At 75.1% G+C, this 54,737-nt stretch carries 57 protein-coding genes, 1 pseudogene and 1 riboswitch; of the genes and pseudogenes, 28 read left to right on the top strand and 30 right to left on the bottom strand.

Annotated features, from left to right (window positions below; genetic code table 11):
- From PKA89_RS07980 to PKA89_RS07970, 3 genes and pseudogenes are all read right to left on the bottom strand, one after another.
- Positions 1–193: pseudogene (locus tag PKA89_RS07980) on the bottom strand (hypothetical protein); the annotation flags it as partial.
- The gene (locus PKA89_RS07975; protein ID WP_324418339.1) at positions 190–1,269 is read right to left on the bottom strand and encodes a glycosyltransferase; all 1,080 of its coding nucleotides are present in this window, start codon (positions 1,267–1,269) and stop codon (positions 190–192) included. The gene PKA89_RS07975 and the pseudogene PKA89_RS07980, both read right to left, overlap by 4 nt.
- Entirely contained in the window at positions 1,257–2,324 is a 1,068-nt protein-coding gene (locus PKA89_RS07970) for a glycosyltransferase (protein WP_324418337.1), read from the bottom strand. The genes PKA89_RS07975 and PKA89_RS07970 overlap by 13 nt, the downstream gene beginning before the upstream one ends.
- A gap of 127 nt (positions 2,325–2,451) precedes the next feature.
- Here PKA89_RS07970 and PKA89_RS07965 point away from each other — a divergent pair, with 127 nt between their 5' ends.
- Positions 2,452–3,111, top strand: a complete 660-nt coding sequence (locus PKA89_RS07965) for a response regulator transcription factor (protein ID WP_324418335.1) — start codon at positions 2,452–2,454, stop codon at positions 3,109–3,111.
- 24 nt (positions 3,112–3,135) lie between these two features.
- Here PKA89_RS07965 and PKA89_RS07960 read toward each other — a convergent pair whose 3' ends face one another.
- Positions 3,136–4,779: a DHA2 family efflux MFS transporter permease subunit gene (locus PKA89_RS07960; protein WP_324418333.1), complete on the bottom strand. Its 1,644-nt coding sequence runs from the start codon at positions 4,777–4,779 to the stop codon at positions 3,136–3,138.
- A 60-nt stretch (positions 4,780–4,839) separates the two neighbouring features.
- Here PKA89_RS07960 and PKA89_RS07955 point away from each other — a divergent pair, with 60 nt between their 5' ends.
- The 5 genes from PKA89_RS07955 to PKA89_RS07935 all read left to right on the top strand — a co-directional run bounded on the left by PKA89_RS07955 (position 4,840) and on the right by PKA89_RS07935 (position 8,718).
- Positions 4,840–5,367, top strand: coding sequence for a MarR family transcriptional regulator (locus PKA89_RS07955; RefSeq protein WP_324418331.1), 528 nt, complete (start codon positions 4,840–4,842; stop codon positions 5,365–5,367).
- Between the two features lie 75 nt (positions 5,368–5,442).
- Positions 5,443–6,444: an SDR family oxidoreductase gene (locus PKA89_RS07950; protein ID WP_324418329.1), complete on the top strand. Its 1,002-nt coding sequence runs from the start codon at positions 5,443–5,445 to the stop codon at positions 6,442–6,444.
- Positions 6,441–6,791, top strand: a complete 351-nt coding sequence (locus tag PKA89_RS07945) for a hypothetical protein (protein ID WP_324418327.1) — start codon at positions 6,441–6,443, stop codon at positions 6,789–6,791. The genes PKA89_RS07950 and PKA89_RS07945 overlap by 4 nt, the downstream gene beginning before the upstream one ends.
- Positions 6,792–7,138: 347 nt before the next feature.
- Positions 7,139–7,822, top strand: coding sequence for a DUF4396 domain-containing protein (locus PKA89_RS07940; RefSeq protein WP_324418325.1), 684 nt, complete (start codon positions 7,139–7,141; stop codon positions 7,820–7,822).
- Positions 7,823–7,929: 107 nt separating this feature from the next.
- On the top strand, positions 7,930–8,718 hold the full coding sequence (locus PKA89_RS07935; protein ID WP_324418323.1) for a GAF and ANTAR domain-containing protein: 789 nt from the start codon (positions 7,930–7,932) through the stop codon (positions 8,716–8,718).
- Between the two features lie 99 nt (positions 8,719–8,817).
- Here PKA89_RS07935 and PKA89_RS07930 read toward each other — a convergent pair whose 3' ends face one another.
- Together PKA89_RS07930 and PKA89_RS07925 are read right to left on the bottom strand one after the other, a co-directional pair.
- Positions 8,818–9,297 (bottom strand): archease, encoded by a 480-nt coding sequence (locus tag PKA89_RS07930; protein WP_324418321.1) that lies wholly within the window; start codon positions 9,295–9,297, stop codon positions 8,818–8,820.
- Positions 9,298–9,415: 118 nt separating this feature from the next.
- On the bottom strand, positions 9,416–9,628 hold the full coding sequence (locus PKA89_RS07925; RefSeq protein WP_324418319.1) for a hypothetical protein: 213 nt from the start codon (positions 9,626–9,628) through the stop codon (positions 9,416–9,418).
- Between the two features lie 225 nt (positions 9,629–9,853).
- On the opposite strand from PKA89_RS07925, the gene PKA89_RS07920 reads away from it, so the two are divergent.
- Positions 9,854–12,046 (top strand): catalase, encoded by a 2,193-nt coding sequence (locus tag PKA89_RS07920; protein WP_324418317.1) that lies wholly within the window; start codon positions 9,854–9,856, stop codon positions 12,044–12,046.
- 56 nt (positions 12,047–12,102) lie between these two features.
- Here PKA89_RS07920 and PKA89_RS07915 read toward each other — a convergent pair whose 3' ends face one another.
- From PKA89_RS07915 to PKA89_RS07900, 4 genes are all read right to left on the bottom strand, one after another.
- On the bottom strand, positions 12,103–12,954 hold the full coding sequence (locus PKA89_RS07915) for an SDR family oxidoreductase (protein ID WP_324418316.1): 852 nt from the start codon (positions 12,952–12,954) through the stop codon (positions 12,103–12,105).
- Positions 12,955–13,064: 110 nt separating this feature from the next.
- A complete protein-coding gene (locus PKA89_RS07910; protein ID WP_324418314.1) occupies positions 13,065–13,352 on the bottom strand; it encodes a hypothetical protein in 288 nt (95 codons plus the stop codon).
- Positions 13,353–13,533: 181 nt separating this feature from the next.
- Positions 13,534–14,322, bottom strand: a complete 789-nt coding sequence (locus PKA89_RS07905; RefSeq protein WP_324418312.1) for a sigma-70 family RNA polymerase sigma factor — start codon at positions 14,320–14,322, stop codon at positions 13,534–13,536.
- Between the two features lie 124 nt (positions 14,323–14,446).
- The gene (locus tag PKA89_RS07900; RefSeq protein WP_324418310.1) at positions 14,447–14,974 is read right to left on the bottom strand and encodes a hypothetical protein; all 528 of its coding nucleotides are present in this window, start codon (positions 14,972–14,974) and stop codon (positions 14,447–14,449) included.
- A 129-nt stretch (positions 14,975–15,103) separates the two neighbouring features.
- Between PKA89_RS07900 and PKA89_RS07895 the strand changes: the two genes are divergently transcribed.
- Entirely contained in the window at positions 15,104–16,102 is a 999-nt protein-coding gene (locus tag PKA89_RS07895) for an SDR family NAD(P)-dependent oxidoreductase (protein ID WP_324418308.1), read from the top strand.
- Between the two features lie 88 nt (positions 16,103–16,190).
- Here the strand turns inward: PKA89_RS07895 and PKA89_RS07890 are convergent, their stop codons facing one another.
- Positions 16,191–17,378, bottom strand: a complete 1,188-nt coding sequence (locus PKA89_RS07890; RefSeq protein WP_324418306.1) for an alcohol dehydrogenase catalytic domain-containing protein — start codon at positions 17,376–17,378, stop codon at positions 16,191–16,193.
- Positions 17,379–17,521: 143 nt separating this feature from the next.
- Between PKA89_RS07890 and PKA89_RS07885 the strand changes: the two genes are divergently transcribed.
- On the top strand, positions 17,522–18,019 hold the full coding sequence (locus PKA89_RS07885; RefSeq protein WP_324418304.1) for an SRPBCC family protein: 498 nt from the start codon (positions 17,522–17,524) through the stop codon (positions 18,017–18,019).
- Here the strand turns inward: PKA89_RS07885 and PKA89_RS07880 are convergent.
- Positions 18,006–19,613 carry an NAD(P)/FAD-dependent oxidoreductase gene (locus tag PKA89_RS07880; RefSeq protein WP_324418302.1) on the bottom strand — a complete coding sequence of 536 codons (1,608 nt, stop codon included), beginning with the start codon at positions 19,611–19,613 and terminating at the stop codon, positions 18,006–18,008. The genes PKA89_RS07885 and PKA89_RS07880 overlap by 14 nt on opposite strands.
- A gap of 126 nt (positions 19,614–19,739) precedes the next feature.
- Between PKA89_RS07880 and PKA89_RS07875 the strand changes: the two genes are divergently transcribed.
- Together PKA89_RS07875 and PKA89_RS07870 are read left to right on the top strand one after the other, a co-directional pair.
- Positions 19,740–20,126 (top strand): STAS domain-containing protein, encoded by a 387-nt coding sequence (locus tag PKA89_RS07875; RefSeq protein WP_324418300.1) that lies wholly within the window; start codon positions 19,740–19,742, stop codon positions 20,124–20,126.
- Positions 20,127–20,263: 137 nt separating this feature from the next.
- Positions 20,264–20,956, top strand: a complete 693-nt coding sequence (locus PKA89_RS07870) for a response regulator transcription factor (protein WP_324418298.1) — start codon at positions 20,264–20,266, stop codon at positions 20,954–20,956.
- A 448-nt stretch (positions 20,957–21,404) separates the two neighbouring features.
- Here PKA89_RS07870 and PKA89_RS07865 read toward each other — a convergent pair whose 3' ends face one another.
- Together PKA89_RS07865 and PKA89_RS07860 are read right to left on the bottom strand one after the other, a co-directional pair.
- On the bottom strand, positions 21,405–22,829 hold the full coding sequence (locus PKA89_RS07865) for a PAS domain-containing sensor histidine kinase (RefSeq protein WP_324418296.1): 1,425 nt from the start codon (positions 22,827–22,829) through the stop codon (positions 21,405–21,407).
- Positions 22,830–22,913: 84 nt separating this feature from the next.
- Positions 22,914–23,411 carry a DUF3253 domain-containing protein gene (locus PKA89_RS07860; RefSeq protein WP_324418294.1) on the bottom strand — a complete coding sequence of 166 codons (498 nt, stop codon included), beginning with the start codon at positions 23,409–23,411 and terminating at the stop codon, positions 22,914–22,916.
- A gap of 60 nt (positions 23,412–23,471) precedes the next feature.
- Between PKA89_RS07860 and PKA89_RS07855 the strand changes: the two genes are divergently transcribed.
- Complete coding sequence (locus tag PKA89_RS07855) at positions 23,472–23,912, top strand: YdeI/OmpD-associated family protein (RefSeq protein ID WP_324418292.1); 441 nt, start codon at positions 23,472–23,474, stop codon at positions 23,910–23,912.
- An 8-nt stretch (positions 23,913–23,920) separates the two neighbouring features.
- Positions 23,921–24,469 (top strand): O-acetyl-ADP-ribose deacetylase, encoded by a 549-nt coding sequence (locus PKA89_RS07850; protein ID WP_324418291.1) that lies wholly within the window; start codon positions 23,921–23,923, stop codon positions 24,467–24,469.
- Between the two features lie 75 nt (positions 24,470–24,544).
- Here the strand turns inward: PKA89_RS07850 and PKA89_RS07845 are convergent, their stop codons facing one another.
- The 4 genes from PKA89_RS07845 to PKA89_RS07830 form a co-directional block, all read right to left on the bottom strand.
- Positions 24,545–25,303: an NlpC/P60 family protein gene (locus tag PKA89_RS07845; protein ID WP_324418289.1), complete on the bottom strand. Its 759-nt coding sequence runs from the start codon at positions 25,301–25,303 to the stop codon at positions 24,545–24,547.
- Positions 25,304–25,306: 3 nt separating this feature from the next.
- A riboswitch (cyclic di-AMP (ydaO/yuaA leader) is annotated at positions 25,307–25,471 on the bottom strand.
- Positions 25,472–25,722: 251 nt separating this feature from the next.
- Entirely contained in the window at positions 25,723–26,484 is a 762-nt protein-coding gene (locus PKA89_RS07840; RefSeq protein ID WP_324418287.1) for a hypothetical protein, read from the bottom strand.
- Positions 26,485–26,605: 121 nt separating this feature from the next.
- The gene (locus tag PKA89_RS07835) at positions 26,606–27,304 is read right to left on the bottom strand and encodes a metal-dependent transcriptional regulator (RefSeq protein WP_324418285.1); all 699 of its coding nucleotides are present in this window, start codon (positions 27,302–27,304) and stop codon (positions 26,606–26,608) included.
- A 10-nt stretch (positions 27,305–27,314) separates the two neighbouring features.
- Entirely contained in the window at positions 27,315–28,532 is a 1,218-nt protein-coding gene (locus PKA89_RS07830; RefSeq protein WP_324418283.1) for an MFS transporter, read from the bottom strand.
- Between the two features lie 104 nt (positions 28,533–28,636).
- Between PKA89_RS07830 and PKA89_RS07825 the strand changes: the two genes are divergently transcribed.
- From PKA89_RS07825 to PKA89_RS07815, 3 genes are all read left to right on the top strand, one after another.
- Complete coding sequence (locus PKA89_RS07825) at positions 28,637–29,377, top strand: hypothetical protein (protein WP_324418281.1); 741 nt, start codon at positions 28,637–28,639, stop codon at positions 29,375–29,377.
- A complete protein-coding gene (locus PKA89_RS07820; RefSeq protein WP_324418279.1) occupies positions 29,374–30,132 on the top strand; it encodes an SDR family oxidoreductase in 759 nt (252 codons plus the stop codon). The genes PKA89_RS07825 and PKA89_RS07820 overlap by 4 nt, the downstream gene beginning before the upstream one ends.
- A 145-nt stretch (positions 30,133–30,277) precedes the next feature.
- The gene (locus PKA89_RS07815; RefSeq protein ID WP_324418277.1) at positions 30,278–30,808 is read left to right on the top strand and encodes a hypothetical protein; all 531 of its coding nucleotides are present in this window, start codon (positions 30,278–30,280) and stop codon (positions 30,806–30,808) included.
- Between the two features lie 33 nt (positions 30,809–30,841).
- On the opposite strand, the gene pdxH is transcribed toward PKA89_RS07815, so the two are convergent.
- Together pdxH and PKA89_RS07805 are read right to left on the bottom strand one after the other, a co-directional pair.
- Entirely contained in the window at positions 30,842–31,519 is a 678-nt protein-coding gene (gene pdxH / locus PKA89_RS07810; protein ID WP_324418275.1) for a pyridoxamine 5'-phosphate oxidase, read from the bottom strand.
- 39 nt (positions 31,520–31,558) lie between these two features.
- A complete protein-coding gene (locus tag PKA89_RS07805; RefSeq protein WP_324418434.1) occupies positions 31,559–32,842 on the bottom strand; it encodes an MFS transporter in 1,284 nt (427 codons plus the stop codon).
- 68 nt (positions 32,843–32,910) lie between these two features.
- On the opposite strand from PKA89_RS07805, the gene PKA89_RS07800 reads away from it, so the two are divergent.
- The 3 genes from PKA89_RS07800 to serC all read left to right on the top strand — a co-directional run bounded on the left by PKA89_RS07800 (position 32,911) and on the right by serC (position 36,471).
- On the top strand, positions 32,911–33,834 hold the full coding sequence (locus PKA89_RS07800) for an NYN domain-containing protein (protein ID WP_324418273.1): 924 nt from the start codon (positions 32,911–32,913) through the stop codon (positions 33,832–33,834).
- Positions 33,835–33,963: 129 nt separating this feature from the next.
- A complete protein-coding gene (locus PKA89_RS07795; RefSeq protein ID WP_324418271.1) occupies positions 33,964–35,085 on the top strand; it encodes a citrate synthase 2 in 1,122 nt (373 codons plus the stop codon).
- A 258-nt stretch (positions 35,086–35,343) separates the two neighbouring features.
- Entirely contained in the window at positions 35,344–36,471 is a 1,128-nt protein-coding gene (gene serC, locus PKA89_RS07790) for a phosphoserine transaminase (RefSeq protein WP_324418269.1), read from the top strand.
- A 177-nt stretch (positions 36,472–36,648) separates the two neighbouring features.
- Here serC and PKA89_RS07785 read toward each other — a convergent pair whose 3' ends face one another.
- The 3 genes from PKA89_RS07785 to PKA89_RS07775 all read right to left on the bottom strand — a co-directional run bounded on the left by PKA89_RS07785 (position 36,649) and on the right by PKA89_RS07775 (position 40,035).
- Positions 36,649–37,950, bottom strand: coding sequence for an MFS transporter (locus tag PKA89_RS07785; protein ID WP_324418267.1), 1,302 nt, complete (start codon positions 37,948–37,950; stop codon positions 36,649–36,651).
- The gene (locus PKA89_RS07780; RefSeq protein ID WP_324418265.1) at positions 37,947–38,369 is read right to left on the bottom strand and encodes a MarR family transcriptional regulator; all 423 of its coding nucleotides are present in this window, start codon (positions 38,367–38,369) and stop codon (positions 37,947–37,949) included. Before PKA89_RS07780 ends, PKA89_RS07785 begins: the two co-directional genes overlap by 4 nt.
- 169 nt (positions 38,370–38,538) lie before the next feature.
- Positions 38,539–40,035, bottom strand: coding sequence for an NCS2 family permease (locus PKA89_RS07775; RefSeq protein ID WP_324418263.1), 1,497 nt, complete (start codon positions 40,033–40,035; stop codon positions 38,539–38,541).
- A 73-nt stretch (positions 40,036–40,108) separates the two neighbouring features.
- Here PKA89_RS07775 and PKA89_RS07770 point away from each other — a divergent pair, with 73 nt between their 5' ends.
- The gene (locus PKA89_RS07770; protein WP_324418261.1) at positions 40,109–40,369 is read left to right on the top strand and encodes a DUF2530 domain-containing protein; all 261 of its coding nucleotides are present in this window, start codon (positions 40,109–40,111) and stop codon (positions 40,367–40,369) included.
- 161 nt (positions 40,370–40,530) lie between these two features.
- Here the strand turns inward: PKA89_RS07770 and PKA89_RS07765 are convergent, their stop codons facing one another.
- The gene (locus PKA89_RS07765; protein ID WP_324418259.1) at positions 40,531–41,277 is read right to left on the bottom strand and encodes a DUF3027 domain-containing protein; all 747 of its coding nucleotides are present in this window, start codon (positions 41,275–41,277) and stop codon (positions 40,531–40,533) included.
- A complete protein-coding gene (locus tag PKA89_RS07760; protein WP_324418257.1) occupies positions 41,277–41,675 on the bottom strand; it encodes a cold-shock protein in 399 nt (132 codons plus the stop codon). Before PKA89_RS07760 ends, PKA89_RS07765 begins: the two co-directional genes overlap by 1 nt.
- Positions 41,676–41,836: 161 nt before the next feature.
- Here PKA89_RS07760 and PKA89_RS07755 point away from each other — a divergent pair, with 161 nt between their 5' ends.
- Positions 41,837–43,162: an MFS transporter gene (locus tag PKA89_RS07755; protein ID WP_324418255.1), complete on the top strand. Its 1,326-nt coding sequence runs from the start codon at positions 41,837–41,839 to the stop codon at positions 43,160–43,162.
- 57 nt (positions 43,163–43,219) lie between these two features.
- Here PKA89_RS07755 and PKA89_RS07750 read toward each other — a convergent pair whose 3' ends face one another.
- Together PKA89_RS07750 and PKA89_RS07745 are read right to left on the bottom strand one after the other, a co-directional pair.
- A complete protein-coding gene (locus PKA89_RS07750) occupies positions 43,220–44,140 on the bottom strand; it encodes a hypothetical protein (RefSeq protein ID WP_324418253.1) in 921 nt (306 codons plus the stop codon).
- An 86-nt stretch (positions 44,141–44,226) separates the two neighbouring features.
- The gene (locus tag PKA89_RS07745; RefSeq protein WP_324418251.1) at positions 44,227–45,165 is read right to left on the bottom strand and encodes a hydroxymethylglutaryl-CoA lyase; all 939 of its coding nucleotides are present in this window, start codon (positions 45,163–45,165) and stop codon (positions 44,227–44,229) included.
- A gap of 106 nt (positions 45,166–45,271) precedes the next feature.
- Between PKA89_RS07745 and PKA89_RS07740 the strand changes: the two genes are divergently transcribed.
- The 6 genes from PKA89_RS07740 to PKA89_RS07715 all read left to right on the top strand — a co-directional run bounded on the left by PKA89_RS07740 (position 45,272) and on the right by PKA89_RS07715 (position 52,301).
- A complete protein-coding gene (locus PKA89_RS07740) occupies positions 45,272–45,997 on the top strand; it encodes a hypothetical protein (RefSeq protein WP_324418250.1) in 726 nt (241 codons plus the stop codon).
- A gap of 76 nt (positions 45,998–46,073) precedes the next feature.
- On the top strand, positions 46,074–46,787 hold the full coding sequence (locus tag PKA89_RS07735) for a response regulator transcription factor (protein ID WP_324418248.1): 714 nt from the start codon (positions 46,074–46,076) through the stop codon (positions 46,785–46,787).
- Positions 46,787–48,232: a HAMP domain-containing sensor histidine kinase gene (locus PKA89_RS07730; protein WP_324418246.1), complete on the top strand. Its 1,446-nt coding sequence runs from the start codon at positions 46,787–46,789 to the stop codon at positions 48,230–48,232. Before PKA89_RS07735 ends, PKA89_RS07730 begins: the two co-directional genes overlap by 1 nt.
- Positions 48,233–48,298: 66 nt before the next feature.
- Entirely contained in the window at positions 48,299–49,714 is a 1,416-nt protein-coding gene (locus PKA89_RS07725; protein ID WP_324418244.1) for a trypsin-like peptidase domain-containing protein, read from the top strand.
- An 89-nt stretch (positions 49,715–49,803) separates the two neighbouring features.
- Positions 49,804–51,600 carry a DUF2339 domain-containing protein gene (locus PKA89_RS07720; RefSeq protein ID WP_324418243.1) on the top strand — a complete coding sequence of 599 codons (1,797 nt, stop codon included), beginning with the start codon at positions 49,804–49,806 and terminating at the stop codon, positions 51,598–51,600.
- A gap of 32 nt (positions 51,601–51,632) precedes the next feature.
- Entirely contained in the window at positions 51,633–52,301 is a 669-nt protein-coding gene (locus tag PKA89_RS07715) for a hypothetical protein (protein ID WP_324418241.1), read from the top strand.
- Here the strand turns inward: PKA89_RS07715 and PKA89_RS07710 are convergent.
- Positions 52,298–53,059, bottom strand: coding sequence for a DUF4031 domain-containing protein (locus PKA89_RS07710; protein ID WP_324418239.1), 762 nt, complete (start codon positions 53,057–53,059; stop codon positions 52,298–52,300). The two genes, PKA89_RS07715 and PKA89_RS07710, sit on opposite strands and share 4 nt — an antisense overlap.
- Positions 53,060–53,182: 123 nt before the next feature.
- Here PKA89_RS07710 and PKA89_RS07705 point away from each other — a divergent pair, with 123 nt between their 5' ends.
- The gene (locus PKA89_RS07705) at positions 53,183–53,473 is read left to right on the top strand and encodes a WXG100 family type VII secretion target (protein WP_324418237.1); all 291 of its coding nucleotides are present in this window, start codon (positions 53,183–53,185) and stop codon (positions 53,471–53,473) included.
- 43 nt (positions 53,474–53,516) lie between these two features.
- Here the strand turns inward: PKA89_RS07705 and PKA89_RS07700 are convergent, their stop codons facing one another.
- Positions 53,517–54,032, bottom strand: a complete 516-nt coding sequence (locus PKA89_RS07700) for a GNAT family N-acetyltransferase (RefSeq protein WP_324418235.1) — start codon at positions 54,030–54,032, stop codon at positions 53,517–53,519.
- 55 nt (positions 54,033–54,087) lie between these two features.
- Positions 54,088–54,737 (bottom strand): FtsX-like permease family protein (locus tag PKA89_RS07695; RefSeq protein ID WP_324418233.1); only part of this gene is annotated, 650 nt, incomplete at its 5' end.

Below are 54,737 nucleotides of genomic sequence, written 5' to 3'. Positions count from 1 at the left end.
CCCCCCCCCCCGCCGAGACGTCGCGCGGGGCGGGGTCGCGGTCGTCCCGTTCCAGGAGCACCCACTCGCCCGGCCAGCCCGCGGGCGGTGGCCCGGACCCGAGCCCGGTCACCGGGTGGCGCAGGTGGGCGGCGACGGCGGCCGCGCGGGTGGCGTGCCCGCGCCCGGCGTGGTGGACGTACCAGCCGATCACGCGACGATCCCCGGAGCCAGCGCCTCGTAGTACGCGAGGTACTCGGAGACCATCCGGGTCACGGAGCACTCCCGCTCCGCGCGGTCACGGCAGGCCCGCCGCTCCAGCGCAGCGGCGGTGGCGACGGCGACCGCCCCGCGCTCGGCGAGGCCCACCGGGTCGGGGTCGACGAGGACCCCGGTCACGGCGTCGAGCACCTCGGGCAGGCCGCCTCGTTCGAGCGCGACGACCGGTGTCCCGCAGGCGAGCGACTCGGCGGCGACGAGCCCGTACGGCTCGTCCCAGGCCGGGGTCACGAGGGTCGCCGCGCTGGCGCCGAACAGCCGGGCCAGTCCGCTCGTGTCGAGGTGGCCGACGTACTCGACACCGTCCCCGAGCCGGGGCCACACCTCGCTCCGGACGTACTCGCCGTCGCCGACCGGACCGGCGAGCCGCAGCCGGCGCCCCGCCGCCCGGGCCACGTCGATGGCGAGGTGCGGCGCCTTCTCCGGCACCAGCCGCCCGGCCCAGGCCAGGTCCAGGCCACCCGGCCCCGGGGTCCAGCGGTCGACGTCGACGCCGTTGCGGACGACGTCGACGTCGGCGACGTGCCGCCAGGAGGCCGCCGTGTAGTCGCTCACCGCGACGTGGTGCGGACCGGAGCGGGCACTGTCGCGCGCGATGGCGATGGCCGGCTCGAGCCACGGCGTCGGCGGGGTGTGCAGCGTCGTGAGGACCGTCGCCGGCACCGACGCCGCCATCGCGACCGGCAGGTGGTGGAGGCTGTTGTTGTGCACGACGTCGACGTCGGGCCGGCGCTGCAGCTCGAGCATCACCTGGAGGTAGGCGTGGTGCTCGCGCAGCCAGGGCTCGGGCACCATGCTCACGTCGGCGCGCGCCGCGTCGCTGAGCCGTAGCGGCCGGGTCCGCAGCATCCGTGCGCCGAGGCGGGGGTCGCTGCCCTCGCCGGCGAACACGGTCACCTCGACGCCGGCGCGGCGCAGCCCGTGGACCAGGTGCCAGGTGAGCGACTCGAGGCCGCCGGCGAACGGCTCGGCCACCGGGTGACGGGCCGCGGCGAGGATCACGACGTGCACGCCGCCACCTCCCGGGCGAGGACGGACCGGTAGATCTCCTCGTGGGCGCGGGCCAGCCCGGCCCGCTCGGCCCGGCGCTCGTCGACCGTCGCGCGCCAGGTCGGCCGGTCGTGGGCGGCGAGCTCGACGGCGCCGGCCAGCGACGCGGCGTCGCCGGTGCGATACGAGAGGACCGGACGCTGCTCCGCGTAGTGGCCGCAGTCGGGGGCCAGGACCGTCGTGCCGAGGTCGTGGCACGCCTCCAGCCACCCGGAGTGGGTGCCGAAGCGGTAGGGCAACACCGAGACGTCGAGGCCCTCGAGGTAGTCGAGCAGCTCGTCGTGGGTGAAGTAGTCGTGCACCTCGAGGTCGAGCCGCCCCTCCGCGGCGAGCGCCCGCAGGCGCCCGGCCAGGGCCGCGTCGTGGCGGGGGCTGCCCGGCGTCATGACGTCGGTGTGCGCGTCGACGCGCAACCGGCCGCCGGGCAGGCCCGGCACGACCCGGGCCAGCGCCTCGACGACCGGGAGGGGGTCCATCCCGGCGCGCAGGCTCTTGCAGTGCACCCCGACGACGAAGCCCTCGTGCGGACGACGCGGGCGGGCCACGCGCTCGAGGTCGGCGACGTGCGGGTGCGGCAGGACGCGGGCGGTCCGGCCGTGTCGGCGCAGCACCTCCCGGGCCGCGCCGGGCGTCAGGGTGATGACGGCGTCGGCGGCGGCGAGCAGGACGCCGAGCTGCGCGTCGTGGAGTGCCGGGTCCTCGTGGTGGGGGTTGCGCAGGTCGTGCACGGTGACGACGAGCGGCTTGCCGAGCCGGCGGAGGGTCTCGGTCCAGGCGGCGAGGTCGGCGGGGCTCTCGGCGTCGTAGCCGAAGTGGACGTGGACGAGGTCGAACTCGTCCGCGTGGGCGGTGACCCACGCCGGGTCGAGGACGCGCGGCGGCCACCAGGGCGCGCCCGTGACCACCCGGTCGGGGCGGGGGTCGGGCAGGCGCACGGTGGCGCCGCGGCCGTCCGGGTCGGACAGGTGGCGGACGTACACGTGGTCGGTGGGGACGGAGGCGATGCGCAGCGTCACGGGCGAGGTCCGGGGTCAGGCATCCTGCCAGCCTGCCGGTGGGGGCCTCCGGCGCGCTGCACCCCAAAGGGTGGTTTGCGCCGCCCCGGGCCCGGACCGCGCGCGCCGGGTCGACTACCTTGGCGGCATGGCCGCGGACAGGCGCCCGGTACGGGTCGCGCTCGTGAACGACTACGACATCGTGGTCCAGGGCCTGGCGCGGATGTTCGAGCCCTTCCGTGACCGCGTCCACCTCATCGAGTTCGACTCGCGGATGCCGGTCGAGCGCCCGGTCGACGTCCTGCTCTACGACACCTTCGCCCAGGACCAGGGGGACCGGGCCCTCATCGCCGAGATGCTCGCCGCCGGGGCGGCCGACCGCGTGGTGCTCTACAGCTTCAACACCCACGAGGAGCTGGCCCGCGCAGCCCTGGAGCGCGGGGCCTCGGGCTACCTCTCCAAGGGGATGCCGGCCGAGGAGCTCGTGGCGGCGCTCGAGCGGGTGCACGCGGGCGAGCAGGTGACCGACCGCACCGAGTGGTCCGACGACGGCTCCGGCGACTGGCCCGGGCGGGCCGAGGGCCTCTCGGCGCGGGAGGCCGAGATCCTCGCGCTGATCACCCAGGGCCTGCGCAACGAGGACATCGCCCGGCGGACCTACCTCTCCATCAACTCGGTGAAGTCCTACATCCGCAGCGCCTACCGCAAGATCGGCGTCGAGCGGCGGGCTCAGGCCGTGCTCTGGGGCGTGCAGCACGGGTTCGAGCCCGACACCCACCGTCGCCGAGGACCGGACGCCGACGACTGACCGTGCGCCCGGTCGGGTGCCGGGTCAGGCGGTGATCGGCCCCTCCCGCTCGTCCTCGGGACGGCGGCCCGACCCGAGGGAGAGGCTGGTCAGCAGGCCGACGACGAGGAAGCCGGCCGCCGTCGCCGCCGAGACCCGGGTGGCCTCGGTGAAGGCGACCTTCGCGTCCTCTGCGGCCGCCGCCGTCCGCGGGTCGCGGGCCAGTCCGGGGATGGCCGCGCCGGCGCTGCCCTTGACCGCCTCGACGATGCCGGTGCGCGCCTGCTGCGGCACCCCCTGGTCGGTGAGGCTCGCCTCGAGCCGCGCGCCGAGGACCGTGAACAGCACGGTCCCGAGGATGGCGATGCCGAACGCCGACCCGACCTGACGGGAGGTGCTCTGCGTGCCGGAGCCCTGCCCGCTGCGCTGCACCGGCACGTCGGCGAGGACGACGCCGGTCAGCTGCGCGGTCGCGAACCCCACCCCGACGCCGTAGACGAAGAGCAGGGGGGCGGTGACCCACCAGGCGGAGTCGGGCCGGAGCAGCAGGGCGATGCCCGCGATGCCCGCGATCTCGAGCACGATGCCGAGCCGGACGATGAACACCGGGCTGCGGGTGCGCCCGATGGCCGCCCCCAACCCGCTGGCGACGAAGCTGCCGACGGCGAGCGCGAGGAGAACCAGACCGGTCTGGAAGGCGCTGTAGCCCAGCACGTTCTGGAACCACAGCGGCAGCGCGAAGAGCAGCCCGAACTCGCCGAGGCTGACGATGAGCGCCGCGACGTTGCCGTTGCGGAACGACGGGATGGTGAACAGCGAGAGGTCGAGCATCGCCACCTGACCGGCGGCGTTGCGACGGCGCTCGACGAGGACGAAGGTCGCGAGGGCGAGGACCCCGAGGACGAAGGCCACCGCGACCGGCGACACCGACCAGGACCAGGTCCACCCGAAGAGCGAGAGGTCCGGGCCGGTGCTGCGCAGCCACCCGTAGGTTCGGCCCTCGATGAGCCCGAAGACGACCGCCCCGAAGCCGACGGCGGAGAGGACCGCCCCGAACCAGTCGGCCCCGCGCCCCTCGGCCCGCTCGCGCGACTCGTCGACGAGGAGGAAGAGCCCGGCGATGACGACGAGGGTCAGGGGCACGTTGATACCGAACGCCCACCGCCACGAGAAGTCGGTGGTCAGCCAGCCGCCCAGCAGCGGCCCGAGCGCGGCCGTGCCGCCGATCGTCGCGCCCCAGATGCCGAAGGCGATCCCTCGCTCGCGGCCGCGGAAGGTCGCGTTGAGGAGCGAGAGCGACGTCGGCAGCATGAGGGCTCCGCCGACGCCCTGGAGAGCCCGCGCCCCGATCAGCCACGGACCACCGTCCGCGGTCGCCGCGAGGATGCTCGACAGGCCGAACACCAGTGCGCCGAGGGCGAACAGACGTCGCCGACCGAACCGGTCCGCGAGCCGGCCGACGATGAGCAGGAGCGCGGCGAAGACGAGGGTGTAGACCTCCTGCACCCACTGTGCGTCGGTCGAGGTGATGCCGAGGTCGTCGATGATCGACGGCACCGCGACGTTGACGATCGTCGAGTCCACGATGATGAGCGAGACGCCGAGGCTGATGACGACGAGCCCGAACCAGCGGCGGCGGCCGGTGCCGTCCGACGGCGACGAGGGTGCGGCGACGTCATCACTCAGCATGCTGAGCAATATAGCGCTGGACCCCTCCGCGGCCATCGGCGACGTTCTACCCTCGACAGGGTGACGACGCCGCCGGAGGACTGGTCCCTCGGCCGGCTGCTGTCCACGGCCGCCCGGATGGTCGAGCACGAGTGGAACGGCCGGCTGGCCGACCACGATCTGACCCACGCCGGCTTCCTCGCCCTGCACACCCTCGGCGGCGGCCCGCTGACCCAGCGCGAGCTCGCCGCCGGCAGCCGGGTCGAGGAGCAGACGATGGGCCGCGTCGTCGACCGGCTCGAGCGCACCGGCCACGTGACCCGTCGCCGGGACCCCCGCGACCGGCGGCGGCTCATCGTGGAGCGCACGGCCCTCGGCGCGAGCGCGCACGCCGCGGTGCAGGCCTCCGGCGTCGCCGACCACCTCGTCGAGGACCCGCTCGTCGACCCCGAGCGCTTTCGCGCCGAGCTGGTGCGCCTCGTCCGCACCCTGGGGCCGGCCGGCGCGTCGCCGTCGGACGCGCCGGACGCGGCGGACACGCCAGGCGCGGCGAACACGCCGGACGCGCCGGACGCGCCGGACGCATCCCACGCCGGTCCCGAGCGGTAGGCGGCGGCACGCATCGACCGGCCCGGGTGCGGGTAGCGACGGAGTGGACCTGAACCCGCACCGAGAGGAGTCGTCGTGCCCCGTGTCGTCGCCGTCACCGGAGCCAGTGGAGGGATCGGACGGGCCACCGCCCGTGAGTTCGCGCGGCGGGGGGACAGCGTCGCGCTGCTCGCCCGCGGCGAGCGCGGGCTCGAGGCGGCCGCCGAGGAGGTCCGCGGGCTCGGCGGTCGGGCGCTCGTCGTGCCCACGGACGTCGCCGACCCGGACGCCGTGGAGGCGGCGGTCGAGCGGGTCGAGGCCGAGCTCGGGCCCGTCGACGTGTGGGTCAACGTGGCCTTCACCTCGGTGTTCGCCCGGGTCGACGACATCCGTCCGGAGGAGTTCCGCCGGGTCACCGAGGTGAGCTACCTCGGCTACGTCTACGCGACGATGAGCGTCCTGCGCCGGATGAAGGAGCGCGACCGGGGCACGATCGTCCAGGTCGGCTCCGCGCTCGCGTACCGCGGCATCCCTCTGCAGAGCGCCTACTGCGGCGCCAAGCACGCCATCCAGGGCTTCCACGAGTCACTGCGCACCGAGCTGCTCCACGAGGGCAGCCGAGTGCGCGTGACGATGGTCCAGATGCCGGCCGTCAACACCCCGCAGTTCTCGTGGGTCCTCTCCCGGCTGCCCGACCACGCCCAGCCGGTGCCGCCGATCTACCAGCCGGAGGTGGCGGCCCGGGCGGTGCTCTTCGCCGCGGACCATCCCCGCCGGCGGGAGTACTGGGTGGGCGCGAGCACCGTCGGCACGCTCGCCGCGAACGCCCTCGTCCCGGGGCTGCTCGACCGGTACCTCGGGCGCACCGGGTTCTCGTCCCAGCAGACCGGCGACCCGAGGCCGGCCGACCAGCCGGCCAACCTCTGGGAGCCCGCCGACGGCCCGGAGGGACGCGACTTCGGGGCCCACGGCGTCTTCGACGGCCGGGCCCACGCCCACAGCCCCCAGCAGTGGGTGGCCCACCACTACTCCGCGCTCGCGGCGGCGGGGGGCGCGCTGCTCGCCGCGGGCGCCGTGGTCGCGGGGCGGCGTCGGTGAGCGCCTCGGGGTCGTTGCTGCGGCTCGTCGGCGTCGGCGGGTCGGCGTGGGGTGCACTGCTCCTCGCGCGGGGCGACGAGGTGTGGCGCCGGGTCGAGGGCCGCTCGCCGGACCCGGTCGAGGAGCTCGGCATCCGCGCCCTCGGCGCGCGACACCTCCTCCAGGGGCTCGCGCAGGTGCTCGCACCGCGGGCCACCCGGCGGGTCTCGGTGGCGGTCGACGTGACCCACGCCGTGACGATGGGGGTGCTGGCCGCCGGGTCACCCTCCAGGCGGCGGGCGGCGGCGCTCACCGGGGGCGTGGCCCTCCTCGGAGGGATGCTCGACCGGGCGGCCCGCCCGCGCTGACCCGCGGGACCCGCCGGCGGCGAGCCCGTCGGTGGGCGTGGTGCCGGGCGGCCGGTCCGCAGGACCGGCGACCGGTCCGAGACCCACCTGAGAGCCGGAGCCGAATACTGCGTTCCCGGAACTCCGTGCTCGTCGCAAGCGAAACCTTGCGCCCGGCAAGCGATCCCTTGCGCCTGGCAAGGGATCCCTTGCGCCCGGCACGGGATCCCTTGCCGGGAGCACGGAGTCCCGGGGGCGCACCTCACCCAGCGCGCGGTGGGCCCGCTCGAGACACGTCGGCCCCTCTCCGTCCGTGAACCTCCGGCCAGCGGGTAGGACTGGAGGGACCCCACCCGGAAGGAGCGCCCGTGCCCACCTGGCTCACCGCCGTCGCCACCCTCTCGCTCGCCCTCGCCGCCGTCTGCGCGGTCTGGATCGCGGTCGACGTGGCCCGCCGCCCTCCTCGGATGGGGGTGATGGCGGTGGTGTGGCCCGTGAGTGCGCTCTTCGGCAGCGTCGGGGCGCTCTGGTTCTACCGGCGGCATGGGCGCGCCGGGGTCGACGACGACCCGACGATGCCGGTCTCCGTGGCCAAGGGCGCACTGCACTGTGGCGCCGGATGCACCCTGGGCGACGTCGTCGCCGAGACGACCGCGTTCCTCGCGCCGGCCGTCCTCGTCCCGTTCGGCTTCCCGGGACTCTTCGGTGACCGGATGTTCGCCGTCTGGGTCCTCGACTTCGTCGCCGCCTTCGTCATCGGGATCGCCTTCCAGTACTTCGCGATCGCCCCGATGCGCGACCTCACCGTCGCGCGGGGTGTGTGGGCGGCGCTCAAGGCCGACGCCCTGTCACTCACCGCGTGGCAGGTCGGCATGTACGGGACGATGGCCGTCCTGCTGCTCGGCGTCCTCCAGCCGCTCTACGGCACCCGCCCCGAGGTCTCCTCGACGGTGTTCTGGCTCGCGATGCAGGTGGCCATGCTCGGCGGCTTCGCGACCGCCTTCCCGATGAACTGGTGGCTCGTGCGACGAGGCGTCAAGGAGCGGATGTGACCGGCGGGTCGGCTGCCCGACCCCCATGCGGTGGCGCCGGCGCGTCACCGGGGCAACGGGTGGGACACCGGCGCATGGTCGGCCCCGGCGACGGGTAGGCCCTCCTCGTGGACGAAGTGGAGTACGCCGTCACGCCCCGGGGGTCCGACGACGAGGACCGTCCGGCGGTCGACGCCCAGGCCCCCTCGAGCCTCCTCGGCATCGTGAGCGACCTGCTCACCGCGGGCCGGGGGCAGCCCGAGGGCCTCGGAACGCGCCAGCTGCTCGGTCGCCTCGTCCAGCGCGGCGTCGACCTCGTCCCGGGCGCGGACTGGTGCAGCATCACCGTGATGCGCTCGCAGTCGCTGTCCACCCTCGCCACCTCGCACGACGAGGCTCTCCAGGCCGACGAGGTGCAGTACGCCCTCGGCTCGGGTCCGTGCGTGGACGCGGTCGCGCGCGACCACGTCTTCGTCACCGGTCGCGTCCACGAGGACGCCCGGTGGCCCGAGTACGGACGCCGGGTCCACGAGGAGGTCGGCGTGTCGAGCGTGCTCGCCCAGCGCCTGACCCTCCTCGACGGCAACGAGGCCGTCGCGGCCCTCAACGTCTACTCCCGCTCGCCCGACGCGTTCGGCGCCCTCGCGATGCGCGACGGCCTCCTCCTCGCCACCCAGTGCTCGTTGCTCGTCGCGGCCCACCTCGCGCACGACCGGGCCGAGAACCTCACGAGGGCCCTCGGGAGCAACCGCGAGATCGGGGTCGCCGTGGGGATCCTCATGGCGCGCCACCGGGTGACCCGCGAGGAGGCCTTCGGGATGCTCCGGGTGGTCAGCCAGGACACGAACCGCAAGATCCGGGACGTGGCCTCGGACGTCGCGGCCACCGGCATGCTCCGGGACCGGGGGCGTTCCTGAGGTTTGTCGCGACCCGGGTCGGGGCAGGGCGGAACCAGGGTGGCCGCCGGGCGGTCAAGCAGCCGGGCGCCCGGCGGTCACCCGCGTGGCGGTCGCCGTTCACCGGCGCAGGACCACGCTCGCCGTCCACTCCCTCGACCCCGGGCGGCGGGCCAGCCGGTGCAGCGACACCCGGACCGGGGCCCGCTGGGGCGCGCGCACCTCGTCGGTGTCGATGCCCCCGATCTCGAGCTCCGCGCCCTCCGGCCGCGACCGCAGGCTGATCCACACCGGCAGGACGCCGACGGACCGCACGTCGTAGAGCACCTCGTCGAGCACGGCCCGCAGCACCTCCGGGTCCTCGCGGCCCGGCAGGATGACCCGGTGGTAGCGCGACGGCTGCTGGTCGCCCACGTCCGCGAAGGCCTCGATGACCCCCGCGACGGCCTCGGCCACGCAGCCGAGGCGGGTCGGGGCCCACGCCTCGACGCGGTCGGCCCGCGGGCCCGGCACCGTCCAGTGGCCGGCCGGGGCGTCAGGTGACGCCGCCGCGGACGGCTCGTCGGCCGCCGGCGCCAACCACCTGGAGGTGTCGGACACGGGCCCTCCCGAGGACACGGGCTCGGTGGACGGGACCCCGGCAGGGGCGCGGTCCACCACCCCCAGCATGCGCCCATCCGGGCCTCGGGCGCCATGGGCAGCAGTCACGGGCCCGTCCTCAGATCAGGCCCGCCTGGCCGAGGGCGATGACCAGCAGCACGACGACGCCGAACCCCACGACGACGGTCTCGACGCTCCAGCCGCCCGGACGACCCGGCCCGGCGAGCCCCTGCCCCAGCAGCCCCACGAGCGAGCGCAGCACCCCGGCCGGCCGGGGCGTCTTCCCGTTCGGCCTGCCGGTCGAGGGCGCGGACCTCCCGAGCTCGCTCACCTCTGCAGCATCGCCGGACGGGCGACCGCGCGGAAGGGACGATGGTCCTACCAGGTCGGCCGCGGAAACCACCCGCCCGGCGGACCGAGTGGAGTGGGCGCACGTGGCGGTGTGGGCCGGGACAGGGGTGTCGTCGGTCCGGCGCTCCGCGACCCGGGCCCGGCGGTCGCCCGAGCGGCAGCAGGCCGGGCGCATGACCGCGCACCACGCGGGTAAGCGCGGCCCATGGCTGACACCACACCGCGTCCCGCCGACCAGGTCCCCGGCGCCCCGTCCCCCCGACCCGCCGAGCTCGCCGAGCCGACCGACCCTCGGCCCCCGCTGCCGCCGAAGCCCGAGCAGGGCTCCCCCGAACCGCGGACGGCGACCGGTGCCCCGCTCGAGGCCGAGCCGACCGACCTCGGTCAGCAGGGCCCGTGGCTGACCACGGCCACCGGCACCCGGGTACGCGACACCGACCACTCGCTCAAGGCCGGGGAGCGCGGACCGACCCTGCTCCAGGACCACCACTTCCGCGAGAAGATCACCCACTTCGACCACGAGCGGATCCCCGAGCGGGTCGTCCACGCCCGCGGCACCGGGGCACACGGCACGTTCGTCGGCTACGGCACGGCGAGCGAGCTGACCCGGGCCGCCTTCCTGGAGAAGGACGTGAGGACACCGGTGTTCGTCCGGTTCTCGACCGTCCTGGGCTTCCGCGGCTCGGCCGACACGGTGCGCGACACCCGCGGCTTCGCGACGAAGTTCTACACCTCCGAGGGTGTCTTCGACCTCGTCGGCAACAACATGCCGGTCTTCTTCATCCAGGACGGCATCAAGTTCCCCGACGTCATCCACGCCGGCAAGCCGCACCCGGACCGCGAGATCCCGCAGGCGCAGTCGGCCCACGACACGTTCTGGGACTTCGTCTCGCTGCACACCGAGGCGCAGCACCACACGATGTGGAACATGTCCGACCGCGGCATCCCGCGGTCGTACCGGACGATGGAGGGCTTCGGGGTCCACACCTTCCGGTTCGTCGCCGGCGACGGGACGAGCTCCCTCGTCAAGTTCCACTGGAAGCCCCGGCTCGGGGTGCACTCCCTCGTCTGGGAGGAGGCGCAGATGCTCGCCGGCGTCGACCCGGACTTCCACCGCCGCGACCTCTACGACGCCATCGAGGCCGGCGCCCACCCACAGTGGGAGCTGGGCGTCCAGGTCTTCCCGGACACCCCCGAGCAGACCTTCGAGGGCATCGACCTGCTCGACCCGACCAAGCTCGTCCCCGAGGAGCTGGCCCCCGTGCAGCCGATCGGCGAGCTCACCCTGCACGCCACCCCGACGAACTTCTTCGCCGAGACCGAGCAGGTCGCCTTCCACGTCGGGCACCTCGTGCCGGGCATCGACGTCACCGACGACCCGTTGGTGCAGGCCCGGCTCTTCTCGTACGTGGACACCCAGCTGACCCGGCTCGGCGGGCCCAACTTCGACCAGCTGCCGATCAACCGCACGCACGCGCCGGTCAACGACATGCTGCGGGACGGCATGCACCAGAGCGCGGTCCACGGTGGCGTGGCGCCCTACCGGCCGAACAGCCTCGACGGCGGCTGCCCCTTCACCGTGGGCGCCGGCGAGCCGGCCCTCGAGGACTTCCCGGCCCTGGTGCCCGCGGAGGCGCGGAAGGTCCGCGCCAGCCCGGCCTCGTTCGCGGACCACTTCAGCCAGGCTCGCCTGTTCTGGCTGAGCATGAGCCCCGTCGAGCAGGACCACATCGTCGGCGCGTACGCCTTCGAGCTCGGCAAGTGCTGGGAGTCGAGCATCCGGACCCGGCAGCTGCTCGCCCTCGCCCGGGTCGACGCGAGCCTGGCGTCCCGGGTGGCCACCCGCCTCGGCCTGCCCGCGCCGGAGGAGGTCGAGGTCTCGGACGTCGACCCGAGCCCGGCCCTCTCCCAGGTGGGTCGCGAGTGGCCGGTCGACGGGCGCCAGGTCGGGGTGGTCGTCTCGGCCGACACCGACCCGGAGGAGGTCGACACGCTCGCCACGACGCTGCGGGAGGCCGGGGTGACCGTCCTCCTCGTCGCGCCGTTCGGTGGCCCGGTGTGGGAGGGCCGTCCCGGGCAGGCCCACCGCACGCTGGCGACGGCCCGCTCGGTCGAGCTCGACGCGCTCGTCGTCGCCGACGCGCCCACCCCCCTCGGCGACGACGTCGTCATCGACGGAGTGGTCCCGGAGGTGGACCCGCGGGTCGGCCTGCTCGTCGAGGAGGCCCTCCGGCACGCCAAGGCGGTCGCCGTCCTCGGCTCCCGGCCCGCCGAGCGGCTCGGGTTCGAGGCGGGGCCCCACGGCGTCCTGCGCGGCGACGGCGCCACGCTCGGGGCCGAGGTGCTCGCCGCCCTGGCCCGGCACCGCGTCTGGGAGCGCGTCGGCCGGACCTCCTGACCGGGCCGGTGGCGGGGCGGCGGTGTGAGGGCGCCGTCCCGCCTCCGGTCCCCGGCTCAGAAGACGGGCTTGCCGCCGGTGACGCCGAGGACCGTGCCCGAGACGTAGCTCGCCTCGTCGGAGGCGAGGAAGACGAACGCGGCGGCGATCTCCACGGGCTGGCCGACGCGTCCGAGCGGGGTCGTCGAGCCGAAGCCCTCGACCTTGTCGGCGGCCATCGTCGCGGGGATGAGGGGAGTCCACACCGGGCCGGGGGCGACGGCGTTGACCCGCACGCCCCGCGGCCCCAGCTCCTGGGCGAGGTTGACGACGAGGTTGGTCAGGGCCGCCTTCGACGCAGCGTAGTCGAGCAGGTGGTCGGCCGGCTGGTAGGCCTGCACCGAAGTGGTGACGACGACGCTCCCGCCCGCCTGCTCGAGGTCGGCGGCGAGCTCGCGCACGAGCCAGAACGTCGCGAAGACGTTCGTGGCGAAGGTGCGCTCGACCTGCTCGGGCGGGAAGTCCTCGAGCCGGTCGTGGGTCATCTGGTAGGCGGCGTTCGAGACGAGGACGTCGAGACCTCCGAGCTCGGCGCGGGCCCGCTCGGCCACCCGGCGGACCGCGTCGTGGGTCCGCAGGTCGGCCTCGACGGCGACCGCCCGGCCCCCCGCGGCCTCGACCGCCGCGACCGTCTCGCGGGCGTCCTCCGCCTCCTCCGGCAGGTGCGTCACGACGAGGGCTGCCCCCTCGTAGGCGAAGGTCACCGCGACCGCCCGCCCGATGCCGGAGTCGCCCCCGGTCACGAGGACCCGCTTGCCGACGAACCGGTCACGCCCCGTCCACGACTCCTCACCGTGGTCCGGGCGCGGGTCGAGGGCGTCGGTACGACCGGGCCACTCCTGGGTCTGGGCCGGGATCTCGGCAGTCATCGGGGTCTCCTTCTCACGGGCCGGCGGCCCGAGGAAGGGGCCGCCGCGCCACGGCGACGCCGTGGCGCCCTGCCGCTACCCCGCGACCGGGCGGCGCACACACCCCGCTCTCACACCACGATGTCGACCGGGCGTCGGGCCGTGAGCTCCTGCCACGGGTGGGCCCCCGCGGCGACGGCCAGGACCTCACGCACCCGGACCCGGACCGCCGAGGTGAGCATCGAGGGCCGAGGCAGGGTCGTCCCCGGGCAGGTGCACTGCCGCGCGGCGTCGGCCCAGAAGAGGGCCGGCCGGACGCCGGGGACGAGTGACAGCTCGGCGCGCAGCGTCCCCACGTGCCGCCCGCAGCGCCGGCAGCTCGCGGACCCCACGTCGCTGAGCCGGGCGGCGGCGCTCATCGCCGCCTCGCGCTCGTGGGGACGTCGTCCGGGACGTGGCGCTGCGCGAGGACGACCATCGAGCTCGACATCGCCGCTCCTCCCGGTCGGGTGCGGACCCGCTCGGTCCGACGTGACGCACGAGTACCCGGGACGTGGGGTGGGGAAACGGTCCTCCGGGGGGAACCGTTTCCCCGTCCGCTCAGGCGGCCGCGACGCCGAGGGTCCCGCGCAGCTGGGTGAGGATGCGGGAGAGGATGCGGGAGACCTGCATCTGGCTCACCCCGAGCTCACGCCCGATCTCCGCCTGGGTCCGCTCCTCGACGAAGCGGAGGCGGACCACGCGACGATCGCGCTCACGCAGGCCCCTCAGGGCTGCCTCGAGGTCGGCGTGCATCTCCAGCCGGAGGAACGCGTCACCCGCCTCCGGGAGCCGGTCCCCCGCGGTTCCACCGGCCGGGGCCGGTGCATCGAGCGACGCTGGCCGGAACCCGCTGCTGCAGGCTCGTGCCCTCTCCACGTCCTCCGTGGCGCAGTCGAGCAGGTCCGCCACCTCCGCCAGCGTCGCGTCCCGGCCGAGCCGGTGCCTGAGCTCCTCCTCGGCGACGACCACCTCGGCGCGCAGCTCCTGCACGCGTCGGGGTGGCCGCACGACCCAGCCGCAGTCGCGGAAGTGGCGCTTGAGCTCGCCGGTGATGGTGGGTACCGCGAAGGCGACGAAGCCCGACGTCGAGCCGGGCCGGTAGCGGGCCACGGCTGCGACGAGAGCCGTGCGGGCAACCTGCTCGAGGTCGTCGCGGTCGAGCCCTCGACTCGAGTAGCGGTGTGCGAGACCGTCAGCCAGAGAGATGGTGCGCTCGATGACGGCGTCGGTCAGCAGGCGCTGCGCTTCGGGGTCGTCCGCTTCCCGTCGCAGTGTCAGGAGCTCCTCCACCTCTGCGTCGCCGGACGCGTACGGGTGGCGGCGGGTGGCGGAATCGGGCAGGGTCATGTCGATCCTCCGTCGATCGGGGAGGGCACACTGTCTGACCCGAGACGGCCGGTGTCTTGACCGAGACCTCGACCGTGCCACGGACGAGCGGTCCGTGGGGCTTTCGGGACGAGGAGTTCTCGAGTCAGCCGCGCAGCGCCTCCTCGAAGAGGGTGCGCAGCTCCCGCAGCCGGTGCCCGAAACCCACCAGTTCCCTTGGGGCGGAACTCGCCTCGGCCGCGTCGACGGCGTCGACCATCCCGAGCACCTCCACCGCACGACGAAGGTCGGCGTCGTCGTGCGAGGCGGCGAACCGGGGCAGCACGTCACGCTCCACCGCGTCCACGTGCCGTACCAGCGCGTCGGCGAGCAGCCCGAGGGGAACGGCGAAGGAGCGGCCGTCGGGCCCGAGGTCGTCCAGCCGTTCCACCGCCTCGGTGAGCGCGCGCTCGTGCTCGACCAGGGCTGCGGGGTGCGGCGAGCCCGGTGGGTCCAGGGCCACCCGCTCGGCCGCCAGGTGCACGGCCAGCCGGCCGATCAACCGGGCTCCCGGCTCGACCCGCCCTCCGGCCTTCGCGTGGGCGAGACCGCGGACCAGGTCACGGATCCGCAGGTGCGCGTCGACGACCGCGTGGACGAGCGCCTCGACCGATGCCTCCTGCGTGCGCTGCACCTCTGCTCCCTCCTGACCGCGACGAGATCCTCAACCGCAGATCGTGCTGCTGCCCATACCCCCGACCCCGCCCGGCATTCGTCGTCCTCGCCCGGTGTGCTCGTCCACGGCGGGGGGTACCCCCTCCGCATGGCCAGGAACATGCACCCGACACCGGACCACCGCCCGGTCGCCGTCGTGGCGGGCGGGTCCCGCGGTCTCGGGCTCCAGGTGTGCCGCGAGCTCGTCGGGCGCGGGTACCTCGTCCACGCCACCGGTCGTGACGCGGCCACCCTCGCCCGCGCGGAGGCGTCGTTCGGCGGCCCCGGCGGTCCGTTCCGGCCGCACACCTGTGACGTCCGGGACCCCGACGCGGTCGGCGCGGTGGTCGGCTCGGTGCTCTCCGAGCACGGTGGCATCGACGCGGCGGTCCACGTCGCCGGGGTCATCGGCGTGGGCGGCCTCGAGGGCGTCACCCTCGGCCATCTGCACGAGGCCGTCGACACGATGCTCTGGGGACCGGTGCACCTGGCGTTCGCCGTGCTCCCCTCGATGCGGGAGCGCGGACACGGGCGGATCGGGGTCGTGTCCTCGGTCGGTGGGCTGGTGGCCGTGCCGCGCCTGCTGCCCTACTCGGTCGCGAAGTTCGGCGCCGTGGGGCTCGCCGAGGGCCTGGCCGCGGAGCTCGCCGGCACTGGGGTGACGGCGACGTCGGTGACCCCGTGGCTGATGCGCACCGGTGGCCACGTCCACGCCCGGTTCACCGGCGACGCGGAGGTCGACGACGGCTGGTTCGCGCCGGGGGCGACGTGGCCGCTCCTCAGCCTGCCGGTCGACCGCGCCGCCCGGCGCATCGTCGACGGGGTGCTGGCCGGTCGGCCCGTCGTCAGCACCTCCCCCTGGGTGGCCGTGGCGCGGCGCGTGCACGGCGTCGCGCCCGCGACGACGGTGCGGGCCCTCGGGCTCGCGGCGCGGCTCCTCCCCGGCACCTCGCCGGAGCGCGACTGGCGGCGCACCGACACCCCGGCCACCGAGGGTCACGAGCTGGGCCGGCGCAGCCGCGCGCTCCGCGTGCTCGCGGGTCCCGGCCGCCGCGCGGCCCACCGCCAGAACCAGGATGCGTCGGGTGTCGGTCGACCGCCCGGGTAGCCGGCCGCCCGACGACCACGGCTGATCCGCCGCCCGGACGCGACGAGGCCCGCCCGGCGCCCGGGCGGGCCTCGTCGGTGCCGCTGTGTCAGTCGCGGTGCGGGGAGAGGACGACCTTGACCATGCCGTCCTCCTTGGCCTGGAAGGTCTCGTAGGCCTGCGGCGCCTCCTCGATGGAGAGCCGGTGCGTCGCGAACTCGTCGACGCCGAGGGGGTCGTCGTCGGTGAGCAGCGGCAGGATGTCCGGCACCCAGCGCTTGACGTTGGCCTGCCCCATGCGCAGTGTCACCTGCTTGTCGAACATCGTGAGCATCGGGAGGGGGTCGGCCGCACCGCCGTACACACCACTGAGCGAGATGGTCCCGCCGCGCCGCACCGCCGCGATCGCGGTGGTGAGCGCAGCCAGCCGGTCGACGCCGACGGTCTTGGCCATCGCCGCACCGACCGCGTCCGGCATGGCGGCCGCGACGCTCTGCAGCCCCTTGGCGACCGGCGACCCGTGGGCCTCCATGCCGACCGCGTCGAGGACGGCGTCCGCACCCCGCCCGGAGGTCAGCTCCATCACCGCGTCGACGACGTCGTCCTCGCGCTCGTCGAGGACGCGCACTCCGCGGTCACGCGCCCGGTCGAGACGGGCGTCGACCCGGTCGACCCCCATGACCTCCTCGACGCCGAGGTGGCGGGCGATCCGGGTGGCCATGTCGCCGATCGGGCCGAGCCCGAGGACGAGGAGGGTGCGGCGCGGGTCGGCGGCGGCGTACTGCACGCCCTGCCACGCCGTCGGCAGCACGTCGGAGAGGTACAGGAACCGCTCGTCCGCGGGGCCCTCGGGGACCTTGACGTGCGTGTACGCGGCCTGCGGCACGCGGAGGTACTGCGCCTGGCCGCCCGGAACGGAGCCGTACAGCTCGGAGTAGCCGAAGAGAGCGGCGCCGTTGCCCTGGGAGCGCACCTGGGTGGTCTCGCACTGCGACTGCAGCCCGTGCTCGCACATCCAGCAGTGGCCGCAGCAGACCTGGAACGGGATGACGACGCGGTCGCCCGGACGGAGGTCACCGGCGTCCGGCCCCACCTCCTCGACGATGCCCATCGGTTCGTGGCCGAGGACGTCGCCCGGGTTCATGAAGGCGCCGAGCACCTCGTACAGGTGCAGGTCGGAGCCGCAGATCGCGGTGCTCGTCACCCGGATGACGGCGTCGCCCGGCTCCTCGATGCGCGGGTCGGGCACCTCCTCCACCCGGACGTCGCGTCGGCCCTGCCAGGTCACAGCCCTCATCGTCGTGCTCCTCTCGTGGGGTCGCTCGACGGCTACCCGAGGACCGACCGCCCAAAACCGTTCGTGAGCAAGGCCCTCGGCGACCGGCCGCGGGCCGTTGCCACCGGCCGTTTCCCGTCCCGCTGGGCGGGTAGTCGTGGGGCATGACGACCCCCGTCGCGCACCGACCCCCCGTCCACCGCCTCGTGGCGGCGCCACCGGCCGACGTGTGGGCCGTCCTGGCCGACGGCTGGGCCTACCCGACCTGGGTGGTCGGGGCGGCGCGGGTGCGGGCCGTCGACCCCGGCTGGCCGGCGGTAGGGTCGCGCATCGAGCACAGCGTGGGGCTCTGGCCGCTGCTCCTCTCGGACACGACGCACGTCGAGGACGCCGAGCCCGAGCGGATGCTCCTGCTGCGCGCCAAGGGGTGGCCCCTCGGCGAGGCGCACGTCCTCCTCGAGCTGCGTCCCGAGGGCACCGGGTGCGTCGTCACCCTCCGCGAGGACGCCGTCTCCGGTCCGGGGGCGCTGCTCCCGACCCCGGTGCGCCAGGCCGCGATCCACCCGCGCAACGTCGAGACCCTGCGCCGGCTGGCCCTGCTCGCCGAACGCCGCGACCCCGCCGGCCACCCCCACCCCCGCCACGAGGTCAGCGACGGCTGAGCCGCCCCGGCCCGAGGACCCGCTCCCACGCCGTGTGGACCAGCGCGCGGTGCACCACGCCCGCCCGGCCGTGGTCGGCCAGCGCGGCCCGGGCCGCGTTCCAGCCACAGGCTCCGTGGACCCCGCCCCCGGGGTGGGCCGCGGCCGACCCGAGGTAGAGGCCCGCCACCGGCGTCTCCGGGCGACCCAGGCCGGGCACCGGCCGGAGGACGAGCTGGTGGTGCAGGGCCGACGACCCGCCGTTGATGGCGCCGCGGTCGAGGTTGGCGTCCGCGGCCTCGAGGTCCTCCGGGCGCTGGACGAGCCGGCCGGTGACGGACGCGGCGAAGCCGGGAGCAACCTCCTCGACCGCCCGCTCGACCGCCTCGACCTGGCGCGCGAGGACGTCGGCGTCGTGGGCCAGGCCGCGTGGCAGGTGCGTGTAGGCCCAGGCCGTCTCGGTCCCCGGCGGGGTGCGCGTGGGGTCGGCCACGGCCATCTGGCCGAAGAGGACGAAGGGGGAGGCCGGCGCGCGGCCCGTCGTCAGGTCTGCCGAGGCCCGCACGAACCCGTCCGCATCGACGCCGAGGTGGACGGTTCCCGCCGACCGCGCCCCCGGTGCCGACCACGGGACGGGTTGTGAAAGAGCCCAGTTGACCTTGAGGGTCGAGGGGTCCCACTCGAAGCGATGCATCCGCTCACGCAGCCGCGGGTGCACCGCGGAGCCGGGCAGCAGCCGGTCGAACAGGGCCGGGGCCGACACGTCGGCGACGACCGCGCGCCGGGCACCGACCCGGCGCCCGTCGGCGAGGGCGACGCCCGTCGCTCGGCCGCCGCGGACCTCGACCTGCTCCACGGCGACGCCGGTGAGCACCCGCCCGCCCGCCGCAGTGAACCGCGACGCCATCGCCGCCGACAGCCGGCCGGAGCCGCCCTCGGGCACCGGGAAACCGACGTCCTGCGCGAGCATCGTCAGCAGCCAGCCGTAGAGGGCGCTGCCCGCGGCGTCCGGTGGCACGTCCGTGTGTGCGGCGTTGCCGGAGATCAGCAGCCCGGCCTCCCGACCGCGGAACTCCTCCGCGACGAGCCGTCGCACCGGCAGGGCCAGGCGGCGGGCGAGGTCGAGGGCCTCCGCCGCCCGCAGGACCCGCGCGAGCCGCAGCCCCGGTCGCACCGGCGGAAAGGTCGTGAAGAGGGCGTCGAGCAGGGGGTCGCGCAGCCGCTGCCACTGCTCGACCATCCGCAGCCACGCGTCGCCGTCCCCGGCCGCCTCCCGCTCCAGTCGCTCGGCGGTGTCCTCGGCGTCGGGATGGAGGACCGCACAGGTGCCGTCCGGGAGCGGGTGGGCCAGCACGTCGGGCGAGCGCCGCCAGACGAGACCGTGCTCCTCCAGCCCGAGGTCGCGGATGACCGGGCTGGCCGCGGCGAGGGGGTAGAAGGCGCTGAAGAGGTCGGTGACGACCCCGGGGGCGATGACCTCGGCGCTGCGGACGGCTCCCCCGAGGGTGTCCTGTGCCTCGACGAGGAGGACCTCCCAGCCTGCGTCCGCGAGCGCGATGGCGGCGACCAGACCGTTCGGGCCGGCACCGACGACGACGGCGTCACAGAGCTCCACGTCCCGACGCTACCCGGCGCCGCCCGTGGGGAACCCCCGGCCGGGGCCCGCGACCCGGGACGTTCGTCCCTCCCCGTGCCGGAGGTGATGCCGCACCGTGGGAGGACGACGACACGGGAGGCCGGGATGCCCCAGGACACGACTCTCTCCGCTGGTCCGGCGCGTCCCCCGGCCCGGCCGGGTGCTCCCGCCGCGACGCTGACCCTCACCGCGTCACCGTGCGAGTCCACCGAGGCGACTCTCGAGCGCGCCGTCGAGGCCGCCCTGGGCCGGGGCTGCCGCACGGTGGTGCTCGACCTCAGCCGGGTCGAGCTGGGTGCGGCCTCGCTGCCGGTGCTCGTCCGCCTCCAGGAACGCGTCGCCACGGCGGGGGGCGTGCTCGCCGTCGCCGGCCCGAGCGGCCGGAGCCGGGCTCGGCTCGACCGGCTGCGGGGCGGTCGGCACCTCGTCGTCTACCCGGCGGTGCCGGCCCCGCCGCCCTGGTCGGAGACCGGGTCCGCGGTCTACGTGTGACCCACCCACCCGCCATCGCGTGACGACGGCGGCGCGCGCGGGCGCCCCTCGACGTGGGGTCGACCACGGCGTGCCCTGACGCACCCACGCGCGGGCGTAGAGTCGGGACGGGACCCCGGACGGACGGGAGGCGCGGCATGACCGGACTCACGCCCACCTCGGATCGCGCGACGACCTCCGGGCCCGCCGCCCGCGCCGGGCACCGCACGCGAGTCTTCCTCCTGGACGACCACGAGCTGATCCGCCGCGGCCTGCACGACGTGCTCGAGGCCGACCCCGAGATCGAGGTCGTCGGCGAGTCCGGCTCCGCGGCCGAGGCCGCCCGGCGCATCCCCGCCCTCCGCCCGGACGTCGCGCTCCTCGACGTGCGCCTGCCCGACGGGTCGGGCATCGAGGTCTGCCGCACGGTGCGCGCCCGCGACGACCACGTGCGCGCGCTCATGGTGACCAGCTTCGACGACGAGGAGGCGCGCACGGCCGCGGCCCTCGCCGGCGCGTCCGGGTTCATCCTCAAGCAGATCCGTGGCTCCGAGCTCGTCGACGCCGTGCACCGGGTCGCCGCCGGCGAGACGGTCGCCCCGGGCCTCGAGGAGGGCATCCGCCCGCGGCCGGAGAGGGCGCGCATGGAGGAGCTCGCGGTCTCCTCCCTCACCCCGCGCGAACGCCGCGTGCTCGACCTCGTCGTCGAGGGCCTGACCAACGCCCAGATCGGCGAGCACCTCGCCATCTCGGAGAAGACGGTCCGCAACCACGTGACCAACGTGCTCGCCAAGCTCGGGTTCACCAGGCGCACCCAGGCCGCCGTCTTCATGGCGCGGCGCGAGGGCTGAGGGAGGCGGGGCTCGGGGTGCCCGGTGCGCACCGGGGTGGGTCGTCCCCTGCCCGACGACCCACCCCCCGCGCCGGAGGACCGGACGGGCGCCCTCGCTCGTCCCGGCCCTCCGGGGTCACACCGCCCGGACGGTCCGGACCACCACGGGGACCGTTCCGGCGAGCCCTGCCGGTGATGGGGCTCGAAGGGATCGCGGTGCGACCACGACGCCCGGGGTGGCGGACCACGGCCGGCCCGTCATCGGCCCGTGGGCCGGCAGGAAGGACCGGGACCGCGGGGGCCGCGACATCGACGCGTCACGCAGGCGCTCGACCTCGGGGACGACCACGGCGTCCACTCCGTTCCGTTGACGGGTGGACCCGGGGCGAGGGGGCGACCCGGGTCCGGCGTTGCCCCTCGAGCCTCACGGACCGGGGGGACCACCGGCCAGTGACGATTGTCCCGGCTCAGCCGGGCGCCGGAGCAGGGAGCGGGCAGGCCCAGCGGACCCGGGTGCCGTCCTGCGGCGACGGGCCGACCTCGACGGTCCCACCGTGCCGTCGGGCCCGCTCCTCGAGGTTGCCGAGCCCGTAGCCGGGATGCTCCACGCCGGCGGGGCCGACCCCGTCGTCGTCGACGACGAGGGTCACTCCGTCCTCGGTGACGGTGAGCGAGACCTCGGTCCGCGCCGCATGGGCGTGCCGGGCCGTGTTGGACAGTGCCTCGCGCAGGGCTGCGAGGACGTCGTCGACGAGCTCGGACGGCAGACCGTCGACCGCGCCGGAGAAGGTGGCCGACGGGACGTGGCCGAGCACCCGGGAGGCCTCCGCGACGAGGTCGGTCACCTCGCGGACCACCGGGCCCCGCCGGGCCGAGCCCCGCAGCTCGAAGATCGCTCGCCGCAGGTTGCGGGTCACCTCCTCGAGCCGGGTGATGCGGTCGAGGTCGCGCTGCCGGCGTTCGTGGTCGGTGGCCCGGTCGACCTCCGCGCTCAGCTCCATCCCGACGCCGATGACGTCCTGGATGACGGTGTCGTGCAGCTCGCGGGCGATCCGCTGGCGCTCCTCGAGGAGGGCGAGGCGCTGCTGCGCCTGCTCGCTCTCCCGCAGCCGCCGCTCGAGGGCCAGCCGGGAGCGCACGTCGCGGACCACGTTGACGAGCACCTCACCCTCGGCGCCCGGGAGCCGGCTCGCGTGCACCTCGCAGTCGACGACCTCCCCGGCGCGGGTCAGCAGCCGCTGCGCGTGCAGGTCCTGGCCGTCGGTGCACAGCACCGGCCCGGCGGCCGCGTCGTCCGGAGGCGTCAGCTCGCTGGTCGACATCCCGCGCAGCTCCTCGGTCGAGTAGCCCAGGAGGGTCGTCGCCGCGCGGTTGACCGCCTCGATCCGGCCGGTCGCGAGGTGGACGACGACGACGCTGTCCGGCACGAGGTCGAGGATGAGGGCGAGCCGGGCCTGCTGGGCCTCCTCGGCCCGCCGGCCCGTCACGTCACGCACCGTCGCGATCGTCACCTCGCGGCCGGCGACGATGAGCGGGGCGAGGGCGATCTCGACCGGCACCCGGACGCCGTCGGCGCGCTGCAGGACGAGGTCGAGCCCCTCGCCCATCGCGCGAGGGCGCGGTGCGCGCGCGTAGCCCCGGCGCAGCCCGGCGTGCCGGGCGCGGACGCCCTCGGGGACGAGCGTCTCGAGCGGGTTCCCGACGAGGTCGGCACGGCTCCAGCCACTCATCGCCTCGAGGGTCGCGTTGACGTGGACGACGACGCCGTCCTCGACGAGCAGCATGCCGTCCGGGGACCGCTCGACCGCCTCACGGCACCACTCGTCGGCCGTCGCGAGGTCCGGGACCGCGGCGGCCGGTCGAACGCCCGCACGGGGCCCGTCGCCACCCACCGCCTCCGACGATAGCGCCGTCCGGATGCCCCCGGAACAGTCCTCGGGCGCACCTCACACCGCAGCGGTCCGGGCACCGATGGCTCAGTCCGGAAAGCTCGGCCCGCGCCCGATGCGCACCGGTCCCTGCGCGCCGGGCCCGACCGGCTCGCCGCGCTGGAGGACCCGCAGCGCGCCGTCGGCCGGGAGGCCGTGGACCAGCGCCCGGACCCTCGGGGTCAGCGACCGCCAGCCCTCGCCACCGACGACCCGGGCGACCTCGCTCGGGCAGGTCGTGCCGTCCGGGCGGTGCCTCAGCAGCGCTCGGGCCGTGGCGAGGACCCGCTCGGAACGGCCCTCGCCGGAGGCCTCCTCCCACCAGGGCTCGCCGCGCTCGCCGAGGGCCACCTTGGCGTCGTGCACCCGGTGCCGGGCCGCGTCGCCCTCGGTCCGCACGAGCCGGCGGGCGGTCATCAGCTCGGCGACGAGCTCGGCGCGCAGGCGGTCCGGGATGCCGGGGTCGCTGGCCCGCCAGCGCCGGCCGTCGACGACGACGTACCGCCCGTCGGCCGTGCGCTCGAGGTCCGGCCCGTCGTCGCCCACCCGGGCACGGTACGCCGCGCGGGCCGCGCGGTGGCGCCCCGTCTCCGGCACACTGCGGGCATGGAGTTCACGACGCAGCTGCAGGCCACCGGGCGGACGACGACCGGTTTCGAGGTGCCGGACGCCGTCGTCGAGGCCCTCGCCGCCGGGCGCCGTCCCAAGGTGCTGGCCACCGTCGCCGGCCACTCGTGGCGCACGAGCATCGCCGCCATGGGGGGCGCGTACTGGCTCGGCGCGAGCGCCGCGGTCCGCGAGGCCACCGGGATCGCCGCCGGGGAGACGCACACGGTCACGGTGGAGGTGGACACGGCGCCGCGGACCGTCGAGGTGCCCGCCGACCTCGCCGCGGCCCTCGCGGCCGACCCCGCCGCGGCGACCGCGTGGGCCGCCCTGTCCTACAGCCACCAGCGCAGGCACGTCGAGGCCCTCCTCGCCGCGAAGAAGCCCGAGACCCGCGAGCGCCGGGTGGCCTCGACCCTCGACGCCCTGCGCGCCGGCTGAGGCCGCCGGTGTCGCGGCTCGAGGCGGTCCGCGACGACCTGACCGCCCAGCGGGTCGACGCCGTCGTCAACGCCGCCAACTCCACGCTGCTCGGCGGCGGCGGGGTGGACGGTGCGCTGCACGCTGCGGCGGGGCCGGCCCTCCTCGAGGAGTGCCGGCGGCTGCGCCGCACGACGCACCCGCAGGGGTTGGCGGTCGGTGACGCCGTCGCCACCGGCGCGGGCGGCCTGCCCTGCCGCTGGGTGGTCCACACGGTCGGCCCGAACCGGCACCGCGGCCAGACCGACCCCGCCCTCCTCGCGTCCTGCGTCACCCGGAGCCTGGCCGTCGCGCGCGGTCTGGGGGCGCGGTCGGTGGCGTTCCCGGCGGTCGGGGCCGGCGCCTACGGCTGGCCGGCGGACGAGGCGGCGGAGGTCCTCGTGGCGGCGGCCCGCGCCGACCTCGCCGAGCACGACGCCCCGGACCTCGTGCGCTTCGTCCTCGTCTCGGACCGGCTGCTCGACGCGTTCACCGCGGCCCTCGCCCGGTCCGCCGGCACCTCACCGCCCGACGCGTGACCGCCCGACCGCGTCATCCGACCCCGGGCACGACGACGCCCCGGACCGCGGGGTCCGGGGCGCGTCGGGGGTGGCTCAGAAGCGGCCGTAGCCGCTGACGCCCGAGAAGATCGCGCGCTCGGTCGTGACCTCGCCGGGCTTGCCGGAGTCGATCATCATCCCGTTGCCGGTGTAGATGCCGACGTGCCAGGCGGGCGACCCGAAGAAGACGAGGTCGCCGGGCTGCGGGTTGCTCACCGGGGTGGCCGCGGCCTGCTGGTCGGCGGCGGTGCGGGGCAGCGAGATGCCGGCCTTGCCGAAGACGTACTGGGTGAAGCCGGAGCAGTCGAACCCGGTGGACGGGCTCGTGCCGCCGTAGGAGTAGGCGATGCCGAGCAGGGTGCGGGCGATGTTGACGATCTCGCTCGAGGACTGCTTGACGTTCGCGAGCGGCACGCGCTGGGTCGAGCGGCTCGCGCTGCTCTCGGTACGGACCGGGGCCGGCTTGGGCTTCGGCTTCGGCTTCGCGACGGCCTTGATGCCGACGACGCCGAGTGCCGGGGCGTGCTTCTCCGGGGCGGCGGCCTCGGGGGCGACGACCGCGGGGAGGGCGGCGAGGGCGGCCTGCGACGGTGCCGGCGCGGCGGTCGCGGTGTGGGCGATGGTCGCGGACGAGGCGTGGCTCGCGGCCTGGGCCGGGAGGGCGAACGTCGCGACGAGGCCACCGGAGGCGGCGAGGACGGCGGAGACGCGCGCCCCGGTCTCGCCGGCGGCCTTGACGATCGACGAGATCTCGGAGACGGGGTTGTAGCGGACGGTCTGGCGATGCCGACCGGCGCGGGTGTGCTCGGACACGATGGGACCTCTCAAGTGCCTACGAGGTGAGCTGTCGGGTTCGGGCTGAGGTTGCCCGGCCGGCGTGGGCCCTGGTGGACCGTGCCGGCTTCACCCCGAGGAGTCGCGGTCGAGACCGTGGCTCCGAAGTGGTTCCCCCGCTCCTGCCAGCGGACTCGTGAGAGACGACCCTGCAGCGGGGGCAGGACTAGGCGGTCCCACTGCAGGTGCCCGGCGTCCGGGGCGACGGGCAGGACGAACCTAACAGGGATCACGGGAAGGTCACAAAAAGGTGACGGAGACCCTTCTCAGGAGGTTCTTGGGAGCCCGGCCGAGCACGAGCGCGCCGTTGACAACGATGTCGGCCGCGAGTGCCGGAAAAGGGGGAGACGCCGCCGGACCAGGGGTCCGGCGGCGCCTCGGGTGCCTCGTCGGGACGGTCAGTAGTTGACGGTGACGTGCACGTGGTCCATGTGGTTGGCCGTGGGCGAGCCGCGGTCCTCCATGAGGCTCCAGCCCTCGCCCGGGGCCCAGTAGCGCTGCTGCCAGATGAGGTACTTGACGTTGAACTGGCCGACGTGGGACTGCACCCAGGCGGCGATCGCGTCACCCTGGGCGTCGTTGGCGATCATGAAGTCGATGGCCTGGCCGGTGCCGTGCTCGTCGTTGCTGGCGCGGCGACCACCGATCGTCGGCGGCCCGAAGAGCGAGTCGACCGCCGAGCAGACGGCGACGGCCTTGGGGATGAGCCCGATGCTCGTGCACTTGCCGGTGGTCCGGCCCGACCACGAGCCGGCGGCGGCGAAGGTCGAGGGGTCCTTGGGGTCCGGCTTCTTCGGCTGGGCGACGGCCTTGACCCCCGCGACCCCGACCGCGCCGGGGGCCACCGGGGTGACGCCGTCGGGCGCCGCGACGGCCGGCGCGGGGGCCGCGCGGCGCTCGGAGCGGGCCGCGGCGACCGGGGCGGCGCGACCGGTCAGCGCGACGGCGGCCGCGTCGGCGGGGGCGGCGACCGGCGTGTCGGCCTCCGCGTCGGCCAGCTCGGCAGGGACGGTGAGCGCCACGGCCACGCCGCTGACGACGCAGAGGCTCGCGGCGGACTTGGCGGCCCACGACGCGCCGAGGCGGGGGAAGCCGTCGGGCAGTCGCTTGACGCGGCCGGGCGCACGGCGCCGGCCTGGGGCACGAGAGGGGTGGGGCACGGCAGATCTACTTCCGGGGTGGGTTCGGCTCAGCGGACACCGTACGGCACCCCGCCGGGCGATGTCACGTTTCGGTAACGCGACAGGCCGATCGGTCGAGGCGGTGGGCGGCCCCGCGCGGTCAGGCCGACGCGACGAAGACGTGCCCGGCGATGTCGACCGGCAGGGAGACGCCCGTGGACTCCTCGGCGCCCTCCCGGAAGACGACGACCCGGTTGCCGTCGCGCCGCACCCGGGCCGGCTGGCCGGGGAGCAGTCCGGCGCTCGTGAGCAGGGCGAGGGCCTCGTGGTCGACCTGCACGGGCTCGCCGATGCGCCGCACGACGACGGTGGCCGGCTCCTCGGCGGCGACCTCGTCGAGGGTGGACAGCCCGGAGCGGAAGTCGACCGGGTCCCCGACCTCCCCGAGCTCGTCGAGCCCGGGGATCGGGTTGCCGTACGGCGACTCGAGGTGGTCGGGGAGGATCGCGAGGATCTTGCGCTCGACGCGGTCGGACATCACGTGCTCCCAGCGGCACGCCTCGTCGTGGACGTACTCCCACTCCAGGCCGATGACGTCGACGAGCAGCCGCTCGGCGATGCGGTGCTTGCGCATGACGCGGGTCGCGAGCCGACGCCCCTCGTCGCTCAGCTCGAGGTGGCGGTCGCCGGCGACGGCGAGCAGGCCGTCGCGCTCCATCCGGCCGACGGTCTGGGAGACGGTGGGGCCGGAGTGGCCGAGCCGCTCGGCGATCCGGGCGCGCAGCGGCGTGATGCCCTCCTCCTCGAGCTCGAAGATGGTGCGGAGGTACATCTCCGTGGTGTCGATGAGGTCGGTCACGCAGGCAAGCCTAATCTGACGCGCCGACGCCGACGCCGCGCCGCCGCGGGTCGTACGCCGGGAGCCAGCGCAGCAGCCAGCCACCCCCGAGGAGGGCGAGCACCCCGACGGCCACGCTCGCGGTGCCGATGGACGCGACGGCGGCCACCGCGCCGACGACGACCGAGGCGCCGTTGTGGCCGACGAGCGACAGCAGCCGCCACACCCCGAGGAAGGCGGCCCGGCCGTGCGCGGGCGCGGCGTCGGCGCCGAGGGTCATGACGATGCCGGACCCGAGGCCGTTGCCGACCGCCATGACGCCGGCCACCGCCCCCACCGCGGTGAGCGAGGAGGTCAGCGGCAGGACGAGCAGCCCGAGCCCGAGGAGGACGGTGACCGGGAGGGCCACCCACACCCGGCCCCGGCGGTCCATCAGCGAGCCCGCCGGGTAGAAGAGGAGCACCTCGACGAGCCCGGCGGCGCCGAAGACGAGGGAGGTCTGCGCCGCGGAGAGCCCGACGTGCTCGGCCCAGAGGGGCACGACGACGACCCGGGAGGAGCGGGCCAGGCCGATCGCCAGGACCCCGAGACCGACGGTGAGGAGGACGGCCCGGTGCCGGCGCGCCACGTCGAGGACCCCGGCCCGCGCCGGCGCTCCGTCCGCCGGTGCCCCGTGGACGTGGGCCTCGAGGTCGCGCGACAGCAGCGCGACGAGGGCGGCGAGGAGGCCGCCGGCCACCGAGATGCCGAAGGCCGCCTGCGGCCCGTACCGCTCGACGACCGGCGCTCCGAGGAACGGCCCGACGAACAGGCCGATCCGGCCGATGCCCCCGAGCGTCGACATCGCCCGGGCCCGCATCGACTCGGGCGCCGCGGCGGTGAGGTAGGACTGCCGGGCGAGGAGGAAGACCGCCCCCGTGGGACCGGCGAGCACCATCGCCACCGCGTACACCCAGAGGGAGGGTGCGAGCATGGCGAGCAGCGAGGCGGCCGCGTCGGCGAGGCCTGCGACGACGAGGGCGCGCCGCTCCCCCATCCGGTCCACGAGCACCCCGGCGGGCACCGCGCTGACCAGCTCGGAGACGGTCTGGAGGCCGACGAACAGGGCCGCGACGGCGACCGTGGCGCCGAGGTCACGGGCGCTCAGCGCGATGACCGGAAGCGTCGCGCCGATACCGACCGACCAGAGCGCGGTCGGGCCGAAGGCCGGCACGGCCACGCGCCGCAGCGAGAACTCCTCGTCCGCCATCCCTCCCCTTTCTCTTGATGTCAAGATACTTGGTCGGCCGGCGCGATGGGGCGAGTGACGCACGCAACACGACGGGCGGCGTGGCCGTGGGTACGTTGACCGTCGTGGAGCTCACCGTCCCCCGCCGTTACTGCGGGCCCCCCGAGTCAGGCAACGGCGGCTGGGTGAGCGGGTCGCTCGCCGCCCACGTGCGCACGTCCGGCCCGCTGCCGGCGGTGAGCGTCCGGCTCTCGGCGCCCCCACCGTTGGAGCGCCCGATGCCCGTCGTCGGCGACGACCCCGACCCGCTGACCGGCACCTCGGTGCTGCGGCTGCTCGACGGGGACGTCCTCGTCGCGACCGGCACCGCGGTCGCCGAGCTCGACGAGCCGGTGCCGGCGCCGGCGTCGTGGGACGAGGCGCACGCCGCCGAGGAGCGGTACGAGGGCGCCGAGGACCACCCCTTCCCGACCTGCTTCTCGTGCGGCACCGGGCGCGCCGACGGTGACGGGCTGCGGCTGCGCCCCGGACCGCTCGCCGACGGGTCGGGCCGCTACGCGACGACGTGGACGGTCCCGGACGACGTGAGCCGGCCGGTCGTGTGGGCCGCGCTCGACTGCCCGGGCGGGTGGTCCGCCGGCATCGCGGGCCGGCCCATGGTGCTCGGCACGATGACCGCGCAGGTCTGGCGGGTCCCCGAGCCGGGTGAGCGGCTCGTCGTCACCGCGTGGCAGCGCGGGGCGGAGGGTCGTCGGCACTGGTCGGCGAGCACCCTGCACGACGCCGACGGCGCGATGGTCGGACGCGCCGAGGCGACCTGGGTCGCCGTCGACCCGGAGTCGGTCCGGCCGCGGGAGCAGCCGTGAGCGGCGACGACCGCCGGGTCGCCGTCGTCACCGGGGCGAGCAGCGGCATCGGCGCCGCCACCGCGCGCCGGCTCGCGGCCGAGGGCTACCGCGTCGTCTGCGCCGCGCGCCGGGCCGAACGGGTCGAGGCCCTGGCCGCCGAGGTGGGCGGCCTCGCCGTGCCGTGCGACGTGACCCACGACGCCGACGTCGCCCGGCTCGCCGAGGCGGCCGGGCCTGTCGTGCACGTGCTCGTCAACAACGCCGGTGGGGCCCTCGGGCTCGAGCCGGTCGCGGCCGCCGACGTCGACCTGTGGCAGCGGATGTACGACACCAACGTCCTCGGGACGCTCCGGGTGACCAAGGCGCTGTTGCCGGCGCTCGTCGCGGCGGACGGCGAGGGGATCGTCGTCAACGTCGGGTCGATCGCCGGCCTGCTCGCCTACGAGGGTGGCGGCGGGTACACGGTCGCCAAGCACGGCGTCCACGTGATGACCGAGACGCTGCGCCTCGAGCTCGTCGAGCAGCCGGTGCGCGTCACCGAGGTGGCCCCGGGGATGGTCCACACCGAGGAGTTCTCGCTGACCCGCTTCGACGGCGACCGCGAGCGGGCGGACAGGGTGTACGAGGGCGTGCCCGGGCCACTCGTCGCCGAGGACGTCGCCGACGCCATCGCCTGGATGGCGACCCGGCCGGCGCACGTCAACGTCGACCTGCTCGTCATCAAGCCGCGCGCCCAGGCCGCGCCGCACAAGGTCCACCGCCTCCCCTCCTGACCTCCTCCCAACCGCCCGCCCCGGCCCCGGCTGTCACGCGCGTATCGGGTCACCCGATACGGCCGCGCTGTACCCGGGAACCGTTCCGGGGTGAGGCGCGCGGTACCCGGGTGCAGCCGTGGTCCCGGGCTCGTACGCTGCCCGCGTGGAGCCGTTCGCCCAGGTGCTCACGGCCGGCGGGCACTCGAACTCGCTCGGCCGCTCCGGCGAGGTGCTCGAGCTGCTGCGCCGCGACCCGGCCCGCCTCGAGGAGCTCTTCGGCTGCATCGCCACCGACGACGCGTGGGTGCGGATGCGGGCCGTCGACACCTTCGAGAAGCTCGTTCGTGAGGACCCGGCGCGCGGCGCCCCGTTCACCGAGCGGGTCCTCACCGACCTCACCCGCAGCGACCAGGCGTCGGTGCAGTGGCACACCGCGCAGCTGCTCGGGCTGCTCACCCTGACCCCGGCACAGGAGGCGGCCGCCGTCCGCTGGCTCACCACCCGGCTCGAGGACCCGGACGTCGACTGGATCGTCGCGGCGCAGTCGATGGCGACGCTCGTCGCCTTCGTCGAGCGAGGCCTGGTGCCGCCGGCCGACGTCGTCCGGCTGGTCGAGCGCCAGACCCGGCACGGGTCGGCATCCGTGCGCCGCAAGGCGACCCGCTTCCTCACCGAGCTCGCCGCCGACGGCTGAGCGCCTCCCGGTCCAGCGCCACCCCGGTGACGGTCACGGCTGGCGGCGCGAGACCTCCCACGACCCGGCGTCGCCGAGGTCGCCCTCGCCGACCCGGGTCCAGACGAGCCGGTCGTGCAGCCGGTCGCGCCGGCCGGCCCACAGCTCGACCTCGTCGCAGACGATGCGGAAGCCGCCCCAGAAGTCCGGCAGCGGGACGTCGTCGGGCGAGCCGTGGTCGGGGAACTCGGCGGCCCGCGCGCGGTAGGCCGCCTCGAGCTCGGCGCGCGACGCGACCGGCTGCGACTGCTCGGACGCCCACGCGGAGATGCGTGACCCCCACGGGCGCGAGCGCCAGTACCCCTCGACCTCGTCGCGCCCGAGCTGGACGGCCCGGCCGCGGAAGCGCACCGCGCGGTACATGGCCGCCCAGGTGAGGCCCGCCGCGACGTGCTCGTTGCCGGTCAGCTCACGGCTCTTGGTGGACGTGAGGGCGGTGACGAACCCCGGCCCGCGCTCGTCGAGGAAGCGCAGGAGCACCGTCCGCACGTTCGGGCGCCCCTGGCGGTCGACCGTGGCGACGGCCGCCGCGAGCGGCTCGACGACGTCGGCTGCCTCCTCCGAGCGGCGCACCGCGGCGTCCACCCAGGCCCGCACCTGCGCGTACGGGGTCTCGAGCACCTCGTCCTCGGAGAGCCCCTCGCCGGTGTAGTCGATGCGCCGCGGGTCCATGCCACCAGCCTAGGGCGGCGCGCATCCGGGGGCCGGTCGTCAGGGCGTCGGACGGCGTGCGTCGTAGCGCACGAACCCCGGCTGCACGAGCGCGAGGACGACGACCGCCGCCACGCAGGCCAGCCCGCCGGCGACCGCCGTCCAGCCCTCGCCGAGCCGGGCCGCGACCCCACCCCCGGCGAGCTCCCCCAGGCGCGGACCCCCGGCCACGACGACGACGAACACCCCCTGCAGCCGCCCCCGCATCCGGTCCGGTGCCGCCGACTGCAGGATCGTCGTCCGGAACACCGAGCTCACCGAGTCCGCCGCCCCCGCGAAGGCCATCGCGGCGAGCGCCGCGACGAGCGCGTGCCCCCGGCTCACGGCTCCACCGGCCGCGAGCAGCGCCACCCCCAGCCCGGCGATCCCCACACCCCAGCCGGCGACGCTCACGAGGATGGCCGTGCCCTGCCGACGCACGCCGCCGAGCCGCCCCGAGAAGGTCATCGCGAGGATGCCGCCCACGGCCGCCGCCGCGTACAGCGCGCCGACCGTCCGTGCGCCGCCGCCGAGGATCACCGCGCCGGCCGCCGGGAAGAGGACGCGCGGCTGGGCGAGCAGCATCGCGACGATGTCGGCGACGAAGGTCATCCGCACGTTCGGCGCGGTGCGCAGGAACGCGAACCCGTCGAGGACCGAGCGCACCCCGACCCGGCGCGGCGCCGCCGCCTCCCCCTCGTCCCGGTCCGGCGGCACGGGGTGCAGCAGCCACAGGCTGCGGACCGCCGCGAGCGTCAGCACCGCGTCCGTCGTGTACGCCGCCCGGTAGCCGCCCCAGTCGACGAGCAGCCCGGACAGCAGCGGCCCGGCGGTCAGCGCGGTGTTCATCGCGAAGACGGACAGCGCGTTGGCGGCCGGCAGCTGGTCCGGTGGGAGGAGGCGCGGGTAGATGCTCGAGCGGGCCGGCGACGAGACCGCGAAGGCCCCGCTCCACACCGCGACGATGCCGTAGAGCAGCCACACCGAGGTCGACCCCAGCCAGGCCTGGGCCGCCGCGACGGTGCTCGTCCCCGCCGCGACGAGCGTCGCGACGAGGCCGACCAGCCGCCGGTCGTGGTGGTCGGCGAGGGCCCCGCCGTACAGGCCCATGACGACGAGCGGCACGAGGGCGAAGAGCCCGACGAGCCCGACCGACGCCGTGGAGCCGGTGAGGTCGTACACCTGCAGCCCGATGGCGACGACGGCCATCTGCGAGCCGATGTTCGACAGCGTGAAGCCGGTCCACAGCCGCCGGTAGTCCCTGCTGCGCCGGAACGGCGTGAGGTCCGGGAGGAGGGAGCGCAGCACCGCCGCATCATCCCCCACGGCCTCACCGGGGCCGCGCCGAGTCCCGGGGCGGCTAGGGTCGCCGCATGGCCGACTCCGCGCGCATCGCGCTGCTCATCGACGCCGACAACGCGCGCGCCCGCCGGCTGGAGGTCATCCTCAACGAGCTGGCCGCCCTCGGCGAGACGACGATCCGCCGCGCGTACGGCAACTGGACCAAGTCCGAGCTCAAGGGATGGCAGGAGGTGCTGCACGAGAACGCGATCCGGCCCGTGCAGCAGTTCGACCCCTCCAAGGGGAAGAACGCGAGCGACATGGCCCTCGCCGTCGACGCCGTGGAGATCCTCCACACGCAGCGGCCGGACGCGTTCGCCATCGTCTCCTCGGACGCCGACTTCACCCCACTGGTCATCCACCTGCGCGAGCACGGTGTGGCGGTCTACGGCTTCGGTGACGCCAAGACGCCCCCCGCGTTCCAGAGCGCCTGCACCCGCTTCCTCGTCCTCGACCGGCTCTCCTCGCCCAGCGGCCAGGCCGACGCCTCCGCGGACGCCGACGAGCCCGAGCCCAGGAAGACGACCCGCGGCCGCCGGGCCACCCAGGCCGCCACGTCCGCAGCCGAGGCACCCGAGCCCGCGGCGGACGCTCCGGCCGACGCCCCCACCGCGAGGTCCACGGCGAAGCGCGCCGCCAAGGCCACCGCGAAGACCCCGACGAAGACCACCGCGAAGCGGACGACCGGGACTGCCCCCGAGCGCGCCACCCGCGACCAGCTGCGCGGCGACCGCCGCCTCGTCGCCCTGCTGCGCCGGGCCGTCGAGAGCGCCGCCGACGACTCCGGCTGGGCTCGCATCGGCACCGTCGGCCAGCGCATCAACAACCAGTCGTCCTTCGACTCGCGCAACTACGGCTACGCCAAGCTGAGCAAGCTCATCGAGGCCTCCGACCTCTTCGAGCTGCGCGACGCCGGCGGCCCCGACATGGCCGTCCGCGACCCCCGGGCCGGCTGAGGCGCGACCTCGGCGGCGGAGCGCACCGCGGCCGCCGCTGTCCACCCCCGGGCCCCGAGGGTGGGAGCGCCGGGCGACGGCGTGCACAATGGGCCAGCCCGACACCGGCGACGAGCGAACGGGGACAGGATGACTTCCTCCACCACCACGAGCGACCCGAACTTCTACCCCGGACTCGAGGGCGTGATCGCCTTCGAGAGCGAGATCGCCGAGCCCGACAAGGAAGGTGGCGCCCTGCGCTACCGCGGGGTCGACATCAACGACCTCGTCGGGACGGTGTCCTTCGGCCAGGTGTGGGGGCTGCTCGTCGACGGTGAGATGGACCCGGGCCTGCCGCCCGCCGAGCCGTTCCCGCTTCCCGTGCACACGGGCGACATCCGCGTCGACGTCCAGTCCGCGATCGCCCAGCTCGCCCCGCTCTGGGGCTTCCGGCCGCTGCTCGACATCGACGACGCACAGGCCCGCGACGACCTCGCCCGCGCCTCGGTCATGGCGATCTCGTTCATCGGCCAGTCCGCGCACGGCGTCGGCAAGCCGATGGTGCCGCAGTCCGAGGTCGACAAGGGCCGCACCATCCCCGAGCGGTTCATGATCCGCTGGCGGGGCGAGCCGGACCCCAAGCACGTCGAGGCCATCGACGCGTACTTCATCTCCGCCGCCGAGCACGGCGTCAACGCCTCGACCTTCACCGCGCGGGTCATCGCGTCGACCGGTGCCGACGTGGCCGCGTGCCTCTCCGGCGCGATCGGCGCCCTCTCCGGCCCCCTGCACGGTGGCGCGCCGAGCCGGGCCCAGCACATGATCGAGGGTGTCGAGGAGATGGGTGACGCGACGAGGTACGTCAAGGGCGTCCTCGACCGCAAGGAGCGCCTCATGGGCTTCGGGCACCGGGTGTACCGGGCCTACGACCCGCGCGCCGCCGTCCTGCGCGACACGTGCAAGCGGCTCGGCGCCCCCCGCTACGAGGTGGCCCTCGAGCTCGAGAAGGCGGCCATCGCCGAGCTCGCGGAGCGCCACCCGGAGCGTCGGATGGAGACCAACGTCGACTTCTGGGCGGCCGTCCTCCTCGACTTCGCCGAGGTCCCCGGCGAGATGATGACGCCGCTGTTCGTCGCGGCCCGCACGGCCGGCTGGTCGGCGCACGTCCTCGAGCAGAAGAAGACCGGCCGGCTCATCCGGCCGAGCTCGCGCTACGTCGGCCCGGGCGAGCGACCCCTGTCCGACGTGCCCGGCTACCGCGCCAAGGCCTGACACCGGGGAGCCACCGGCCGGCCGCGAGCCGCGTGGTCCGCCGCTCGTCTCCGGCGAGCTCAGCCGTGTAGCGGTCGGGGGTGGGGCGATCCGGGGCGTTCCCATCTGGTGGACCCGGCGTCCGGCATCCGGTCGGCACCTGTGACGATGGGGGCGGCCGCGGTCGCCAGCGACGCCGACCCGGCCGTCCGGCGCGGCCCCGCCTGCGCCACCGCCGGTGAGCGACCTCCCGGCGGCCGACCGACCACGGAGAGACACGTGAGCGACGCCCCCATCACCATCCCCGCCGACCTCCTGCCCAGCGACGGTCGCTTCGGGTCCGGACCCTCGAAGGTCCGCCCCGCCCAGGTGGAGGCGCTCTCCGCCATCGGTCGCTCCGTCCTCGGCACCTCCCACCGCCAGGCGCCGGTCAAGAACCTCGTCAAGGCGGTCCGTGAGGGCCTCGCCACCTTCTTCGACCTGCCGGACGGCTACGAGGTCGTCCTCGGCAACGGCGGATCGACCGCGTTCTGGGACATCGCGGCGTTCGGTCTCGTCCGCGACCGGGCGCAGCACCTCGCGTTCGGCGAGTTCTCGAGCAAGTTCGGCTCCGTCACCAAGAAGGCCCCCTTCCTCGGGGAGCCGACGATCATCACGAGCGAGCCGGGCAGCCGTCCCGACCCGGTCGCCGAGGCCGGCGTCGACACCTACGCGTGGGCGCACAACGAGACGAGCACCGGCGTCATGGCGCCGGTCCGCCGGGTCGAGGGCGCGGATGCCGACGCGCTCCTCCTCGTGGACGCCACCTCCGGCGCCGGAGGCCTGCCCGTCGACGTCTCCGAGGCCGACGTCTACTACTTCGCGCCGCAGAAGTCGTTCGCGTCCGACGGCGGCCTGTGGATCGGCCTGTTCTCCCCCGCCGCGCTCGCCCGCGTCGAGGAGGTCGCCGCGTCCGGACGCTGGGTCCCCGACTTCTTCAGCCTCCCGACGGCGATCGACAACTCGCGCAAGGACCAGACCTACAACACGCCGGCCGTCGCGACCCTCGCCATGCTCGCGAACCAAGTGGAGTGGCTCAACGACAACGGCGGCCTCGACTGGGCGACCTCCCGCACCGCCGACTCCAGCGGCCGGCTCTACGAGTGGGCCGAGCGCACCGGCTACACGACGCCGTACGTCACCGACCCGTCGCACCGCAGCCGCGTCGTGGCGACGATCGACTTCGACGACGCCGTCGACGCCTCCGCGGTCGCGAAGACGTTGCGCGCCAACGGGGTCGTCGACGTCGAGCCCTACCGGAAGCTCGGCCGCAACCAGCTGCGCGTCGCCTGCTTCCCGGCGGTGGAGCCGGACGACGTCTCCGCGCTCATCGGCTGCGTCGAGCACGTCGTCGAGCGCCTGTCCTGACGCCCTCGCCCGACTCATTGCGGATCCCCCACCTCACACGCCCTCCGTGGGCCGGCTCGAGGTGGGGGATCCGCAATGAGTGGGCAGGTTCGGGTCAGCGCACGGCGGCGTAGACGACCGCGACGACGAGGAGCACGGCGAGCACCCCGAGGGTCATCCGCCGCCGGAAGTTGGGCGTCACCGGGCCGGCTCGGGCAGGGGGACGCCGGCGTTCTCCGGCGGGACCGGGGCGGTGGTCACGCTGACCCGCGGGCGGCGCTGAGACTCGTAGCTCACCCGCACATTCTCCGCCCGGGCCAGCCAGACCGACACCCCGACCAGGGCGAGACCGACCGCGAGCGCGCCGACCCCGATCGTCCAGCGCGGCCCGAACTGCTCGGAGATCCAGCCGATCATCGGGGCGCCGGCCGGTGTGCCGCCCATGAAGATCGCCATGTAGAGGGCCATGACCCGGCCGCGCATCTCGGGCGCGACGCGCGTCTGCACCATCGCGTTGGCCGTCGTCAGCGCGGTGAGGGCGGAGAGCCCCACGGGCACGAGCGCGAGCGCGAAGGTCCAGTACGAGGGCGCCGTGGCCGCGGCCGCCGCCGACAGCGTGAAGCCGACGAGGGCGAGGAGCAGCACCCGGAGGCGAGGCTCCCGGCGCCGCGCCGAGAGCAGAGCGGCGGTCAGCGAGCCGATCGCCATGATCGACCCGAGCAGCCCGTACTCGCCGGCGCCCTTGTCGAACACCTTCGTCGCCATCAGCGCCATCGTGATCTGGAAGTTCATCCCGAACGTGCCGAGCACGAAGACGAGGAGCATGACGAGCTGGATGTCGCGGCGGTGCCGGACGTAGGCGAAGCCCTCCCGGATGCCGCCACGCCCCTTGGGCCGGCTCGGCGAGCGCAGCTGCGCCACGTTGAGCAGGGCCAGGGCGGCGAGCACGAAGACGAAGGTCAGCGTGTTGAGCAGCAGCGCCTCGCCGGTCCCCCACCAGGCGATGACGAGTCCCGCGAGTCCCGGCCCGACGAGCCGCCCGGCGTTGAACGACGCGGAGTTGAGCGCGACCGCGTTGGCGAGCTTCTCGGGCGGCACCATCTCGGAGACGATGACCTGCCGCGCCGGGTTGTCGATGGCCGTCGTCACCCCCTGGACGAGCGCGATGGCGTAGACGTGCCACAGCTGCGCCGTCCCGGTGACCGCGAGGACGCCGAGCACGAGGCTGGTCAGCGCGAGCATCGTCTGGGTGACGAGGAGGATGCGCCGGCGCGAGAACCGGTCGGCGACGAGCCCGGTCCACGGGGCGAGCAGCAGGAACGGGAGGAACTGCAGGCCGGTGACGACGCCGAGGGCGGTCGCCGAGCCGGCGGTCAGCACGGTGAGGACGAGCCAGTCCTGGCCGACCCGGCCGATCCAGGTGCCGACGTTCGAGACGAAGCCGCCGAGGAACCACAGCCGGTAGTTGCGGATCTCGAGCGAGCTGAAGGTCGGGCTCATTCGGCGGACACCCGTTCCAGCAGGGCCGCGGCGTCGGCGAGCAGGGCGCGCTCGTCGTCGGTCAGCCGCTCGAGGCGCGTCGCCAGCCACTGGTCGCGGCGCCTGCGGGTCTCCCGCACCGTCCGGCGACCCTCCGCCGTGAGCGACAGGATGACCTGGCGCCCGTCGGTGGGGTCGTCGGCCCGGTCGACGTAGCCGCGCTCGACGAGCCCGGTGACGGTGCGGCTCATGCTCGGCGCCGAGACCCGCTCGATGTCCGCGAGCTCCTTAGGGGTGCGCGGCCCGTCCTCGAGCCTGATAAGCACCGAGAACTGGTGCGGCGCAACGTCCGTCGTGCTCTCGAAGCGAACCCTGCGCGAGATCCTCATGCACACCATGCGCAGGTCGCTCGTCAGGCGGTCCTTCTGCGCACGGGTCATGGTCGGCGTGGGTGTGGGCACGGGGTTCTCCAGCGGTGGTCGTCATCAGTGCTTAGCACAACTCATTACCGTGGCTAAGTATTCCACGGTGGCCCCCGCACGGCCGACCCGACGCAGGACGCCCGCCCCCGGGCCACCGGGAGCGGGCGTCGAGCGACGGTCGGGCGCGTCAGCCGGAGACGACCTCGGTGATCGGCTCGATGAAGAAGTAGACGACGAACAGCGCCGCCGTCACCCACATCATCGGATGGATCTCGCGCACCTTGCCCCGCACGAGCTTGATGACGACGTACGCGACGAACCCGGCGCCGATGCCGACGGTGATCGAGTACGTGAACGGCACGAGGATGATCGTGAGGAAGGCCGGGACGGCGATCTCGAGGTCGTCCCAGGCGATCTCCTTGACCTGCTGCATCATGAGGAACCCGACGAGCACGAGGGCCGGCACCGCGGCCTCGTTCGGGATGATCTTCACCAGCGGCGCGAACACGACCGCCACGAGGAACAGCACGCCGGTGACGACCGACGCCAACCCGGTCCGCGCCCCCTCCCCGACCCCGGACGCCGACTCGATGTACGACGTGTTCGACGAGACGCCGGCGGCCCCACCGGCCGCGGCGGCGACGGAGTCGACGACGAGGATCCGCTGGGTGTTCGGCGGGTTGCCCTCCTCGTCGAGCAGGCCGGCCTCGGCGCCGATCGCCGTCATCGTGCCCATCGTGTCGAAGAAGTCGGCGAGCATCAGCGTGAAGACGAGGAGCACGGCGGCGACGATGCCGATCCGGGAGACCGAGCCGAACAGGCTGAACTCGCCGAGCGTGCCGAAGCTGATGGGGTCGACCTTGTCCGGCCAGGCCGGCACGTTGAGGTTCCACCCGAGCGGGTTGACCTTGTTCGTGCCGTCCGGGTTCTGCCCGACGACCGTCGGCCCGACCTTCGCGATCGCCTCCACGACGAACGCCACGACCGTCATGGTGACGATCGAGATGATGATCGCACCCTTCACCTTCCGCACCCAGAGCGTGATGATGAGCAGGACGCCGAGCGCGAAGACGAGGGTCGGCCAGCCGGCCAGCTGGCCGCCGACCCCGAGCTCGACCGGCACGGGGCCGGCACCGGTGCGTCGCACGAAGCCCGCGTCGACGAGCCCGATGAGCGCGATGAACAGGCCGATGCCCACCGAGATGGCGACCTTGAGCTGGGCCGGCACGGCGTGGAAGACGGCCTGCCGGAACCCGGTGAGCACGAGGACGAGGATGATGACGCCCTCGAGGACGACCAGGCCCATGGCGTCGGCCCAGGTCATCCTGCTCGCGATCGCGTACGCGACGAACGCGTTGAGCCCCAAGCCGGTCGCGAGGGCCAGCGGGTAGTTGGCGACGACACCCATGAGGATGGTCAGCACGCCGGCGACCAGCGCGGTGCCGGCCGCGATGGCGGCGAGGTTCGGCGCGTCCCCGCCGCCGAGGAACTTGCCGTCGACGTCCTGGACGTACCCGAGGATGAGCGGGTTGAGGACGACGATGTAGGCCATCGTGAAGAAGGTGGCGACGCCACCGCGCAGCTCGCGGCCCACGGTGGAGCCGCGCTCGTGGATGTGGAAGAGCCGCTCGAGGACGGGCGGGTGCGTGGGGCCCGCGTCGGCGGTGGTCGTGGTCTCGGCCATGGCGAGCAGGCTAGTGGCGCGGGGACCCCGCTGCGTGTCGGGGGTGTGACGACGAGATGGCTACGCTGGCCGGGTGACCGAGCAGACCCCGGACGGTGCCCGCGACCCCCTCGGACGGTCGGCTCCGGTCGACCCCCCGAACGTGCCGACCGCTGCGATCATCCTCGTCGGCTGCGTCGGGTGGGCCGTCGCCCTCGTCGCCACGCTCGTCGTGCCCGCCCTGCACAGCGGTGATCGCTCGTGGTGGCCGTGGGCCTGCGTCACCGGCCTCGCGCTCGGCGCCTTCGCGGCGTGGTACGTGCGCCGGGGACGCGGGAGCGCCGCGAGCGCCTGACGGCCCACCCCGCCCGCCCCACCAGCACCCCGCGTATCGGGTCACCCGATACGCCGGCGCTTCACCCACCGGCACCCCGCGTATCGGGTCACCCGATACGCCGGCGCTCCACCCCGGAACCGTTCCCGGGTGAAGCGAAGGGTTGTCGGGTGAGCCCGGCCTCAGGCGAGGTCGAGGGCGTTGTCGTCGAGGATCGGCGGCGAGACCCGCTCGGGCGCCGGCGCCTCGACGTCGACCTCCGAGTGCGCACCGCAGCCGTGGTCGAGGCTGACGACCGAGCCGTCGGACGGGGACCACTCGTTGGCGCAGACCCCGAAGACCGCGCGCAGCGCGCCGGCCATCGGGAGGAAGTAGCCGCACGAGGAGCACGCCGCCGAGGCCTTGGCCGCGACCGGCGCGGACGGGCCGTGCTCGCCGTCGTACCAGCGCCGGGCGGCGACGTCGCGGCCCTCGGCGGACAGCACGCGCGGGCGGCCGAGGCCCAGCTCCCAGAGGGCGACGGCGTCGACGTCGTCGTCGCCGGTGGCCTCCCAGCCGGCCTCGAGCAGCGGGTCGGCGTCGACGTACGGCGTGACGTCACCGGGTCCGAGGTCGCCGGGCGCCAGGCGCGAGGCGTAGGGCACCCACGAGGGGCTGAGCAGCGCGCCGTCGCCGGGCACCAGGTCGGTCTCGCAGACGGTGACCGTCTTCGAGCGGGCCACGCGCGCCACCGAGACCGCCCAGCGCCAGCCGCGGTAGGCGGTGGCCGAGCAGGCGAAGTAGTGGGTCGCGAGCCGTTCGTCGACCATCTCCATGCCGAGGTGCTCGCCGACGCTGCCCGGCTCGGACACCTCGGCGAGGGCGGCGCGGGCGACGTCGACGGCGCCGCGCAGGGTGGCGTCGGGACGGACGACGGTGGCGGTCGCCATCAGAGCTCGAGGTCGCCGGCGACGGCCCGCAGGACCTGCGCGACCTTGTTGCCGTGCTGCTTGTCCGGGTAGTGACCGCGGCGCAGCGACTCGGAGACGGAGTCGAGGAGCTTGATGACGTCCTCGACGATGACGACCATCTCGTCGGCGGGCTTGCGGTCGCGGACCTTGCGCCCGGTGGAGACCGACGGCGCGGGGTCGAGGAGGCGCACGGCCATCGCCTGGGCGCCACGGCGACCCTCGGCGATGCTGAACTCGATGCGCTGACCGCCCTTGAGCCCCTCGACACCCGAGGGCAACGCGGACGCGGGCACGAAGACGTCACCCTCGCCGGCATCGCCGGACACGAATCCGAAGCCCTTCGCGGTGTCGAAGAACTTCACCTTGCCAGTCGGCACGGTCCACCTCATCCATCTGGTCAGTCGGGGGGCACCCGGGCGCGGGCACCACCACCAAGGCTATCCGCTGGTCCCGTCGCTCCGCTGCCGGGTTCTGCGGAGGGGACGGCGCGCCGCAATCCCGTCGCGGGCTGTCGGCGCCTCGTGGGAGCGTGTGCCGCATGTCCGAGTCGGTCGAGGTCCCGCAGCCCGGGTCGCCGGCGAGCGGGGTCGAGGAGCCGCCGGTCGCCGACGAGCACCTCACCGCGCGCGGCTTCTGGGCCGCTCTGCCGCCGGCCGGCCGCTGGCTGCTCTCCACGACGGCCGTCTCCACGCTCGGGCGGGGCATGACCCTGCCGTTCACGGTCATCTACATGCACGAGGTCCGCGGGGTCCCCCTCGACGTCGCCGGCCTGCTGATGGGCCTCATCGCGGTCGTCGCGCTCGTCGTCACCGCACCGGTCGGCGTCCTCACCGACCGTCTCGGCGCGCGCCCCGTCGTCGTCGCCGGCCTCGCGGCCCAGGTGCTCGGCGCGGTCGTCATGGCCTTCGCCACCACGGTCCCCGCCCTCGCCGTCGCCGTCACCCTGCTCGGCATCAGCTTCGGCATCGGCTGGCCGGCGTTCAACGCGATGATCGCGAGCCTCGTCGAGGGCCGCCTGCGCACCCAGTACTTCGGCATCAACTTCGCCCTGGTCAACCTCGGCATCGGCATCGGCGGCGTCGTCAGCGGCTTCCTCACCGACGTGGCCAGGCCCGGCACGTTCACGGCGATCTTCCTCGTCGACGCCGCCTGCGTCCTCGTCCCCGTCGCGGTCCTCCTCGGGCCGCTGCGCCACGTCGCCGGGCGCCCGCTCCCGGCCGACGACGCACCCTCGGGCGGCTCCGGCTACCTGCGCATCCTCCGCCGGCCGGCCGTCCTCTGGATCACGGCGCTCACCTTCATCTCGAGCTTCGTCGGCTACGGGCAGATGGAGGCCGGTTTCCCCGCCTTCGCCCGGCAGGTGAGCGAGGTCTCCACCCGCACCATCGGCCTCGCGTTCGCGGCCAACACCGCGGTCATCGTCCTCATGCAGTTCCTCGTGCTGCGGCGCATCGACGGCCACCGCCGCACCCGGGTCTTCCTCGGGCTCGTCGCGCTCTGGGTCCTCGCGTGGAGCCTGCTCGGGGCCACCGGGCTCGTCGCCGGCACGGTCGCGGCGGCGGTGGGCGTCGTCGTCTTCCACGTCTTCTTCGGCCTCGGCGAGACCCTCCTCCAGCCGACGGTGCCGGCCATCGTCAACGACCTCGCGAGCGACCACGACCGGGGCCGGTACAACGCCGCGTCCGCGATGGCCTTCCAGCTCGGCGCCGTCGCCGCCCCGGTCGCGGCCGGCTGGCTCCTCGACCGGCGGCTCGGCGGCGTCTTCGTCACGACGCTGCTCGTCGGGCTCGTCGTCGTCGCGGCGCTGGCGCTGGCCCTCGAGCGCGAGATCACGCCCGAGGTCAACGGCGTGGGTACCCGCTGACCGCGGCCGCCCCCCGGCGGGGAGACGCCCTCGGGTCGGCCCGCGTCGGCCCGGCTCTCAGCCGACGACGTTGAGCCGGGTGGCCTTGAGCCCCTGCTTCGCGGCGACGACCCGCACCTGGGCTCCGACCTCGAGCGGCAGTCCGATCCGCGACGAGGCGACCGGCCCGGTGAGGTCGTAGGTGGCCTCGAACCCGTCGGAGCTCTTGACGGTGACGGACTTCGACTGCGTGTAGGCCGTCACCTCACCGACCTGGACGACCATGACGACCGGCGAGCCGGACGCCGAGGTCGTGAACTCGCCGTGGAGGACGCCGCCGAGGCCGCCCAGGCCGCCCGTCGCCGCACCACCGCCGGGTCCACCCCCCGGGCCGTTGCCGAACCCACCCGGGCCGCCGGGCATCCCGGGCCGGCCCTGCCCCCACGGTCCCTGACCCGGAGCGCCGTCGTCCGACCGGTCCCGGCCCGGGCCACCGCGGTCCCCCTGACCGCCCCGGTCCGGCCCGAACCAGCGCCCCGGACCGCCCTCGCGACCGGCGACCGGCCCGGAGTGGCCGACGTGGCTGCCGACGAGCGCGGCCCCGAGGCCGATGACCGCGACGACGAGGAGCGTCGCGAGGACCGCGACGACGGCGAGCGCCACCCGGCCCCCGGAGGTCGCGGTCGCCTCGCCCCACGCGCGGCGCACGGCCCCGGGGCGACGCGGTGGCGGCGCCCAGCCCGGCGGCGGCGCGGGGGCCGCGGACGCCGCGGCCGCCGACCAGTGCGGGTCCATCCCGGGACCCGCCGGGGGACCGGCCTGCGGGGGCGGCGCCGCGCCCTCCGCGGAGGCGGGAGGGGGCGCCCCCTCCGCCGACGGAGGCGTCGTCGGCGGCGTCACGCCCTCCGCGGCGGGCGGCGCCGACTCGGGGCGGGCGGGGTCGATCGGCTCGGTGGGGTCCGAGGGCTCACCCTCGGGCGGCGTGCGTCGCGTGGCCATCCTCCATGGTGCAGCACGCGAGGCCGCGGCGGCGCGGGCTCCCGGCCAATTGGCACCGAACTCACAGCCGAGGCGGAGGTTCGGCCTCAGCCGCCGGTGAGCGCCCGGACCACCCGGGACGGCGACGGCCGTCCGAGGTGCGCCGCCATCCAGGCCGAGGTCTCGACGAGCTCGTCGAGGTCCACCCCGGTCTCGACGCCGGCGCCGTCGAGGGTCCACACGAGGTCCTCGGTGGCGAGGTTGCCGGTCGCCGACTTCGCGTAGGGACAGCCCCCGAGGCCGCCGGTGGAGGCGTCGACGACGGTCACCCCGTCGCGCAGCGCGGCGAGGGTGTTGGCCAGGGCCTGCCCGTAGGTGTCGTGGAAGTGCACCCCGACACGCTCGGGCCCGATGCCCGCGGCGTCGAGCGCGTCGAGCAGCCGGTGCACGTGGCCGACCGTGCCGACGCCGATGGTGTCGCCGAGGGAGAGCTGGTCACAGCCGAGGTCCATGAGGCGGCGGCAGACGTCGACCACCTGCTCGACCGGGACCGGCCCCTCCCAGGGGTCGCCGAAGCACATCGAGACGTAGGCCCTCACCCACAGCCCCTCGGCGCGGGCCCGCTCGACGACCGGCGCGAACATCGAGACCGACTCCTCGACGGTGCGGTTGAGGTTCTTGCGGGCGAAGGTCTCGGTGGCGCTGCCGAAGATCGCGACCGCCCCGACCCCGGCGGCGAGCGCGCGGTCGAGGCCGCGCGTGTTCGGGACGAGGACCGGCCGGCGCGCACCGCGCCCGGTGTCGCCCAGCAGCCCGAGCAGCTCCTCGGCGTCGGCGAGCTGGGGGACCCACCGCGGGTCCACGAAGGAGGTGGTCTCGACGGTGTCGAGACCCGCCGCGACGAGGCGACGGACGAACTCGGCCTTGACGTCGGCGGGCACGACGGCCGACTCGTTCTGGAGGCCGTCGCGCGGCCCCACCTCGTAGACCGTCACCCGGGGCGGCAGCGACGGGTCGGGCTCGACCTGTGGCAGCGCTCGGCTCATCCCCCGATCCTGACACGCGATGTCCCGGCGGGCGACGCCGGTGGCCCCCTATCCTCGTGCGCGACGGCCGCTGCGGCCGTGCCCCGACCATTCGAGGAACGCCACCGTGAGCACGAGCGACGACGAGTACCGCGACCCCACGGCGCCCCCGCCGCTGCCCGAGGGCCCGGAGGAGGCCGCCGACGAGCCCCAGCCCGCCGCGCCCACCCCGGCGGCGGACGACACCCAGGTCGTCGGCACCGGCGAGACGCAGGCGTTCACGCCGCCGTCGGCGCCGGCCTACGGCCAGCCGACCTACTCCACGCCCAGCTACTCCTCACCGAGCTACGAGCAGCCGTCCTACGAGCGGCCCGAGTGGTCCTCGTCGGCGCCCTTCCCCGCGCCCGCCGCGCCGCCGCCGTACCCCGCGACACCCGCCCCGCACCCGGGCGGGACCCCGGGCTACCCGCCTCCGCCGGCGGCCGGTGGGCCCGCGCCGTACCCCTACGCCGCGCCCCCGGCCGGGCCGGTCGGACCGGTCGGCCACGTCCCCGGTTCGCCGTACGTCCAGCCGGCCAACAACTCGAGTGCCCTCGCCCTCACCATCGTCGCGGCAGCCTCCGTGCTGTTGTGCGGCGGCGTCCTCGTCATCCCGGCGCTCATCTTCGGGATCGTCGGGCTGACCAAGCAGTCCACGGACCCGGAGGGGTCGCGCCGTGCCTCCCGCAACGGCTGGTGGGCCTACGCCATCGGCGCCGCGGTGTCGGTCCTGCTCGTCATCGGGCTGATCGCGTTCCTCATCGCGGCGGGGTCGAGCAGCGGGGACGTCAGCACCTCCTACGACGGGTACTGAGGCCGTCACCCGTCGACCGGGGAGAATCCAGCCGGCGTCCAGCGAACTCCCAGACTCCGGGGCGAGACTGGGAACCGTGACAGCGACGCAGCACCCCGAGGCCCGCCTCCTCGTCGTCGAGGACGAGCCGAACATCCGCGAGCTCCTGGCGACCTCGCTGCGCTACGCCGGCTTCGACGTGGCTACGGCGGCGAGCGGCTCGGAGGCACTCAAGGTCGCCGGGGACCACCTGCCCGACCTCTGCGTCCTCGACGTGATGCTCCCCGACATGGACGGCTTCACGGTGACCCGCAAGCTGCGCGACCAGGGGCGCCAGCTGCCGATCGTCTTCGTCACCGCGCGCGACTCGGTCGACGACAAGATCAAGGGCCTCACCGTCGGCGGCGACGACTACGTCACCAAGCCCTTCTCGCTGGAGGAGGTCGTCGCGCGCATCCGCGCCGTCCTGCGCCGGACCCGCGGCGACCTCGACGAGGACCGCCCGGTGCTGCGGTTCGAGGACCTGGAGCTCGACGAGGACTCCCACGAGGTGCGCCGGGCCGGGCGGGCGATCGAGACGAGCCCGACCGAGTTCAAGCTGCTCCGCTACCTCATGCTCAACCCGAACCGCGTGCTGTCCAAGGCGCAGATCCTCGACCACGTGTGGGACTACGACTTCCGCGGCGAGTCCGGCATCGTCGAGTCCTACATCTCCTACCTCCGCCGCAAGATCGACGTCGAGGGCCTCCCCGCCCTGATCCACACCAAGCGCGGCGTCGGGTACGTCCTGCGGCTGCCTCCGCAGTCCTGATGGCGACCGCCTCCTGGCGGGCCCCCGGGATGGTCCGGCGGCTCGAGGCGGTGCCGCTGCGCACCCGGCTGCTGCTCATCGTCGGCGTCCTCGTCGGGTCGGCCCTCCTCCTCACGAGCATGGTCACGGCCTACCTCCTCAAGAGTGACCTCGACGCCCGGGTCGACGCCGAGCTGCGCAGTGTCCTCAGCCCGGTCGCGACGCAGGCGATCAGCGACCTGCGCAGCCGCACCGAGGAGCCGCTGCCGACGAGCTACGCCTTCGTCCTGCAGACCCCGGACGGCAGCGTGAGCCGCACCCCGCAGGGTCAGACGGCCAAGCCGGACGTGCCGATGCTCGACCCGGCCGACGCCCGGGTCCGCAGCCAGGCCCCCTTCACCGTCGGGTCGACCAACGACGACCTCCGCTGGCGGTTCATCGCCGCACGGGTCGCCGGGAGCAACGCGGTCGTCGCGGTCGGGGTGCCGTTGGAACCGGTGAAGCACACCGTGACCCGCCTGCTCGTGTCCACCGCCCTGATCGGCACGATGGCCCTCGTCCTCTCCCTCGTCCTCGGGCACTTCGCCGTGCGCCGCGCCTTCCGCCCGCTCCGCCGCATCGAGGACACCGCCGCCGCCATCGCCGAGGGCGACCTCACCCAGCGCATCCCCGTGCGGCAGGCCGACGACGAGGTCACCTCCCTCTCCCGCAGCCTCAACGTGATGCTCGCCCAGGTCGAGTCCTCGTTCGCGGTGCGCGAGGCCAGCGAGGACCGGATGCGGCAGTTCGTCGCCGACGCCTCGCACGAGCTGCGCACCCCGCTCGCGACGGTCCGCGGCTACGCGGAGCTCTACCGGCAGGGCGCGGTCCGCGACCCGGAGGCCGTCGGGTCGGCGATGGAACGCATCGAGGCCGAGTCCGGCCGGATGAGCGCGCTCGTCGAGGACCTCCTCATGCTCGCCCGCCTCGACGAGGAGCCGGAGGTCGAGCACACCGACGTCGACCTCACCGTCCTCGCCGCCGACACGGTGGCCGACGCCCGGGCCCGGGCCCCCGAGCGCCGCATCTCCCTCGTCGGCTTCGCCGGTGGCGTCGAGCCGACCGTCGTGCGCGGCTCGGAGCCCCGGCTGCGCCAGGTCGTCACCAACCTCGTCGCGAACGCGTTGCGGCACACCCCGAGCGGGACTCCGGTCGAGGTCGCGGTCGGCCTCCAGGACGGGACTCCCTGCCTGGAGGTGCGCGACCACGGCCCCGGTGTCCCCCCCGACATCGCGACCAAGGTCTTCGAGCGCTTCTACCGCGCCGACCCGTCTCGCGGGCGCTCGAGCGGCGGCGGCACGGGCCTCGGTCTGGCCATCGTCGCCGCGATCGTCGCCGGCCACCGGGGCCGCGTCGGGGTCGCCGAGACGCCCGGCGGCGGCGCTACCTTCGTCGTCCGGTTCGCACAGCCGACTCCCAGCCACTGACCAGCCCGCGCCCACCTCGGGGGCGTTGAGTGGGGTCCAGTCGAGCACAAGGAGACACGACCGGCGATGAACGACCAGCAGCCCCGCACCCCGGACGGGTCCGGCCCGTGGACCGCCCCCCAGTGGTACACCCCGCACGGCGGCACGACCACCGCCCACCGCCCGTCCTCCGACGCGGCCCCGACCGCACCGGTGCCGGTGGCCCCGCACTCCCCCAGCACCCCGACCGGTCCCTCGGCCCCTCCCCCTCCGTCGGGGCCGTTCGGTCCGGTCGGGGCGTCCGGCCCCACGGGCTCCCCTTCCCAGGGGTCCGGACGGCGCCGCTTCACCGAGATCGTCGGTGTCGCGGTGCTCGCCGCCATCCTGTCCGCTGGCGGCACCTTCGCCGCGACCCGGCTGGCCGACGACACGCAGGCGGCTTCCAGCGCCTCCGCGTCGAGCCAGCTGGGTCGCGGCACGGACACGGGGCCGGTGCAGCAGGCGAGCGCCTCCGCCCCGAACTGGACGGCCACGGCGGCCGCGGTCTCCCCGAGCGTGGTGTCGATCACCGCGCAGCTCCAGGGCGGTGAGGCGCAGGGATCCGGCGTCATCATCGACCGGTCCGGCCACGTCGTGACGAACAACCACGTGGTCGCGGGGGCGCAGAAGCTCCAGGTGACGCTCGCCGACGGCCGGACCTTCGCCGCCACGGTCAAGGGCACCGACCCGTCCACCGACCTGGCCGTCGTGACGATCGACAAGGCCCCGAGCGGCCTGACGCCGATCGCGATGGGCGACTCCGACGCGCTGAAGGTGGGCGACCCGGTCATGGCGGTCGGGAACCCGCTGGGCCTCGCCGGCACCGTGACGACCGGCATCGTCAGCGCCCTAAACCGTCCGGTGACCACCCAAGCCGAGCAGCAGCAGCCGCAGCAGCAGAACCCGTTCGGCGGCAGCTTCCAGCAACAGCAGCAGACCTCCGAGCCGGTCGTGACCAACGCCATCCAGACCTCGGCGGCGATCAACCCCGGGAACAGCGGTGGCGCGCTCGTCAACGCCGCCGGCCAGCTCGTCGGCATCAACTCCGCGATCGCCTCGCTCGGCTCCTCGGGCAGCGGCCAGTCCGGCAGCATCGGCATCGGCTTCGCGATCCCGGTCACCGAGGTGCGCTCGATCACCCAGCAGCTCATCGACAAGGGCGCGGCCGAGCACGCCTACCTCGGCGTCTACCCGCAGGACGGCAGCGCCTCGGACGGCACGGCCACCCGCGCCGGCGCCGAGATCACCAAGGTCGGCGCGGGTACCCCGGCGGCCAAGGCGGGTCTGCGGGCCGGTGACGTCGTCGTCGCGCTCGACGGTGACCCGGTGGACGGCGCGCAGTCGCTCGTCGGCTACGTCCGCGAGCAGACGGTCGGCAGCACGGTCACCCTCACCGTCCTGCGCGACGGGAAGAGCATCGAGGTCAAGGCCACCCTCGTGGCCACACCGACCACCACGAACTGACCCGCAGAGGGTCGCCGGCGGGGCGCCCGGGCACGGATGAGTAGCCGTGCTCAGGCGCCCCGTTCCCGTGCGCCGGGACCCTTGGGGACATGACGCACCGGGACGACGTGGCACGGCTCGAGGTCGAGTTCGCCGAGGCCATGCAGCGGATGTACTCCGTCGGCAACGGCCTGGCACGGCTCCGCGCCGACCTCGAACCCGAGCCGGCGCACAGTGCAGCAACGGTTCCGGCAGCTCCGGCCGCGGCGACTCGCACGGTGCCCGTCCCACCCGCGGACCCGTCGGTCCCGCGCCCGGTGGGCCCGCCGGCCCTGCCGTGGTACCGGCGCGAGGGCGCCGTCACCCGGGTGCTCGCCGTGTCCGGCGCCGTGGTCACCCTCGCGGGGGTGGCGATGCTCCTCGTGCTCGCCGTCCGGCACGGATGGTTCGGGCCCGGGGCGCGGGTGACCGCCGGCGCGCTCCTCGCCGGACTGCTCGGTGGCCTCGGCGTGCGCGGAGGGGCGCGCGACCGTGCCCCGGGTGCCCCCGTGGGGAGCGCACCGGTGGCCCTCGTCGCCACCGGCGCCGCGGCCGCCTACCTCGACGTCGTCGCCGTGACGGCGCTCTACGGCTGGCTGCCGGCCGGCGCCGGGCTCGTCCTGTGCACCGCGGTCGCGGTGGCCGGCCTCGCGGTTGCCCGACGGTGGTCGAGCGAGCTCCTGGCCGTGCTGCTCGTGGCCGGCGCCGGGACGTTCGCGCCGGTGGTCGCCGGCCGGGCCGGGTGGCTGCTCTCGGCGGTCCTCGCGGTGCTCGCCCTCGTGGGCTGGTGGGCCGGCGCCGGGCGGACCGTGCCGTGGCTCACCGTCGTCCGCACCGTGCCGGTCACCGGCTCGCTCCTCGCGGGCTCGGTCGTGGCGGCCGGCCGGTCCGAGTCGCTCGCCCTCCTCGCGGTGGCCGTCGTCGTCCTCGCGGCCACGGTCGCGACCTCCGCGCTCTCGGTCCGCCGGGACCCCGACGACGTCGCCTCCTCGGCCGCGGTGGCCCTCGTCTCGGTCGGCACCATCGCCGTCTCCACGAGCCTGACCGACCCGCTCGCCGCCGTCGCCCACGCGTCGGTCGCCGCGTGCCTGCTCCTCGCCGCCACCGTCGTCGGTCGGGCCCCGCTCGGTCCGGTGGCCCCGCACCTCCTCGTGACCACCGCGACCGCCGGCGCGGTCACCGCGGTCGTGGCGGTGGTCGCCGGCGCCCCGGCCGGCTACGTCGGCACCGGGCTGCTGCTCCTCGCGCTCGGCCACCTCGCGGTCGCCGGGGTGACCCGGTCGCGGACCACCCTCGGACTCGGCGCCGGCGTCACCGCCGTCGCCCTGCTCGGCTGGCTCCAGCACCCGCTCGCGGTGACGACCGTCCGCCTGGCGAGCCGGCACGACCTCGCCGTGGCGTTCGTCGACAGCGCCCTCGCCGCCGGCGGCGTGGCCGTCGGCTGGTGGGCCGCGGCCTCCGTCCGCGGTGTGCCCGCACCGCTGCGGATGCTGGCCGCCGTCGTCGCGTGGGTCGTCGGGCTCGCTTCCACCGCAACGGCACTGGTCAGCGTGGGCACGCTCCTCGGTCTCCGGTTCGGGGTGCCCGAGACCGGGTTCACGGCCGGCCACGCGGTCGCCACCGTCGTGTGGATGGCTGCCGCCGCCGGGCTCCTCCTGCACTCGCTCGAGCGCCCGTCCGGGTCCGACCTCGCCCTCCGCAGCGGCCTGCTGCTCACGGCCGTCGCGGTGTCGAAGCTCTTCCTCTTCGACCTCGCCGCCCTCGACGGGGTCGTCCGCTCGGTCGCCTTCATCGCGACCGGGCTGCTCCTCCTCGCGACGGGCAGCCGCTACGCCCGCGCGTGGGAAAGAGCCCGCCCGCGCACGTGACGCCGGACCCACGGGTCTGCCACAGTGGCCGGGTGCACGCGCTGCAGGGACGCTGGCTCACGGACTGCCGGTGGGCGCTGCCCTCGGCGGACCGCGCCGACGTCGCGACGCTCGGTGCGGACCTGCTCCGACGGTGGAGCGAGCCGCACCGGCGCTACCACGACCTGACCCACCTCACGGAGGTGCTGGGGGCCGTCGACCGGCTCGCCCGCGCGGTCTCCCTCCCCGAGGCCGACCGCGCCGCGGCGGTCCTCGCGGCGTGGTTCCACGACGCGGTCTACATCGTCGCCGACCCGGAGGGCAACGAGCGCGACAGCGCCGCCCTCGCAGCCCGCGCCCTCCGACCCCTCGGTGCCGACGACGCCCTCGTCGAGCACGTCGTCAGCCTCGTCCTCGACACCGCCGCCCACGACCTCGACGACGCCTCACCGGGCCTCGTCCCCGACCCGGCGCGCCCGGTCCTCCACGACGCCGACCTGTGGATCCTCTGTTCTCCCACAGGTCGGTTCGACGAGTACTGCCGACAGGTCCGCGCCGAGTACTCGCACGTCCCCGTGGCCGCCTACGCCCAGGCCCGCAGCGCCGTGCTCCGCCCGTTCCTCGTGCGTCCGCACGTCTACGCGACGGACCTGGCCCGGCGCGAGTGGGAGCCGACGGCGCGCGAGAACCTCGCGCGCGAGCTCACCCGGCTGGCGGCCTAGAGCAGCCGGTCGACGAGCGGCCACCAGAACGTGGTGCCGCACAACCGTTCCAGCTCGCGGCGGGTCACCCACCGGCGGTCGGAGGTGTCGTCGTGCTCCGAGGTGAGCGGTGGGCGGGTCGCCGCGAGGTCCGCGGCGAACAGCTGGAGCAGGTCGCGCCCCTCCCGCCACGGACCGCCTCCGGCGACGCCGCGGAAGCGTTCGTACCCCACCGGGCGCAGCCCACGATCGTCGAGGAGCAACCCCGTCTCCTCGTGCACCTCTCGAACTGCGGTGCCGCGCACCGTCTCCCCCTCCTCGCGGCCGCCTCCCGGCGCCCCCCACTCGTCCCGCCACACCGAGCGCACGACGGCGAGGTCACCGGCTGCGTCGCGCACGAGCACGAGGGCCGCGAAGACCCGGGCCGGGTCGGCGGCCTGAGGCGAGGCGATGAGGTCGACGTCGACGACGATGCCGTCGGGCAGCCGCACGTCGCGGACACGGGCGACCCCCTTGTCGCCGCGCCTCTTCTGCATGCGCAGGCCGCTCGCGACGAGCGCCCGGAGGAGGTCGCGAGGCGGCGTCGGACGCGCCCCGGCGGCGACGACCTCGCCGTACCGGTCCTCCGGGACGTCGTAGTGGTCCCCCTCGAACCCCCGAGCAGGGATCCCGCACCGGCGGGCGAACGCGTGCAGCTCCTCGAGGCTCGCGTCGCTCACGAGGTGCGACCACCGGCGGCCGTGCGCCTCGAACCGCGGAGGGTCGATGAGGATGGCCACCGCCCGATCGTAGGCGCCGCGGGAACGGACCTGTGGACAACTCGGCGGCCGCGTCGGCCGCGCGTCCTAGCCTCGCGGAGAGGGCCGGCCACCGGGGACGGCCCACGACGACGGGGGCATCCCATGGCAGTGCAGTTCCAGGTCGACACCGAGCGCATCACGGCGGCCGCGGCCGACGTCGCGCGGATGTCCGCCGAGCTCGAGGGGCAGGTCGGTGCGATGCTCGCCCGGCTCACCGGGCTCCAGGACGCGTGGACGGGCACCGCGTCGACCCAGTTCCAAGGGGTCGTCGAGCAGTGGCGCGGCACGCAGCACCAGGTGCGCGAGTCCCTCGACTCCATCGGGCGGGTGCTCGGGGCGGCCGGCGCCGAGTACGCCGAGACCGAGGCCCGCGCGACGCGCATGTTCGGCTAGCACGGCCCCCGGCGGCTCGGGGCGGTGGGCCGCGCCGCGTGAGTCAGGTCAGGTCGAGCTTGAAGCCGGCGTGCGAGTGCGTCCACCCGAGCCGGGCGTAGAACCGGTGGGCGTCGGTCCGGCGCAGGTCGCTCGTCAGCTGGGCGAGGACGGCGCCGCGAGCCCGCCCGTGCTCGGCCGCCCAGGCCATGAGCGCGGCCCCGAGCCCGGACCCACGGGTCGGGGCGGCCACCCGGACCGCCTCGACCTGCAGGCGGGTGGCACCGCCCCGCGAGAGTCCTCGGACGAAGGTCAGCTGCAGCGTGCCGACGACCTCGCCCGCAGCGTTCCCGGCCTCGTCGCGGACGACGACGAGGAGCTGGTTCGGGTCGGCGTCCAGCGCGGCGAAGGCAGCACGGTACGGCTCGAGGTCGTGCTCGCCTCCCTCCCGGCTCGCGCCGAGCAGGTCGTCGCGCAGGAGGGCGACGACCGCCGGGACGTCCTCCGCGCACGCCCGGTCGACGACGTAGCGCCCGTCGGCGACGGGCAGCCGGTGGGGCAGGTCGGGACGTGTGCTCACGGGCCCCGACGCTACCGCCGGCGTCGGGCACGGCTCCGGGCCGGGCGGGCGCCGGTCACTCGGTGGCGATGGCGCGCAGCACGTCGACGCGCGCCGCCCGGCGCCCCGGCCACAGGGCCGCGAGCACCCCGACGAGGGCCGCGACGGCGACGAACCCGACGAGCTGCAGCCACGGGACCGCGAGGACGTCGATGCCCTCGTCCGCGAGCGAGCGCTGCAGGGCCAGGGCGAAGGCGAGCCCGAGCACGACGCCGAGCACCGCCCCGAGCACCGCGATCGCGACGGACTCCAGGCGCAGCATCATGCGCAGCTGGCGCCGGCCGAGCCCGACCGCCCGCAGCAGCCCGATCTCGCGGACGCGTTCGACGACCGAGAGGGCGAGCGTGTTGACGATGCCGAGCACGGCGATGACGACCGCCAGGCCGAGGAGGGCGTAGACGATGAAGAGCAGGCGGTCGATCGGCTGGCGCTGCTCCGCTGCGTACTGCGCCTGGTCCGCGACGGTGACCGTGGGCAGGTCGCGCACCGCCGCGTCGAGCCCCGCCCGCAGGGCCGCCCGGTCCGCGCCGGTCCGGGCCACGACGTACGTCGTGCGGTCGGTGGGCGGGACCCCGAGGGCGTCGAAGCCGGCCAGCGACAGCGTGACGTCCGCCTGGAGCACGGCGTCCGGCTCGTAGGTCGCGACGACCTTCGCCGGGAAGTCCT

The sequence above is a fragment of the Phycicoccus sp. genome (assembly GCF_035325325.1).
Classification (GTDB): domain Bacteria; phylum Actinomycetota; class Actinomycetes; order Actinomycetales; family Dermatophilaceae; genus Phycicoccus.
The sequence above is the reverse complement of the archived record's forward strand: the minus strand, read 5'-3'. Positions and strand labels throughout refer to the sequence as shown.

Bases quoted from the DNA above. Each gene is read 5' to 3' on its own strand.
- PKA89_RS07965 (WP_324418335.1), top strand. From the start codon at position 2,452: ATGGCCGCGGACAGGCGCCCGGTACGGGTCGCGCTCGTGAACGACTAC.
- PKA89_RS07960 (WP_324418333.1), bottom strand. From the start codon at position 4,779: ATGCTGAGTGATGACGTCGCCGCACCCTCGTCGCCGTCGGACGGCACC.
- PKA89_RS07920 (WP_324418317.1), top strand. From the start codon at position 9,854: ATGGCTGACACCACACCGCGTCCCGCCGACCAGGTCCCCGGCGCCCCG.
- PKA89_RS07915 (WP_324418316.1), bottom strand. From the start codon at position 12,954: ATGACTGCCGAGATCCCGGCCCAGACCCAGGAGTGGCCCGGTCGTACC.
- PKA89_RS07910 (WP_324418314.1), bottom strand. From the start codon at position 13,352: ATGAGCGCCGCCGCCCGGCTCAGCGACGTGGGGTCCGCGAGCTGCCGG.
- PKA89_RS07905 (WP_324418312.1), bottom strand. From the start codon at position 14,322: ATGACCCTGCCCGATTCCGCCACCCGCCGCCACCCGTACGCGTCCGGC.
- PKA89_RS07895 (WP_324418308.1), top strand. From the start codon at position 15,104: ATGGCCAGGAACATGCACCCGACACCGGACCACCGCCCGGTCGCCGTC.
- PKA89_RS07890 (WP_324418306.1), bottom strand. From the start codon at position 17,378: ATGAGGGCTGTGACCTGGCAGGGCCGACGCGACGTCCGGGTGGAGGAG.
- PKA89_RS07885 (WP_324418304.1), top strand. From the start codon at position 17,522: ATGACGACCCCCGTCGCGCACCGACCCCCCGTCCACCGCCTCGTGGCG.
- PKA89_RS07875 (WP_324418300.1), top strand. From the start codon at position 19,740: ATGCCCCAGGACACGACTCTCTCCGCTGGTCCGGCGCGTCCCCCGGCC.
- PKA89_RS07870 (WP_324418298.1), top strand. From the start codon at position 20,264: ATGACCGGACTCACGCCCACCTCGGATCGCGCGACGACCTCCGGGCCC.
- PKA89_RS07855 (WP_324418292.1), top strand. From the start codon at position 23,472: ATGGAGTTCACGACGCAGCTGCAGGCCACCGGGCGGACGACGACCGGT.
- PKA89_RS07830 (WP_324418283.1), bottom strand. From the start codon at position 28,532: ATGGCGGACGAGGAGTTCTCGCTGCGGCGCGTGGCCGTGCCGGCCTTC.
- pdxH (WP_324418275.1), bottom strand. From the start codon at position 31,519: ATGGACCCGCGGCGCATCGACTACACCGGCGAGGGGCTCTCCGAGGAC.
- PKA89_RS07800 (WP_324418273.1), top strand. From the start codon at position 32,911: ATGGCCGACTCCGCGCGCATCGCGCTGCTCATCGACGCCGACAACGCG.
- PKA89_RS07795 (WP_324418271.1), top strand. From the start codon at position 33,964: ATGACTTCCTCCACCACCACGAGCGACCCGAACTTCTACCCCGGACTC.
- PKA89_RS07785 (WP_324418267.1), bottom strand. From the start codon at position 37,950: ATGAGCCCGACCTTCAGCTCGCTCGAGATCCGCAACTACCGGCTGTGG.
- PKA89_RS07780 (WP_324418265.1), bottom strand. From the start codon at position 38,369: ATGACCCGTGCGCAGAAGGACCGCCTGACGAGCGACCTGCGCATGGTG.
- PKA89_RS07775 (WP_324418263.1), bottom strand. From the start codon at position 40,035: ATGGCCGAGACCACGACCACCGCCGACGCGGGCCCCACGCACCCGCCC.
- PKA89_RS07765 (WP_324418259.1), bottom strand. From the start codon at position 41,277: ATGGCGACCGCCACCGTCGTCCGTCCCGACGCCACCCTGCGCGGCGCC.
- PKA89_RS07755 (WP_324418255.1), top strand. From the start codon at position 41,837: ATGTCCGAGTCGGTCGAGGTCCCGCAGCCCGGGTCGCCGGCGAGCGGG.
- PKA89_RS07750 (WP_324418253.1), bottom strand. From the start codon at position 44,140: ATGGCCACGCGACGCACGCCGCCCGAGGGTGAGCCCTCGGACCCCACC.
- PKA89_RS07745 (WP_324418251.1), bottom strand. From the start codon at position 45,165: ATGAGCCGAGCGCTGCCACAGGTCGAGCCCGACCCGTCGCTGCCGCCC.
- PKA89_RS07730 (WP_324418246.1), top strand. From the start codon at position 46,787: ATGGCGACCGCCTCCTGGCGGGCCCCCGGGATGGTCCGGCGGCTCGAG.
- PKA89_RS07725 (WP_324418244.1), top strand. From the start codon at position 48,299: ATGAACGACCAGCAGCCCCGCACCCCGGACGGGTCCGGCCCGTGGACC.
- PKA89_RS07720 (WP_324418243.1), top strand. From the start codon at position 49,804: ATGACGCACCGGGACGACGTGGCACGGCTCGAGGTCGAGTTCGCCGAG.
- PKA89_RS07705 (WP_324418237.1), top strand. From the start codon at position 53,183: ATGGCAGTGCAGTTCCAGGTCGACACCGAGCGCATCACGGCGGCCGCG.